The sequence below is a fragment of the Streptomyces bambusae genome, from assembly GCF_019400985.1.
Taxonomy (GTDB): Bacteria; Actinomycetota; Actinomycetes; order Streptomycetales; family Streptomycetaceae; genus Streptomyces; species Streptomyces bambusae_A.
In genome coordinates this window covers 1-42,817 of record NZ_WTFF01000020.1, presented here as the reverse complement: position 1 = coordinate 42,817, position 42,817 = coordinate 1, and the positions used below count along the sequence as shown (strand labels likewise).

The 42,817-nt window shown below is 71.6% G+C and carries 30 protein-coding genes and 2 tRNA genes; 29 read left to right on the top strand and 3 right to left on the bottom strand.

Features of this window, described 5'->3' with window-relative positions; all coding sequences use genetic code 11:
• The 10 genes from GPJ59_RS05685 to galE form a co-directional block, all read left to right on the top strand.
• The coding region (locus tag GPJ59_RS05685; protein ID WP_219665263.1) for a hypothetical protein at positions 1-356 on the top strand (356 nt) is incomplete at its 5' end.
• A 366-nt stretch (positions 357-722) separates the two neighbouring features.
• A complete protein-coding gene (locus tag GPJ59_RS05680; RefSeq protein ID WP_308120153.1) occupies positions 723-2,297 on the top strand; it encodes a VCBS repeat-containing protein in 1,575 nt (524 codons plus the stop codon).
• Positions 2,294-5,911, top strand: coding sequence for a LamG domain-containing protein (locus GPJ59_RS05675; protein WP_219665262.1), 3,618 nt, complete (start codon positions 2,294-2,296; stop codon positions 5,909-5,911). Before GPJ59_RS05680 ends, GPJ59_RS05675 begins: the two co-directional genes overlap by 4 nt.
• Before the next feature lie 98 nt (positions 5,912-6,009).
• Positions 6,010-12,924: an RHS repeat-associated core domain-containing protein gene (locus tag GPJ59_RS05670; protein ID WP_219665261.1), complete on the top strand. Its 6,915-nt coding sequence runs from the start codon at positions 6,010-6,012 to the stop codon at positions 12,922-12,924.
• A complete protein-coding gene (locus tag GPJ59_RS05665; protein WP_219665260.1) occupies positions 12,914-13,516 on the top strand; it encodes a hypothetical protein in 603 nt (200 codons plus the stop codon). Before GPJ59_RS05670 ends, GPJ59_RS05665 begins: the two co-directional genes overlap by 11 nt.
• Before the next feature lie 188 nt (positions 13,517-13,704).
• Positions 13,705-14,025: a 50S ribosomal protein L21 gene (gene rplU, locus GPJ59_RS05660; protein WP_010476312.1), complete on the top strand. Its 321-nt coding sequence runs from the start codon at positions 13,705-13,707 to the stop codon at positions 14,023-14,025.
• A gap of 14 nt (positions 14,026-14,039) precedes the next feature.
• A complete protein-coding gene (gene rpmA / locus GPJ59_RS05655) occupies positions 14,040-14,294 on the top strand; it encodes a 50S ribosomal protein L27 (RefSeq protein WP_008738950.1) in 255 nt (84 codons plus the stop codon).
• A gap of 154 nt (positions 14,295-14,448) precedes the next feature.
• Positions 14,449-15,894 (top strand): GTPase ObgE, encoded by a 1,446-nt coding sequence (gene obgE / locus GPJ59_RS05650; protein WP_219665259.1) that lies wholly within the window; start codon positions 14,449-14,451, stop codon positions 15,892-15,894.
• A 43-nt stretch (positions 15,895-15,937) separates the two neighbouring features.
• On the top strand, positions 15,938-17,539 hold the full coding sequence (locus tag GPJ59_RS05645) for a glycosyltransferase family 2 protein (protein WP_308120152.1): 1,602 nt from the start codon (positions 15,938-15,940) through the stop codon (positions 17,537-17,539).
• Positions 17,540-17,561: 22 nt separating this feature from the next.
• Positions 17,562-18,557: a UDP-glucose 4-epimerase GalE gene (gene galE / locus GPJ59_RS05640; RefSeq protein WP_219665257.1), complete on the top strand. Its 996-nt coding sequence runs from the start codon at positions 17,562-17,564 to the stop codon at positions 18,555-18,557.
• A 97-nt stretch (positions 18,558-18,654) separates the two neighbouring features.
• On the opposite strand, the gene GPJ59_RS05635 is transcribed toward galE, so the two are convergent.
• Together GPJ59_RS05635 and GPJ59_RS05630 are read right to left on the bottom strand one after the other, a co-directional pair.
• Positions 18,655-19,809 carry a glycosyltransferase gene (locus GPJ59_RS05635; RefSeq protein ID WP_219665256.1) on the bottom strand — a complete coding sequence of 385 codons (1,155 nt, stop codon included), beginning with the start codon at positions 19,807-19,809 and terminating at the stop codon, positions 18,655-18,657.
• Positions 19,806-22,676, bottom strand: coding sequence for a bifunctional glycosyltransferase/CDP-glycerol:glycerophosphate glycerophosphotransferase (locus tag GPJ59_RS05630; RefSeq protein WP_219665255.1), 2,871 nt, complete (start codon positions 22,674-22,676; stop codon positions 19,806-19,808). The genes GPJ59_RS05635 and GPJ59_RS05630 overlap by 4 nt, the downstream gene beginning before the upstream one ends.
• A 168-nt stretch (positions 22,677-22,844) precedes the next feature.
• Between GPJ59_RS05630 and GPJ59_RS05625 the strand changes: the two genes are divergently transcribed.
• The 7 genes from GPJ59_RS05625 (at position 22,845) to GPJ59_RS05595 (ending at position 29,350) form a co-directional block, all read left to right on the top strand.
• Positions 22,845-23,846 (top strand): glycosyltransferase family 2 protein, encoded by a 1,002-nt coding sequence (locus tag GPJ59_RS05625; protein WP_219665254.1) that lies wholly within the window; start codon positions 22,845-22,847, stop codon positions 23,844-23,846.
• Complete coding sequence (locus tag GPJ59_RS05620) at positions 23,843-24,277, top strand: GtrA family protein (RefSeq protein WP_219665253.1); 435 nt, start codon at positions 23,843-23,845, stop codon at positions 24,275-24,277. The genes GPJ59_RS05625 and GPJ59_RS05620 overlap by 4 nt, the downstream gene beginning before the upstream one ends.
• A gap of 123 nt (positions 24,278-24,400) precedes the next feature.
• On the top strand, positions 24,401-25,528 hold the full coding sequence (gene proB / locus GPJ59_RS05615; RefSeq protein WP_219665252.1) for a glutamate 5-kinase: 1,128 nt from the start codon (positions 24,401-24,403) through the stop codon (positions 25,526-25,528).
• Positions 25,529-25,612: 84 nt separating this feature from the next.
• Complete coding sequence (locus tag GPJ59_RS05610; RefSeq protein WP_308120150.1) at positions 25,613-26,002, top strand: hypothetical protein; 390 nt, start codon at positions 25,613-25,615, stop codon at positions 26,000-26,002.
• Positions 26,003-26,287: 285 nt separating this feature from the next.
• Positions 26,288-27,562 (top strand): glutamate-5-semialdehyde dehydrogenase, encoded by a 1,275-nt coding sequence (locus tag GPJ59_RS05605; protein WP_445271632.1) that lies wholly within the window; start codon positions 26,288-26,290, stop codon positions 27,560-27,562.
• A 75-nt stretch (positions 27,563-27,637) separates the two neighbouring features.
• Positions 27,638-28,195 carry an SCO2584 family spore wall biosynthesis protein gene (locus GPJ59_RS05600; protein WP_219665251.1) on the top strand — a complete coding sequence of 186 codons (558 nt, stop codon included), beginning with the start codon at positions 27,638-27,640 and terminating at the stop codon, positions 28,193-28,195.
• Positions 28,196-28,234: 39 nt separating this feature from the next.
• On the top strand, positions 28,235-29,350 hold the full coding sequence (locus tag GPJ59_RS05595) for an SCO2583 family membrane protein (protein WP_219665250.1): 1,116 nt from the start codon (positions 28,235-28,237) through the stop codon (positions 29,348-29,350).
• A 26-nt stretch (positions 29,351-29,376) separates the two neighbouring features.
• Here GPJ59_RS05595 and GPJ59_RS05590 read toward each other — a convergent pair whose 3' ends face one another.
• Positions 29,377-30,465: a M48 family metallopeptidase gene (locus GPJ59_RS05590; protein WP_219665249.1), complete on the bottom strand. Its 1,089-nt coding sequence runs from the start codon at positions 30,463-30,465 to the stop codon at positions 29,377-29,379.
• Positions 30,466-30,606: 141 nt separating this feature from the next.
• On the opposite strand from GPJ59_RS05590, the gene GPJ59_RS05585 reads away from it, so the two are divergent.
• From GPJ59_RS05585 to GPJ59_RS05530, 12 genes are all read left to right on the top strand, one after another.
• Positions 30,607-30,774, top strand: a complete 168-nt coding sequence (locus GPJ59_RS05585) for a hypothetical protein (protein WP_219665248.1) — start codon at positions 30,607-30,609, stop codon at positions 30,772-30,774.
• A gap of 32 nt (positions 30,775-30,806) precedes the next feature.
• Positions 30,807-31,424 (top strand): nicotinate-nucleotide adenylyltransferase, encoded by a 618-nt coding sequence (nadD, locus tag GPJ59_RS05580; protein ID WP_219665247.1) that lies wholly within the window; start codon positions 30,807-30,809, stop codon positions 31,422-31,424.
• A 31-nt stretch (positions 31,425-31,455) separates the two neighbouring features.
• Entirely contained in the window at positions 31,456-33,099 is a 1,644-nt protein-coding gene (locus tag GPJ59_RS05575) for a LytR C-terminal domain-containing protein (protein ID WP_219665246.1), read from the top strand.
• An 86-nt stretch (positions 33,100-33,185) separates the two neighbouring features.
• Complete coding sequence (gene rsfS, locus GPJ59_RS05570) at positions 33,186-33,632, top strand: ribosome silencing factor (RefSeq protein WP_219665245.1); 447 nt, start codon at positions 33,186-33,188, stop codon at positions 33,630-33,632.
• Positions 33,629-34,282, top strand: a complete 654-nt coding sequence (locus tag GPJ59_RS05565) for a histidine phosphatase family protein (RefSeq protein WP_219665265.1) — start codon at positions 33,629-33,631, stop codon at positions 34,280-34,282. Before rsfS ends, GPJ59_RS05565 begins: the two co-directional genes overlap by 4 nt.
• 125 nt (positions 34,283-34,407) lie before the next feature.
• Positions 34,408-34,480: transfer RNA gene (locus GPJ59_RS05560), tRNA-Ala, on the top strand.
• Positions 34,481-34,617: 137 nt separating this feature from the next.
• The gene (locus GPJ59_RS05555; RefSeq protein ID WP_219665244.1) at positions 34,618-34,851 is read left to right on the top strand and encodes a hypothetical protein; all 234 of its coding nucleotides are present in this window, start codon (positions 34,618-34,620) and stop codon (positions 34,849-34,851) included.
• Positions 34,852-35,055: 204 nt separating this feature from the next.
• A tRNA-Ala gene (locus GPJ59_RS05550) sits at positions 35,056-35,128 on the top strand.
• A 251-nt stretch (positions 35,129-35,379) separates the two neighbouring features.
• Entirely contained in the window at positions 35,380-38,250 is a 2,871-nt protein-coding gene (leuS, locus tag GPJ59_RS05545) for a leucine--tRNA ligase (protein WP_219665243.1), read from the top strand.
• A 241-nt stretch (positions 38,251-38,491) separates the two neighbouring features.
• Positions 38,492-39,277, top strand: a complete 786-nt coding sequence (locus GPJ59_RS05540; RefSeq protein WP_219665242.1) for a hypothetical protein — start codon at positions 38,492-38,494, stop codon at positions 39,275-39,277.
• A gap of 457 nt (positions 39,278-39,734) precedes the next feature.
• A complete protein-coding gene (locus GPJ59_RS05535) occupies positions 39,735-40,580 on the top strand; it encodes a DegV family protein (RefSeq protein WP_219665241.1) in 846 nt (281 codons plus the stop codon).
• Between the two features lie 894 nt (positions 40,581-41,474).
• Entirely contained in the window at positions 41,475-42,170 is a 696-nt protein-coding gene (locus tag GPJ59_RS05530; RefSeq protein ID WP_308120149.1) for a ComEA family DNA-binding protein, read from the top strand.
• Positions 42,171-42,817 lie beyond the last annotated feature (647 nt).

Here is a 42,817-nt window from a genome sequence, read left to right as displayed (position 1 = left end):
CCCGCAAGGCGACGGCCCCGGCCGGTTCCCCGGCGGGCGCCGAGGCCGCGGTCGTGGTCGTCACCACGCCGGAGCCGGCCCCGGTCGCCGAGGCCGCCGAGCCGGTCGCCGAGGCCGCCGAGCCGGCCGTCGGGGAGACCCCGGCCGAGGAGGCCGCCCCGGCCAAGAAGACGGTCCGTAAGACGGCCGCCAAGAAGGCCCCGGCGAAGAAGGCCGCCGCCAAGAAGACGACGACCGCGAAGAAGGCCGTCGCCAAGAAGACGACGGCGAAGAAGACCACGGCCAAGAAGGCGACGAAGAAGACCGCGGCGGCCGAGCAGACCGCCCCGTCAGTCACCTCCTCGACCGAAGGCTGAAAATAGGCCCTCACGGGCACTGTGTCACCCGGCCCTGCCCGGCACCGGAACCCCGGTGCCGGGCAGGGTTTTTGTCTGGCTTTTGCGGGGCCATGGGCCGGACGTGACCAATCCGTTAACAAGCAAGATCGTCGAATGTCGGACATCGTCCCTTGTCAGACGCGTGTGGGCGAGCGATCGTTCTGATCACGCTGTGAAGCGGCTTGTCACGGATGGGGATCTGCGACAACCGGGGGGAACTGGCCGACGATGCGCTGACCACGCATCCATGCGCCCTATTTATCACCTTTTCCTCCCTTTCTTGCTCCATCGAATTCCGGCCGCCCTGCGGCGTCCGCGCACTCGACGGAGACGGAACCAGAAACGGTGATCAGAACAACCCCCGCGCCGCACGGCGCCACCAGGCGGTACGCCGCCAGAGGGACGCTGGCCCTGACGGCCGCGGCCCTCGCCCTGACCCTCACGACGGGCCCGCTGCCCCTGGCCTCCCCGGCCGCCGCCGCGGTCGCGCCCGGCTGCAGCGGAGTCGAGTCGGACTTCAACGGAGACGGCATCGCCGACACCGCCATCGCCGACCCCGAGGCCACCGCGAACGGCGTGGCCAAGGCCGGAGTCGTGCACATCGTGTACGGCGGCGGCAAGGGCACCCTCGCCCTCACCCAGGAGGCCGCGAAGGCCGGCAGCTCGGCGGCCGGCGACCGCTTCGGCCACGCGCTGGCCGTCTACGACGCCGACCTCGACGGCTGCTCCGACCTCGCCGTCGGCTCGCCCTACGAGGACATCGCCGGCCAGGCGGACGCCGGCCGCACCGTCGTCGTGTACGGCTCGCCCGCCGGCCTCGCCGGCGGCCGGGCGACCACCGAGTACATCCAGGGCACGGGCCCGGTGCCCGGCGCCGCCGAGGCCTACGACTGGGCGGGCTACGCCCTGGCCGCGGGCAAGTCCGCCGCGGGCGTCCCGTTCCTGGTCATCGGGGTGCCCGGCGAGGACATCGCCAGCGGCGTGGACGCCGGCGGCTTCCTGTACATCTCCGGGGCCTCCACCGTGACGGTCGGCGTCGTCACCCAGGACGTCGCCACCGCGGGCGCCGTGCCCGACACCCTGGAGGCCTACGACCGCTTCGGCTCCGCCATCGCGGCGACCCCCACCCACCTCGCCGTCAGCTCCCCGGGCGAGGCCCAGGGGACCATCCCCGAGGCGGGCGCGGTCACCCTCTTCAGCCACGCCCTCACCTCCGGCGTGCCCAAGCCGCTGGGCGTCATCACCCAGGACACCCCGAACGTCCTCGGAGCCTGTGAGAACGGCGACGGCTTCGGCACGTCGCTCGCCCTCGTGCCCTACCGGGCCGCCGGAGCCACCAGCACCACCGAGGCCCTCCTCGCCGTCGGCAGCCCGGGCGAGGACCTGTCCACCACCGTCGACGCCGGCGCTGTCCAGGTGTTCAAGCTCGACGCGGCCGGGGCGTACACGGAACTCAACTGGATCGACCAGAACACCACCGACGTGGGCGGCACGGCCGAGGCCGGCGACTACTTCGGCCAGCGCGTCGCCGCCTACAACAGCGCCCCGAACAGCACGAGCACGGCGAGCACCGTCCGCCTCGCGGTGGGCGTACCCGGTGAGGACGCCGCCAACGGCGTCGCCGACCGGGGCGTCGTGCAGATGTTCCCCATGATCGGCGCCCCCGGGGCGGACAAGATCCTCGAACCCGGATCCGAGATCCCGACCCCGGTCGCTCCGCGCCTGTACGCCGGCATGAGCATCGGCGGCGGATCGGGCGGACTGCACGTCGGCATGCCGTACGGCCCCGCCGAGGGCCGCGCCGTCTACGTCTTCCCGTGGACGATCAGCGGCGACGGCGGCGCGCCCACCCAGACGTTCAAGCCCGGTCAGGGCGGTCTGCCCGCCGAGGCCAACGCCTTCGGAACGGTGGTCCGATGACGCACCATCACAGCGGCGGCGGCCTGCGCCGCACCGTGCTGCGGCGGGCCTCGCTCGCCGCGGTGACTGCCGGAGCCCTCGTGGCCACCACCCTCGGCCTGGAGCAGTGGAGCGGAACCGACCGCGCCCGCACCCCGGAGCCCGTCGCCGTCGGCACCCCCGTCCAGACGGAGGCGGAGGCCCTGACCGCAGCCCGCAAGACCGGCAAGCAGGTCGAGGTGCTCGGCCTGCGCACCGAGCAGCGGGAGATCTTCGCCGCGCCGGACGGCACGTACACCGCTCGCGAGTACACCGAGCCGGTGCACGCCGTGCAGAACGGCAAGTGGGTCGACATCGACAAGACCCTCGTCAAGCGGGCCGACGGCAGCGTCACCCCGAAGGCGGCCACCGTCGCCCTGACCTTCTCGGGCGGTGAGGCGGGCAAGCCGTTCGTCACGATGCGCCGCGGCACCCGCGAGATGGCGCTGACCTGGCCCTACGGCAAGCTGCCCGCGCCCGCCTTGGACGGCGACACCGCCACCTACGCCGACGCCCTGCCGGGTGTGGACCTCAAGGTGCGCGCCGAGGCCAACGGCTTCGGCCACCTGCTCGTCGTCAAGACCCCGCAGGCGGCCGCCGACCCGCGGCTGCAGCGCCTGGACCTGGGCCTGAAGTCCAAGGGCCTGACGTACAAGAAGGACGCGAACGGCGCGGTCACCGCCGAGGACAGCGCCGTCGGCGGCACCGTCTTCCAGTCCGGCGCCCCCAGCATGTGGGACTCGGCGTCCTCGCAGGAGGCCGCCACCCGGACCAAGGGCCCCAAGGCCGTGGCCCGGTCGCTGTCCGACGCCCGCGCCGACGCCCCCACCGGGAAGGACGCCGCCGCGGCGCTCGCCCCGGCCCTGGAGGGCCCGGGCGGCGGCGGCAAGGCCGCCGCGCTCGGCGTCGAGGTGTCCCAGGACAAGCTGACGCTGGTCCCGGACCAGAAGCTGCTGCGCGACGGCGCGACGGTCTTCCCCGTGGTCATCGACCCGATCCAGAAGACCGCCGACCGCTCCGGCTGGACCGCCGTCATGTCGGGCAAGCCCTCGATCGGCGAGTGGCGCTACTCCGGCAGCGCCGGTGTCGGCAAGTGCCCGACGGACTACAGCGCGGCCTCCTGCGCCGGCATCGGCGTGCGCCGTACCGCCTTCCAGATCCCGCTGTCCTTCTACAAGGGCAAGCAGATCCTCGGGGCCACCTTCAGCGCCCGCGTCCAGCACGTGTACTGGGCCGACGCCCGTGCCGAACCCATCCAGCTCCAGCGGATAGGCGGCCGGACGGCCCACCTCGACAGCGGCAGCAACTGGTCCAACACCCAGACCGCCACGCTGACGACGCTGGAGACCCTCGACCAGAAGATCCAGCCCACGAGCTGTGAGTCCCAGGCCAACATGCACTTCAAGTCGGGTGCCACCGGCGGCCTGACCAACAGCGTGCGCACCGCGGCGAACGAGGGCTGGGACCAGATGGTCCTGGGCCTCCGTGCCAAGGACGAGAGCACCTTCGGCGGCTGGAAGCGGGTCTGCGGCAACGCGTACCTCAGCATCAGCTACAACACGCTGCCGGGCCTGATCAAGACGACCTCGATGTCCTCCAACCCGGGCGGCGGCTGCGTCACCGGGACCGGCCGCCCCTACACCGACGTACCACCGACGCTGCGCGCCTTCGCCAACGACGCGGACGCCGGCGAGCAGGTCAAGGTCCGCTTCCTCGTGGAGTGGAAGGACGCGGCCGGAGCGGCCAAGTCCTACACCGCGGACACGCTCTACAAGGCGCCGACGACCTCGACACCCTTCGAGCACACCGTCAACTCGACGATCCCCGAGAACACGGTGATCTCCTGGAGGGTCGCCGCGCACGACGGCGACGGCTGGGGCCCGTTCAGCAGCACGTGCGAGTTCATGTACGACAAGTCCTTCCCGGGCAAGCCGAACGTGTTCAGCTCGCAGTACCCGGCGACGAACGTCTACCACGACGGTGTCGGCGCCCAGGGCACCTTCACCTTCTCGCCCAACCCGAACGACTCCGTGCCCGACACGGACGTCGTGAAGTACCGCTACTCCTTCGACGGCGAGCCCGAGAAGGAGATCGCCAACACCGCGGGCGGCGCCCCCGCCTCGGTGAACTGGACCCCGACCCGCTCCGGCCCGCACTGGGTCGACGTCGTCGCGGTGGACAGGGCCGCGCACCCCAGCGCCAAGGCCCGCCACAGCTTCTACGTGGCGGCCGGCGCGTCCGCCGCCGCGCAGTGGAACCTGGCCGACGACCCGGGCGCCGACGGCGCCGACGAGGAGCAGGGCAAGTACCCGGCGGCCTACGGCCCCGGCGTCACCTTCGGCGTCCCCGGTCCGGGCGGCACCATCGACCGGGCGGCCCGTTTCGACGGCACGGCCGACAGCTGGGTGGACGCGGGCAGCACGGTGCTGGACACCCTCAAGGGCTTCAGCGTCAGCGCCTGGGTGCGCCCCGCCGACCTCAGCCGCGACATGACCGTGGTCAGCCAGGACGGCACGGGCGAGCCGGGCTTCGTCCTCGGCTACGACGCGGTCGCCAAGACCTGGAAGTTCTCGGTCCCGGTCAGCGACCTGGACACCGTCGGCGAGTGGAAGGCCCTGTCCACCGGGGTCACCCCGGTCAAGGACAAGTGGGTCCTGCTGACCGGTCTGGTCGACGGCGCCACCGGCAAGCTCCAGCTGTACGTCGACAAGGAGCTCAAGGGCGAGTCGGTGCGCCGCTCGACCTGGAAGTCGTACGGCGCGCTCCAGATCGGCCGCCACATCGACAAGGCCGGCTACGAGGACCCCTTCACCGGTGACCTCGCCGAGGTGCGCGTCTTCAGCCGTCCGCTGCTGCCGGCCCAGATCTCCGAGATCACCACGGTCAAGCCGGACCGTAAGGGCTACTGGCAGCTCAACGCGAACCAGTCCGGCGCCTCGCCGGAGGTCGCGGGCAGCCAGGTGCTGACGCTGGCGGGCGACGCCGCCGTCTACGCTCCGGGCGAGCCCGACCCGCTGGCCGAGACGGTTCCCCCCGCCCCCATGATCGGGGCCGGGCACCTGGCCCTGGACGGCAGCGGTGACTACGCCTGGACGGCTGCCGCCCCGGTCACCGGCGCCGCGAGCTTCACGCTCTCGGCACGCGTCCAGGTGAGCTCGGTCGACGCGACCGCCTCGCAGACGGTGTTCTCCCTGCCGGGTGCCAACACCAACCGCGTCCAGGTCCGCTACCAGGGCGCCACCAAGCAGTGGGAACTGGCCGTGGCCACCGCCGACACCGTGGGCGCCACGGTGAAGACGTTCTCCGACAACCAGGCGCTGCCGGACACCAACCCGGTCGGCCAGCACCTCGCCGTCGTGTACGACGCCTTCGCCGGACAGATCCGGCTGTACGTGGGCGGCCAGCTGGCGGCCTCCGCCCAGGGCGTGGACAACACCACCTGGGCCGCGACCGGCGGTCTCCAGGTGGGCCGTTCGGCCCGCGGCAACCCGGAGTACTTCGCCGGAGCGATCGACGAGGTGCGTGCGTACAACGGCGCCGTCGACCCGACGGCCGTCGCCCAGCTCGCCACCGCCATCGAGCTGACGGACCGCTAGGTCCGTCCGTCCCCGGGACAGGTGTGCCCGCCCCTCGCAGGGCGGGCACACCTGTCCGCCCGCGGTACCTTCCCGCCCCTTCCTTGTGGAGTGCACTGATGTCTCTACGCGGCCGATTGCTGAATCGGCGCATACCCCGGCGGGCCCTCGGGTCCGTCGTCATCGGGCTGAGCCTGGCCTTGTCGGCCTCCTCCGTCCAGGCTCTGGAGGCCGCCCCCGGCGGTACCAAGCGCCCCGGAGTCCAGGACTTCGGCGACCCCGTCAAGGGCACGAGCGCCAAGTCCAAGGGCCGTCCCGCGAACGCCACCGCCAAGGCGGCCGTCAAGAAGCTGGACAAGGCCGTCTGGCCCGGCAGCGGAAGCGCCGAGCTGGGCGTCGCCGCGGCCCAGGTGAAGGTCGGCGGCCTGCCCGTCACCGTCACCGCCCCGAAGGAGGCCGCGCCGCAGGCGTCGGCCGCCCCCTTCCGGACGGCCGCGGTCGGCGGGGCCAAGCAGCCCGGCAAGGTCCAGGTCGACGTGGTCGCCCCCGAGCGGGCCGCGAAGCTCGGCGCGGGCGCGCTGCTGCGCGTCCAGCGGGCCGACCAGGCCGCCGACGGCGGCCAGGTCCGGCTCAACGTCGACTACTCGGCCTTCGCCGACGGCTTCGGCGGCGGCTACGGCTCCCGCCTGCAGCTCGTCGAGCTCCCGGCCTGTGCGACGGTCGCCGCCCCCGGCACCGCCGCCTGCCCCGAGCTGCCGAAGCCGCTGAAGACGGTCAACAACCCGCAGACGAAGACGGTCTCCGCCGACGTCACCGCCCCGGCCCGCGTGGCCGGCATGTCCACGATGGCGGCGGGCCCGACCGCGGGCGCCACGATGGTCGCCCTCGCGGCCGGCGACTCCTCCTCCCAGGGCAACTACGCAGCCACCCCGCTGGCCCCCTCGGCCAAGTGGACCGTGGCCACCTCCTCGGGCGGCTTCTCCTGGTCCTACCCGATGCGCACGCCGCCGGCCCCCGGCGGTCTGCTGCCCACGGTCGGCCTCGGCTACTCCTCGCAGTCCGCGGACGGCCGGACCTCCGACACCAACAACCAGGGCTCCTGGGTCGGTGAGGGCTTCTCGTACGAGGCCGGCTACATCGAGCGCAGCTACAAGCCCTGCGCGAAGGACGGCCAGTCGTCCTCCGCCGAGCAGTGCTGGGCCTTCGACAACGCCACGGTCATGCTCAACGGCAACTCCACCGAGCTGATCAAGGGCGACGCCGACGGCAAGTGGCGGATGGCCTCCGACGACGGCTCCCGGATCGACCAGCTCACCGGCGCCGTCAACGGCGACAACAACGGTGAGCACTGGCGGATCACCACGACCGACGGCACCGAGTACTACTTCGGCAAGAACCGTCTGCCGGGCTGGGCCACGGGCAAGGAGGAGACCGCCTCCGTCTGGACCACCCCGGTCTTCGGCAACAACACGGGCGAGCCCTGCTACAACGCGACCTTCGCGAACGCCTCCTGCCAGCAGGCGTGGCGCTGGAACCTCGACTACGTCAAGGACCGCCAGGGCAACGTCATGTCGTACTTCTACGGCAAGGAGACCAACCACTACGCCCTGAACGGCAAGACCGACGTCAACGGCACCCCGTACACGGCGGGCGGCTACCTCAAGCGCGTCGACTACGGCCAGCGCGAGGCGACCGTCTACACGGAGAAGGCCCCGGCCCGCGTCGTCTTCACGACGTCGGAGCGCTGCCTGCCGACCGACACCTTCAAGTGCCTGCCGGCCGACTTCACCAAGGCCAACGCCGCGTACTGGCCGGACGTCCCGATGGACCGGTACTGCGCGGCGAACACCAAGTGCAACGCCAGCCAGGTCGCGGCGTCCTTCTGGACCCGCCAGCGCCTGACCGGTGTCACCACCCAGATCCGCAAGGACGCCACCGCCTACGAGGACGTGGACGCGTGGACCTTCACGCACCAGTTCACCGACAACGGCGACCAGTCCAAGACCCTGTGGCTGTCCAAGATCGACCACGAGGGCCGCAAGGGCGGCAGCGCCAAGGTGCCGTCGGTCGAGCTGATGGGCACCCAGCTGGCCAACCGCGTGGACGGCCTGGGCGAGTCGATCGCCCCCTTCCACCGCTTCCGGCTCTCCACCGTCCTGAGCGAGACCGGCGCCCAGCTGGACGTCAACTACGCCCCGGCGGAGTGCACCAAGGACGCCCTGCCCAAGCCGGGCGAGTCCACCAAGCGCTGCTACCCGGTCGTCTGGTCGCCCCCCGGCTTCCTCGACCCGATCACCGACTGGTTCCACAAGTACGTCGTCGCCCGGGTCATCGAGACCGACCGGACCGGCGGCGCCCCGGAGCAGGTCACCGAGTACGAGTACCAGGGCCCCGCGGCCTGGCGTAAGGCCGAGCCCGACGGCATGACCGAGGACAAGTACCTCACCTGGGGCGGCTGGCAGGGCTACGGCAAGGTCAAGGTGACCACGGGCTCCGCGACCTCCAAGCCGACCCGCATCGACTACACCTACCTCCAGGGCACGGACGGCGACAAGAAGCCGGACGGCACGACCCGCTCGGTCACGGTCACCGACTCCGAGGGCGGCACGTACACCGACCACAAGGAGTTCACCGGCCACGAGCTGGAGGCCGCCACCTACGACGGCACCAAGCTCGTCTCCAAGGTCATCAAGACCCCGATGCGGCACTGGACCGCGACGGACACCAACACCTGGGGCACCCGCCACGCCTCGCTCACCAAGACCGTCAAGACGCGCGGCTACACCGTGACCGAGGGCGGCGACGGCCGCCGCGAGACCGAGTCGAACACCACGTACGACCTGGCCAACGGCACCGGCCGGATCCTCACCTCCGAGGACCTCGGCGACCTGTCCACCACCGCTGACGACACCTGCACCCGTACGTCCTACGCGGACAACACGGCGGCCAACGTCCTCAGCCTGCCTTCGCGGGTCGAGACCGTCTCGGTCAAGTGCGCCACGACCCCCGACCGCCGCACGCAGGTGCTCTCCGACGAGCGCACCTCGTACGACAACCTCGCCTTCGGCGCCGCGCCCACCATCGGCAACGCGACGAAGACCGAGCGCATGACGTCCCACAACGGGACCACGGCCACCTACCAGGTCACCGGCACCACCACCTACGACGGCTTCGGCCGCCCGACCTCCCAGACCGACGCCGCGGGCGCCGAGACCAAGACGGCGTACACCGACGTCAACGGCCTGATCTCCAAGGTCCAGGTCACCAACGCCCTCGGCCACGTCACCACCACCGACTACGCCCCGGCCTGGGGCCAGTCCCTCGGCCAGACCGACCCGAACGGCAAGCGCAGCGACCTCGCGCTCGACCCTCTGGGCCGCCTGGTCTCGGTGTGGCTCCCGGACCGTTCGAAGTCCGCGGCCCAGACCCCGAGCATCAAGTACAGCTACGACTACCGCACCGACAAGCCGGTCTCCGTCAAGACGGAGAAGATCGAGATCGACGGCTCGTACGGCGCCGAGTACCAGCTGTACGACAGCATGCTGCGCCCACGGCAGAAGCAGACCGAGGGCCCGTCCGGCACCCGCATGGTGGCCGATACCTTCTACACGCCGACCGGCAAGGTCGCGCAGGCCAACGCCACCTACAACGCGGCGGGAGCGCCCTCGCGCGAGCTGCTGATCGTCCGCAACGGTGACGTCGGCGCCCAGACCCGGTACCAGTACGACGGCCTGGGCCGCACCACCGCCGAGATCTTCTCGGTGGCCGGCGGCGAGCAGTGGCGCACCACCTACGTCCACGGCGGCGACCGGGTCCACATCGACCCGCCGGTCGGCGGCACGCCGACGACCACGCTGACGGACGCGCAGGACCGTACGACGGAGGTCCGCCACTACAAGGGCGCCTCCCCTGTCCCGGCCGGCCCGACCACGGGCTACGACACCACGAAGTACGCGTACACCCCGGCGGGCAAGCTGTCCCAGCTCACGGACGCCGCGGGCAACATCTGGACGTACAAGTACGACCAGCTGGGCCGTATGACGGAAGCCGTGGACCCGGACTCGGGCAAGCGGACCACCGCGTACGACGAGGTCGACCGGCCGGTGTCCGTGACGGACGCCCGCGGCAAGACGATCTCCACCGTCTACGACAAGCTCGGCCGCACGCTGACGACGTGGGACGGAGCGCCGACCGCCGGCACCAAGCTCACCGAGCAGCGCTACGACAAGGCGGGCTGGCTCGGCAAGGAATGGGCGTCGCTGCGCTACATCAACGCGACGGAGTACTTCGCCACCGTCGTCCAGGGGATGGACGAGTTCTACCAGCCGCTGAAGACGGCCTACACGGTTCCGGCCTCCTCGGGCACGGGCCTCGCCGGCACGTACGTCTACACCAGCGCCTACAACCGTGACGGCACGAAGCAGAGCGACGGACTCCCGGCGGCCGGCGGTCTTCCCGCCGAGGGGCTGGCCTACGGCTACGACGACATCCAGCGCCTGAAGTCGATGACCGGCACGACGTCGTACGTCACCAACACGATCTGGTCCGGCCGCACCCTGCTCCAGCAGCTGGAGCTGAACGCCGGCGGCAAGAAGGCCTGGCAGACCTTCCAGTACGAGGCCGGCACCGACCGGCTGATGCAGTCGAAGGTGGACGTCTACGGCTCGACCACCGGTCCGGCCAAGGAGTCGAACTACTCCTACGACCAGATCGGCAACGTCCGGTCCATCGCGGACACGGCCGGTGCGGGCACCCCGGACCTGCAGTGCTTCGCGTACGACTACCAGAACCGCATGACGGAGTCCTGGACCCCGGCGACGACGAAGACGGCGGCCCAGGCCTCCGGCACGGTCGGCAGCCAGGTCCCGGTCTCCGGCTCGGGCCCGGCCGCCTGTGACCAGGCTCCCGGCTCGGCCGCCCTGGGCGGTCCGGCGCCGTACTGGAACTCGTACACCTTCGACACGGTCGGCAACCGCCTCTCGGAGACGGCGCACGACACCGGCCTGAACGCGGCGAAGGACGTCAAGCGCACCTTCACCTACAAGGCGGGGACCCACCGGGTCGAGAACGTCGTGGAGAACACCCCGACCGGCGACCGCCAGTACACCTACGGCTACGACGCGGCGGGCAACATGGAGCGCCGCACGATCGGAGGCAACACCCAGACGCTGGAGTACGACGCCCTCGGGAAGGTGACCCGGAACAGCCAGCCGGACGACGTCACCACCCCGGGCAAGAACGAGGCGTCGGAGACGATCTTCCTCTACGGGGCCGACGGCAGCCGTATCCAGCGCAAGGACGCCACCGGCACCACGGTGTACCTGCCGGGCATGGAACTGCGCCTGGACGCGGGCACGACCACGGCCAAGGCGACGCGGTACTACGCGTTCGCGGGCCAGAGCATCGCGGTCCGCACCCCGGACAACAAGCTGTCCTTCCTTGCCTCGGACCACCACGGCACGGGCGAGCTGGCGATCGACGCCACGACCGGCGCGATCGTCCAGCGCCGGATGGACCCGTACGGCAACCCCCGCGGGGTTCCGCAGGGCACCTGGCCGGGGGAGAAGGGTTTCGTCGGCGGCACGATCGACGCGTCGACGGGCCTGACCACGATCGGCGCCCGTGAGTACGACCCGTTCCTGGGCAAGTTCATCAGCCCGGACCCGGTGGTCGACACGAACGACGCCCAGCAGCTCAACGCCTACGCCTACGCCCACAACCGTCCGGTCACGGCGAGCGACCCGACGGGTCTGTACGACCCGGACGAGCGGGCGTACTGCCAGAGCAACCCGAACAGCTGCTCCGGCGGCAAGGTCAAGACCAACCAGACCAAGGAACAGCAGGACGTCAACAAGGCGCAGGACGACGTCGACCGTTCCGAGCGCGAGCTCACCGGCGCCAAGGACAAGGTCAAGAACGCCGTCAAGCAGATCACCAAGATCCTCATGGACGAGCTTGGTGTGACGGCGGCCCTGGACTGCTTCTCCAGCGGCGACCTCGGCGCCTGCGGCGAGACCGCGCTCAACATCGCCGGCAGCTTCGCCGGCGGCATCGCGGGCAAGGTCCTCGCCAAGTACGGCGCCCCGTGGAAGTGGGAGAAGGCCGGCAAGCTGATCAAGCGCCTGGCCGGCCTGGCGGGCGACCTGATCGACGGCGCCAAGGCCTGGTGGAACGCCTCCGACAAGGTCAAGAAGGCCAAGGGTGCCCTTGAGGCGGCCAAGGCCCGGCTCACCAGGGGCAGGGGCGGCTGCCCGACGCCGCACAGCTTCCTTCCCGGTACCCAGGTGCTGCTCGCGGACGGTTTGACGAAGAACATCGAGGATGTCGAACTCGGCGACCTGGTCACCACGACGGATCCGGAGAGCGGCGAGACCGTCACCCGTCAGGTCACCGGCACCATCGTCACCGAGGACGACAAGCACTTCGTCGACCTGACCCTCGCGGACAGCACGGGCGAAGTGTCGTTGGTGTCAACGGTCACCCACCCGTTCTGGGTGGAGGACGAGCAGCGGTTCGTGGAAGCCGGTGAACTCCGTGCGGGCATGCTCCTGCGGACGCCGGAGGGCACGAAGGTCGCGCTCAAGGACCTGTCCTTCTTCGACGAGCGGCGCCGGACGCACGACCTCACGGTCGACGGAATCCACGCGTACTACGTTCTGGCCGGGGCCGTCCCGGTCCTCGTCCACAACAGCGGCCCGATCGACGTGTGCATCCTGCCGACCATTGTGATCGACAGCTCGCGGTACCCTGAGGCGGCCCAGCACGTCGCCGATTCCCAGGCGGCAGGTCACCCGAACCTTCTGACCATCAATCGCGGCGGAGCCAAGCAGAATCGCAAGGACTCTCTGCGTGGAATCAAGACGCAGAAAAAGAAGGACCGGGACGAGTACCCGCCCGCCATGTTCGAAGAGGGTGGTACCGGGGCGAGTGTGCGCCACATTGATCCGAGTGACAATCGTGGAGCCGGCTCCACGATGGGGCATGATCTCGGTCAGTATCCGGACGGGACAAAGGTAGTGGTCTATGCGAACTAGTGACATCGAGAGGCTGCTCGAAGCGGCTTCGCCTCCGCTGGGCGAGCCCGTGGCGCCCGGCGCCCCCTTGGCGGACCTGCTGTCCCGGCGTAATGGGTTCTATGCGTTCCTCTCGGCGCTGCACGTCTTTCCGGCCGGGAAATGCGTGGGGGAGGTTTCACTCGAAGAGTGGAACGCTCCGAAACTTTGGCGGTCGGGATATCCTGGGGTCCCTGCAGATTGGACCGCGTTTGCCGAAGATGTTTTCGGCGGCCCCTTCTTCATCTCGGCGGCAGGAATTCATTCCCTCGATCCGGAAACCGGAGAGCTGGAGTTCGTTGCGCAGGACCTGGAGGGCTGGTGTGCTGCGGTGCTTGAGGATCCCGAGGTCCTCACGGGATATCCGCTCGCTGAGGAATGGCAGGAGCGGAACGGGCGGCTTCCGTCGGGGATGCGTCTGGTCCCGGCCACTCCCTTCGTGCTGGGGGGAGAGTTCTCGGTCGAGAACCTCGTCCTGATGGAGTCGGCCAAGGCCCTGCGCCTCCGGGCGGAGCTCGCATCCAAGATCGCGGGTCTGGAGGACGGGCAGCAGATCGTCTTCCGTTACGAGTGAGGACCGCGGGGCCCGGTTTGACCTCTCAAACCGGGCCCCGTAACCTTGACCGTCGGCGTGTCTACGTGCACGCCATCCACTGAGCACCTCACCTCCCGTACCGCCTCGCGGCGCGGGGGAGGCCGGCCTGCGGTTCCCGCGGGGCCGGCTGGCTTCAGGGGTTCCCATCGAGCGAGAGAGAGATCCGCGTGTACGCCATCGTGCGCAGCGGTGGTCGCCAGCACAAGGTTGCTGTCGGCGACATCGTTGAGGTTGACAAGATTTCCACTGCCAAGGTTGGCGACACGGTCGAGCTCTCGACCCTGCTCGTGGTCGACGGCGACGCCGTGACCTCCGACCCGTGGGTCCTGGCCGGCATCAAGGTCCAGGCCGAGGTCGTGGACCACCACAAGGGCGCCAAGATCGACATCCTGCGCTACAAGAACAAGACCGGCTACCGCCGTCGCCAGGGTCACCGTCAGCAGTACACGGCGATCAAGGTCACGTCCATCCCGACGGCCGCGAAGTAAAGAGGGACTGAGCAATGGCACACAAGAAGGGCGCATCGTCCACCCGGAACGGTCGCGACTCCAATGCCCAGCGGCTCGGCGTGAAGCGCTTCGGCGGTCAGGTCGTCTCCGCTGGTGAGATCCTCGTCCGCCAGCGCGGCACCCACTTCCACCCGGGCGCCGGTGTCGGCCGTGGTGGCGACGACACGCTGTTCGCCCTGCAGGCCGGCGCGGTGCAGTTCGGCACCCACCGTGGCCGCAAGGTCGTGAACATCGTTCCGGCCGCCTGAATCACCAGGCGTTCGTAACTTCTGAGGGCGGATCTCAGCTTCCCGGCGCACGTCGTCGGGAAGCGGGTCCGCCCTCGGCGCGTTACACAGGCTGTAGCGCACAGATTTTCCCGTACATCTCCGTACATCGCTGTACTGCTCTGGAGGAACAACCATGACCACCTTCGTGGACCGCGTCGAGCTGCACGTCGCCGCGGGTAACGGAGGCCACGGCTGCGCCTCCGTGCACCGGGAGAAGTTCAAGCCGCTGGGCGGCCCCGACGGCGGCAACGGTGGCCGCGGCGGCGACGTGATCCTGGTCGTCGACCAGTCGGTCACCACGCTGCTGGAGTACCACCACAGCCCGCACCGCAAGGCCACCAACGGCAAGCCCGGCGAGGGCGGCAACCGCTCCGGCAAGGACGGCCAGGACCTGGTCCTCACCGTCCCCGACGGCACCGTCGTCCTCGACAAGCAGGGCAACGTCCTGGCCGACCTGGTCGGCGAGGGCACCACGTACGTCGCCGCCCAGGGCGGCCGCGGCGGCCTCGGCAACGCGGCGCTGGCCTCCGCCCGCCGCAAGGCGCCCGGCTTCGCGCTGCTCGGCGAGCCCGGCGACACGGGCGACATCGTCCTGGAGCTCAAGACCGTCGCCGACGTGGCGCTGGTCGGCTACCCGAGCGCCGGCAAGTCCTCGCTGATCTCGGTCCTCTCGGCGGCCAAGCCGAAGATCGCCGACTACCCGTTCACCACCCTGGTCCCGAACCTGGGCGTGGTCACCGCCGGCTCCACCGTCTACACCATCGCCGACGTCCCGGGCCTGATCCCGGGCGCCAGCCAGGGCAAGGGCCTGGGCCTGGAGTTCCTGCGCCACGTCGAGCGCTGCTCGGTGCTGGTGCACGTGCTGGACACCGCCACCCTGGAGTCCGACCGCGACCCCGTCTCCGACCTCGACGTCATCGAGGAGGAGCTCAAGATCTACGGCGGCGGCCTGGAGAAGCGCCCGCGCCTGGTCGTCCTCAACAAGGTCGACATCCCGGACGGCCAGGACCTCGCCGACATGATCCGCCCGGAGCTGGAGGAGCGCGGCTACCAGGTCTACGAGGTGTCGGCCGTGGCCCGCACCGGCCTGAAGGAGCTCTCCTTCGCCCTCGCCGACATCGTCGCCAAGGCCCGAGCCCGCAGGCCCAAGCAGGAGGCGACCCGCATCGTCATCCGCCCGAAGGCCGTGGACGACGCCGGCTTCACCGTCACCTACGACGAGGCCGAGGACCTGTACCGCGTGCGCGGCGAGAAGCCGGAGCGCTGGGTGAAGCAGACCGACTTCAACAACGACGAGGCCGTCGGCTACCTGGCCGACCGGCTCAACCGCCTCGGCGTCGAGGACGAGCTGATGAAGGCCGGCGCCCGGGCCGGCGACGGCGTGGCCATCGGCCCCGACGAGAACGCCGTGGTCTTCGACTGGGAGCCGACCATGATGGCCGGCGCCGAGATGCTCGGCCGCCGCGGCGAGGACCACCGCATGGACGCCCCGCGTCCGGCGGTCCAGCGCCGCAAGGAGAAGGAGGCCCAGCGGGGCGACTCGGCGCAGCGGGAGTTCGACGAGTTCCGGCCCTTCTGACGGCTTGAGCTGGGCTTTACGCAGCTCCCGTAGGATCCGTCCGGTGAGCAACCCAAGCGTCAGCGTCGTCGTGATCGCCTTCAACGACGCCGGGCTCGTGGGCGAGGCCGTCGCATCGGCACTCGCCCAGGGCCCGGCCGTCAGCGAGGTCGTCGCGGTCGACGACAAGTCGGCCGACGGCACCTCGGCGGTGCTGGACGAGCTGGCCGCCGCGCACCCGCGGCTGAAGGTCGTGCACCGCACCGAGAACAGCGGTGGCTGCGGCACGCCCCGCAACGACGGCATCGCCGCGGCGACCGCCCCGTACGTGCTGTTCCTCGACAGCGACGACGTGCTGGCGCCGGGCGCCGCCGAGGCGCTGCTGCGCGCCGCGACCGCCCACGAGGCCCCGGTCACCGTCGGCGCGTGCGTCCGGCGCGAGCTGCCGGAGGGCAACGACGTGCCGTGGGTGCCCGGGCTGTACACGCCGGGTGACGTCATCGAGCGTCCCGCGGACCGGCCCGAGCTGGTCCGGGACACGCTGTGCGTCAACAAGCTGTACGAACGCGCCTTCCTGGACAAGCATGCGATCCGCTTCCCGGACGGCCGCTTCATCTACGAGGACTTCGTCTTCACCGCGCAGGTGCTGGCCGCGGCCCCGCGCATCGCGGTGATCGACGACCTGGTCTACGTCTGGCACGTGCGGCGCAGCGCCGCCCGGAAGTCGATCTCGCTGGACCGCAAGGACGTCGGCAACTGGCGCTCGCGCATCGCGGCCCACCGCCGGGCGGTGGAGATCCTGCGGGGCGCCTCGGAGGAGCTCGCGCGCGCCTGCCAGGTGAAGTTCCTGGAGTACGACCTGCGCATGTACCTGCGCGAGGTCGGCTCCGACCCCGACTACCAGGCCGCCTGGTGGACCGAGACCCGCGACTACCTCGCCGGTTTCGACGAGGCCGCCGTGGAGTCCGCCGCCGCACGCGCCCGCTGGATCGTGCGCGTCCTGCGCGCCACCGCCACCCCGCCCGCCGACCTCCAGCGGCTGACCCGGTTCGCGGCCGAGCCGCCCCGCCTGCTGCCCCCGTACGCCCTCGCCGACGGCGTGCCCGTCTGGAGCGAGGAGGTCCCGGCGGAACTGGACGGGCTGGCCGGGCTGCCGGTGGCCGAGCTGCCGGTGACCGTCGACGCCGAAGCGGCCGGCTCCCTGCTGCGGGTGCGGGTGCACGACCTGTACGGCCGCCTGGCCGAGGCCGCCCCGCGCACGGCCACCCTGCGCTTCGTGCCCCGCACCGGCGGCGTGCCGGTCGAGGGCGAGGCCGTAGCGCTGCGCGCCGACGGCGACGGCGTCTGGACCGCCGACCTGCCGTTCCGCCTGGCCGCGCTGGCCGTCGTCGGCCGCCGGGCGGGCCGGCGCGGTATGCAGGCCTGGGACGTCCGGGTGGGCGTGGAGTGCGCGGACGGGAGCTCCCTGCTCACCTCCCTGCGCCCCCTGGGCTCTCTGCTCCGCCGCCGGGTCCTGCCCAGCAGCCGCTACGGTGTGCTGCTGACGCAGCCCTACCGGACGGCCGCCGGCTCGCTCGCGCTGCGCCTCGCGCCCGGCGCGGAAGGCGCCCTGAACCTCGTACGAAACCGTCTCGGCCGGGCCCGTATGGGCCGCCGTTCCCGTTAGCCACAAGCAGAGGGAGACACGCATGACGTTTCTGATCACCGGTGGCGCCGGCTACATCGGCGCGCACGTCGTCCGCGCGATGCTGCTCGCAGGAGAGAAGGTCGTCGTCCTCGACGACCTCTCCACCGGAATCGAGGACCGTGTCCCGGAAGGCGTCCCGCTGGTGGTCGGCTCCGTCCTGGACCGGCTGATCCTGGAGAAGACCCTCCGGGAGCACCACATCACCGGCGTCGTGCACCTGGCGGGCAAGAAGCAGGTCGGCGAGTCGGTCGAGAAGCCGATGTACTACTACCACGAGAACGTGCAGGGCCTGACGGTCCTGCTGGAGGCGGTCGCCGCCGCCGGCGTCCGCAACTTCCTGTTCTCCTCCTCGGCCTCCGTCTACGGCATGCCCGACGTGGACTCGGTCACCGAGGACACCCCCTGCCTGCCGATGAGCCCGTACGGCGAGACCAAGCTGGCCGGCGAGTGGCTGGTGCGTGCCGCCGGCCGGGCCCACGGCATCGCCACGGCCTGCCTGCGCTACTTCAACGTGGCGGGCGCGGCCGCCCCCGAACTCGCCGACACCGGCGTCTTCAACCTGGTCCCCATGGTCTTCGAGCGCTACGACCGCGGCGAGGGCGCCCGGATCTTCGGTGACGACTACCCGACCCCGGACGGCACCTGCATCCGCGACTACATCCACGTCGAGGACCTCGCGGACGCCCACGTGGTGGCCGCCCGCAAGCTCGCCGAGTGGGCGCGGGCCGGCGACTACCGGGACCTGACCGTCAACATCGGCCGCGGCGAGGGCGTCTCCGTACGGGAGATGGCCCGGCTGATGAACGAGCTCACCGGTCACACGGTGGAGCCCGTGGTCGTCCCGCGCCGCCCCGGTGACCCGGCCAAGGTCGTCGCCTCGGCCGACCGGATCGCCGCCGAGCTGGGCTGGAAGGCCCGCCACGACGTGTCCGAGATGATCACCTCGGCGTGGGAGGGCTGGCAGGCGAACCGCGTCCGGGTCTCCCGCGAGCGCTGACGGCCGCACGCCGTACGACGAAGAGCCGCCCGCCCCGGAATGTTCTCCGGGGCGGGCGGCTCTTTCGCGCCTTCAGGGGAAGTGCTCAGCGAAGTGCTCAGCGCTCCAGGAACGCGAACAGCTCCTCCCACCTGTCAGTGATCTCATTGGCGGAGTAGCGCTGGACGCTGCGGAACGCCGCATCGCCGAGCCGGTCGCGCAGCGACTCGTCCGACATCAGCGTGTGCAGGTGCCCGGCCAGTTCCATGGTGTTGCCGAGGCGGGCCAGCAGCCCGTCCTCGCCGGGGGTGACGATCTCCCGTACGCCGGGCGCGCAGTCGAAGGCGACCGGGGCCACGCCGGCCGCCATCGCCTCCAGCAGGGTGATCGGGAAGCCCTCGGCGCGCGAGGCCTGGGCGAACACCGAGGCACCGCGCAGCGCGCCCAGCACGTCGTCCGTGCTGCCCATCCACTCGACCGAGTCGTCCAGGCCCAGCTCCGTGCAGTGCGCCCGCAGGGCCGCCTCCTCCACGCCCGCGCCGTAGATCCGCAGGGTCCAGTCCGGGTGCAGCGGGGCGGCGTCGGCCCAGGCGTCGAGCAGCAGGTCCACGCCCTTCTCGAAGGCGAGCCGGCCCACGGACGCCACGACCTTCGCCTCGCGCGGGGCGGGGGAGTCCGGCATGAACGGCAGCGGGTTGGGCATGCTGCCGACGTTCTCCATGCCCGAGCGGATCCAGGCGTCCGCGTCCTCGGGGGTGAGCACCAGCAGCCGGTCCACCTCCGGGTAGTAGCGCCGGACCCGGTTGCCGCGGGTGGACTTCTGGCTGGCCTCGTACGACTCGTGGCTCATGCCGATGACGCTGAGCCCCTTGGTGTCGGCGAGCGCGACCCACTCCATCGCCCACACCTGGGTGACGATCACGACCGAACCCGGGCGGGCCTGGCGGAACAGGGTGCTCAGCTTGTCCGCCTGGACCCGCATCTTCGCCCGCCGGGCCGCCTGCCGGCGCCGCTCGGGCGCGTTCAGCCGGCCCTTGATCCCGCTCAGGCGGCGGGCCTTGGGGGGATGGGCGTCGTACAGGGTGGTCGTCGCGTAGGGCAGGTCCGCGGGGAGCTTCTGGCGGATCTCCTCGGCGACGGGCGCGATGCCGACGATGTGCACCCGGTGCCCGCGGTCGGTGAACAGCCGGGCCATCTGGTGCGACCAGGTGGTCACCCCGCCCAGTTCGTCGACACTGTTGGAGACGATGAAGACGTCACGGCCCTGGCTCACTTGCCGCTCCTGGTGAAGAACTTCTCGACGATCTGGCGGGCGGCGTCCCCGCGGTCGTACTCGCCGAACTCGGCGAGGAAGCGCTGGCGCGCCTGGGCGTACTTGGCGTCGGCCTCCTCGAAGGCGGAGACCGCCTGGAAGAGTTCGTCCGCCGTGGCCACGACCGGGCCCGGGGCCTTCTCCTTCAGGTCGAAGTACGTACCGCGGATGTCGTTCGCGTAGGCGTCGTAGTCGTACGCGAAGAACAGCATCGGCCGGTCGAGGACCGAGTAGTCGAACATCACCGACGAGTAGTCCGTGATCAGTCCGTCGGCCAGGGCCAGCAGCGGGGTGATGTCGTGGTGCCGGGAGACGTCGATCACCCGGCCCTCGACGGACGGGGGCAGCGAGACGCTGTTGAGGTAGTGCGTGCGCACCAGCAGCGTGAAGCGGTCGCCGAGCCGCTCGGCGAACTCCTCGACGTCGAAGGGGAAGGTGAAGCCCTCGACCTGGCCCTCGGCGTTCGCCCGGAAGGTCGGCGCGTACAGCAGCACCGTCTTGTCGGGGTCGATGCCCAGTTCCGCGGCCAGCGGCCCGCGCACCCGCTCGCCGCTGTCGGCCTCGGCCCGGTGCGCCGCGACCAGGGCGTCGTTGCGGGGGTAGCCGGTGCGCAGCAGCACCTCGTCGCGCAGCCGGAAGCCCTTGGCCAGGGTGCGCGCGTCGTGCTCGGAGCGGATCAGGAAGTGGTCGAAGCGGTCCACGGCGGCCTGGAACTTCGCCTGCCCGGCGCGGCCCTGCGCCTTGGTGCGCGGCTCGTGGAAGCCCATGCGCTTGAGCGCCGAGCCGTGCCAGGTCTGGATGTACGTCGTCCCCGGCCGCTTGGCCAGCGCCAGCGGGAAGCCCTGGTTGTCGATCCAGAACTCGGCCTGGGCCAGCGCCCGCAGGTACGGCCAGCTCCACCGCTTGACCAGGGTGGCCTCCTTGGGGAAGCCGGTCGGCTTGGCGCCCGCGTACGACCAGACCGCGTCGAAGGCGACGCCCTGGCGGACCATCTCCTCGTAGATCGCCTTGGGGCTGTCGCTGTACTGCTTGCCCATGTGGCTCTCGAAGACGACCGTGCCCTTCTTGACCGGCAGCTTCGAGAAGACCTCGTGGTAGACCTTCACCTTCTGCTCGCCGGAGCCGAGGTTGCGCCGGGCGCGCAGGGCTCCGCGCAGGCCGCGCTTGACCAGGCCCGCTGCCTTGCCGTGTATGGCGCTGTTGATCAGCGTGGAGGTGCGGACGGCGGCCTGGCCCTGGGCGGTCAGGACGTAGGAGAGGTTGCCCTTCTTGGTGACCTCCGGCTCGAAGCGGTCGGAGACCAGCCGGGTCAGCCGCGGGCGCACGCGCAGCGCGGTGGCCTGCTCCAGGTCCACCCCGCCGACCGAGACCCGGGTGGACAGCCGCTCGTCGCCGGCCTTCAGCTTCAGCCGGACGTCCCAGACGGCGTCGATGATGCCGAGCGGGCGCACGGTGCCGCCGACGTCGGCGCTGCCGGACCACTCGATCGTGTCACCGGCGTGCCGGACCTCGGCGACCGGGAACGTGAAGGAGCGCACACCGATCTGGCGGCGGGCCCGGAACTCCAGCTCGGCGCTGAGCTCCGCGTCCGGCGCGATCCGGCCCAGCGGGTTGACCACGGAGCCCGACAGGGTCACCGTGCCGCGGCCGTCGTCCGCGTACGAGGTGAGCCGGTTGCCCAGCTGGAGGGAGGCGAGCGGGGTGGTGTGGAAGCCCTGGTCGGTGACGTCCAGTATCCGGCGGCCCTCGGCATCGTCCAGATGCCCGGCGCACCAGTAGACGCGGCCGTCGCGCATGGCGAGCGGGGAGGTGAGCCGGCCCTTGTTGACCATGGCGTCGGCGGCCGGGAGCAGGTTGTCCCAGTCCTCCTTGCCGAGCAGGTAGGCGCAGATCGCCTGGAGGTGGGTGATGTGCTCGTACGCCTCCGGGTCGATGCCGGCGAGGTAGCCGTTGGCCAGCCGGGCGAACTCCTGGCGGTACTCGTCGTCGAGCAGCCGCAGGTCGCGAAGGTGCAGCACCAGGTCGTGCTTGAGGAACTTGGCGTCCTTGGCGGACTTGATCGCGTCGTGGCCCTTGGCGGCGAGCAGCTCGTCGACCCGGCGGTGGATCTCCATCCGGTGGACGAAGTTCGAGATCTCGTGGCGCCGGTTGCTGATGGACTTCGCCGAGGCCTTCTCGACCACGTTCCAGTGGTAGACGCGGTTGGGGATCAGGGTGATCCGCCGGGCCGCGACGTACGCCTGCGCCGAGAACAGCAGGTCCTCGTAGTGGATGCCGACCGGGAACTCCAGGCCCTGCTCCAGCAGGAAGGAGCGGCGGTAGCACTTGTTGGTGGAGAGCGTGTCGTAGACCAGCAGGTCGGGGTAGTCGCTGATCGACTCCAGCGTGCGGGTGCGGGAGTAGATCCACGGGTACCACTCGGAGGTCTTGCCGAAGCGGTTGTCCACGAAGACCCGCACGCACATGCCGGACACCAGGTCGGAGCCGGTCCGCTCGGCCGCCTCCAGCATGTTGCGGCAGGCGTTGCGGTCCAGGACGTCGTCGCTGTCCAGGAACATCACGTACGTGCCGGTGGCCTGCTTGATGCCGTGGTTGCGCGGAGCGCCGCAGCCACCGCTGTTCTCGGGGAGCCGGAAGGCGCGCACCCGTCCGGGGTGTGCGGCCTGCAGTTCCTCGGCCACCGCGAAGGACCGGTCCTTGCTGCAGTCGTCGACGATCACGACTTCGACCCCGCCCAGGGTCTGGTCCAAGACCGACTGGACGGCTGTCGGCAGACGCTCTGCGTCGTTGTAGACGATGACGACCACGGAGACGTCAGGCACGTGCACCTCGATCCCTTCGTTCCATTCCGCTTAACCCTGCAAAGCTACCGTGTGCCGCGCTGGACTCCGGCAGGCCGACATTCACCATGCATCCGCCGTGCATACTTCTAAGGAAGAGGTGGTGTCGGGTCCGGTCGCTGACAATCACCCGTTCGGACCCCGCAGGAAGTGTTCATGACCAAGCTGTCCGTAGTCGTTCCGTGCTACAACGAAGAAGCTGTCATCGACTCGTTCGACACCGAGATCCGCAGGGTTCTGGACTCCCTCCCCGTCGAGTACGAGGTCTGCTACGTCGACGACGGCAGCCGCGACGGCACCCTCGAAAAGCTCCGGAAGATCGCCGCCGACCACGGCCGGCAGACGCGCTACGTCTCCTTCAGCCGCAACTTCGGCAAGGAGGCCGGCATGCTCGCCGGCCTGCGCGAGGCCACCGGCGACGCGATCGTGATCATGGACGCGGACCTCCAGCACCCGCCGGAGCTGATCGCCACCATGCTCGACCTCTACCGGCAGGGCCACGACCAGATCATCGCCCGGCGCACCCGCGAGGGCGACAAGAAGGTCCGCACCGCGCTCAGCCGGATCTACTACCGCGGGATCAACCGCTGGGTCGACGTGGAGCTCACCGACGGCGTCGGCGACTTCCGCATGCTGTCCCGCCCGGCCGTGGACGCGCTGCTGTCGCTGCCCGAGTACAACCGCTTCTCCAAGGGCCTGTTCTCCTGGATCGGCTTCGACACCGTCCACTTCGACTACCGCAACGCCCAGCGCGAGGCCGGCGAGACCAAATGGAAGTTCGGCTCCCTGCTGAACTACGGCATGGACGGCCTGATCTCCTTCAACAACCGGCCGCTGCGCATCGGCATCTGGCTCGGCGTCTCCCTGGTCGCCCTGACCGCGCTGTACGCCCTGTGGATCACCGTGTCGGCGATCACCCACGGCGTCGACGCGCCCGGCTACGTCACCCTCGTCGCGATCATCGTGGGGCTGGGCGGCGTACAGATGATCATGCTGGGGCTGATCGGCGAGTACATCGGCCGCATCTACTACGAGACCAAGCGCCGCCCGCACTTCCTGGTCAAGGAGTCCCACGGGGCGGCCCCGCTCGACCCCGCGGCGGCCACGGAGGCCGTGGCGGAGCGTTCGGCACCGGCCCCGGAGCGCAGCGCCCGATGAAGGACCAGCTCGGCCAGATCCTCCGGTTCGCCCTCGTCGGCGGCGTCAACACCGCCACCTTCTTCGGCATCTACCTGCTGCTGCACCCGTGGATGCCGTACTTCCTCGCGTACACGCTCGCCTTCCTGCTGTCGATGGTCGGGTCGTTCTTCATGAACACCTACTTCACCTACCGGACCCGGCCGACCTGGAAGAAGTTCCTGCTCTTCCCGCTGACCAACGTCACCAACTACGTCATCCAGTCCGTCGGCCTGTACGCCCTGGTGACCTGGGCCGGCCTGGACACCCGGATCGCCCCGCTGGTGGCGGCCGTGGTGGCGATCCCGTTCACCTTCCTCCTCTCGCGCAGGATCCTGACCCGGGGTGCCGCCCGGCCGGCCGCCGGCCCGGGCGGGACCGAGCAGGCAGCCCGCAGCTCGTCCACGGTCTGAAACCGGCACGCGGCCCCGCGCCCGCACCCCGTAGATTGAGCGTCGAGAGCCCGGCCGTCCCGGCCACCCGGCCACCCGGCCGGACGGGCTCGTACGCACGCTTACGAGGGCAAGGGGATGGACGTGTCAGGGGCAAGGCAGGAAGTCGTGGGGGCCCGCAGGGTCGTGGTCAAGGTCGGCTCCTCCTCCCTGACCACCGCGGCGGGCGGCCTCGACGCCGACCGCGTCGACGCGCTCGTCGACGTCCTGGCCAAGGCGCGCAGCGGCGGGGAGAAGGAGATCGTCCTGGTCTCCTCCGGCGCCATCGCCGCCGGACTCGCCCCGCTCGGCCTGCGCCGCCGCCCCAAGGACCTCGCCCGCCAGCAGGCCGCCGCCAGCGTCGGCCAGGGCCTGCTCGTCGCCCGGTACACGGCCTCCTTCGCCCGCTACGGCGTACGCGTCGGCCAGGTCCTGCTCACCACCGACGACACCAGCCGCCGCGCCCACTACCGCAACGCGTACCGCACCCTGGACCAGCTGCTGGCCATGGGCGCCCTGCCGGTCGTCAACGAGAACGACACCGTCGCCACCGACGAGATCCGCTTCGGCGACAACGACCGGCTGGCCGCCCTCGTCGCCCACCTGGTCCGCGCCGACCTCCTCGTCCTCCTCTCCGACGTGGACGGCCTCTACGACGGTGACCCGTCCCTGCCCGGCACCTCCCGTATCGACGAGGTGCGGGGACCGCAGGACATCGCGCACGTCTCGATCGGCAGCGCCGGCAAGGCCGGCGTCGGCACCGGCGGTATGGCCACCAAGGTCGAGGCCACCCGGATCGCCGCCGCGGCCGGCGTCCCGGTCGTGCTGACCTCCGCCAGCCAGGCCGCCGACGCCCTCGCCGGCCGCCCTACCGGCACGTTCTTCCACGCCACCGGCCGCCGCTCGGCGGACCGGCTGCTCTGGCTCCAGCACGCCTCCACCCCGCAGGGCCACCTCGTCCTGGACGACGGGGCGGTCCGCGCGGTGACCGAGCGCGGCAGCTCCCTGCTGCCGGCCGGCATCGCGGCGGTCGAGGGCGACTTCACCGCCGGCGACCCCGTGGAACTGCGGACCACCGACGGCCGCGCCGTCGCCCGCGGGCTGGTCAACTTCGACGCCAAGGAGCTGCCGCGGCTGCTGGGCCGCTCCACACGCGAACTCGCGCGCGAACTCGGACCGGAGTACGAACGCGAGGTCGTCCACCGGGACGATCTCGTCCTGCTCCAGGGCTGAGGTTCCGCAAAACCGCCGCGAAACGGGCCAAGGACTGGTCAACTGTGGGAGGCGGGCAGGTACGCAGGGCGAAGGAGGCGGCTGGTGAGGCGAGTGCTGACCAGCGTCCCCGGCGGGGGCGCGGACGAGAACGACTCCCGGCTGTGGCACGTCACCCTGAGCGTCTCCGGCAAGCCGGTGCCGCTGGGGGAGGTGCGGCGCGCCCTGGAACAGCTGGCCCACGACCACCCCTTCCTGCTGACGAGCCGGTACGCGGACGACCACGCCGAGATCCGCTACTGGGAGGAGGCCCGCGACCTCCACGACGCGGCAGCGGTCGCCCTGCGCCTGTGGGGCGAACACCGCTCCACGGCGAAACTCCCGCCCTGGGAGATCGTCGGCCTGGAGGTCATCGACCGGGCCACCTACCACCAACGCGTAGCCGAGGGCTACGGCCCACCCCCGGCCCACCCGGTGGGCGTCCACCCGTACTGAATCCGGGGCCAGCGCCCCACACCCCAGCCCCGCCCCCATCCAGCCCCGCCGGCGTTTGAGGCGTGGGGGTACCCCCGGACGGAGTCTGGGGGAGGGTCTGGGGCGGAGCCCCAGGATCTTTCCAGCCCGTCCGGCGTTTGAGGACCAGGGGCACGGGGGCGGAGCCCCCGGTTCGGGAAGGGGCGGGGTGGGGAAAGGCCCCGCGCAGCGGCACCCCCCAAGGCCCCCGTCTCGGCTGCTGAAACCCAGGCCGGCCCCCCACGCCCCGGTACTACCCTGGGCGGCATGACCTCGCACAACGAAGCCTCCCCGGTCCAGGCCACCGCCCAAGCCGCCCGCACCGCCGCCGCAGCGATCGCCCCCCTGCCGCGGTCCGCAAAGGACACCGCGCTGCTCGCCATCGCCGACGCCCTGGAGGCCCGCACCGCCGAGATCGTCGAGGCCAACGCGCAGGACATCGCGAAGGCCAGGAGCGCCGGCACCAGCGAGACCGTCATCGACCGCCTCACCCTCACCCCCGAACGGGTGGCGGCCATCGCCTCCGACGTCCGCGACGTCGCCGCCCTCCCCGACCCGGTCGGCGAGGTCGTCCGCGGCTCCACCCTCCCCAACGGCATCGACCTCCGCCAGATCCGCGTCCCCCTGGGCGTCGTCGGCATCATCTACGAGGCCCGCCCCAACGTCACCGTCGACGCCGCCGCGCTGTGCCTGAAGTCCGGCAACGCGGTCCTCCTCCGCGGCAGCTCCTCCGCGTACGCCTCCAACACGGCTCTGGTCGCCATCCTGCGCGACGCCGTCGCGAGCACCGGCCTGCCCGCGGATGCGATCCAGCTCGTCCCCGGCGAGAGCCGCGACTCCGTGCGCGAGCTGATGCGGGCCCGCGGCCTGGTCGACGTCCTCATCCCGCGCGGCGGCGCCTCCCTGATCAAGACCGTGGTCGAGGAGTCCACCGTCCCCGTCATCGAGACCGGGACCGGCAACTGCCACGTCTACGTCGACGCCCAGGCCGACCTGGACATGGCGGTCGAGATCCTGATCAACTCCAAGGCCCAGCGGCCCTCCGTCTGCAACGCCGCCGAGACCCTCCTGGTCCACCGCGACATCGCCGACGCCTTCCTGCCGCGTGCCCTCGACGCGCTCGCCGACGCCGGCGTGACCGTCCACGGCGACGAGCGTGTGCTGGGCGCCGCCACCGACACCAAAGCCACCGTGCTGCCCGCCACCGACGAGGACTGGGCCGCCGAGTACCTCTCCTACGACATCGCCGCCGGCGTCGTGGACTCCCTCGACGACGCGGTCGCGCACATCCGCCGCTGGACCTCCGGCCACACCGAGGCGATCGTGACCACCTCGCAGGCCGCCGCCCGCCGGTTCACCCAGCTGGTCGACTCGACCACCGTCGCGGTGAACGCCTCCACCCGGTTCACCGACGGTGGCCAGTTCGGGTTCGGCGCGGAGATCGGCATCTCCACCCAGAAGCTGCACGCCAGGGGCCCGATGGGGCTGCCGGAACTGACCTCGACCAAGTACATCGTCACCGGCGACGGTCACATCCGGTAACCACCGGGCATCCCCGTGTGGCCGGATTTCGCGCACGGCCTGCCCAAAGCCGCCCCCCAGGTCTAGTCTGGTCCCGTGCCGGACGACGTGGGGGGCAAGCCGTTCCCGGACGACGGGGAGCCCGACGACGACCGCGGGGGCGCGGACCAGGACTTCGCCTCCGTGGTGTTCGACGAGGACTTCGTCCGGAGCGCCGAGATCCATGAACCGAGCGCCGCGGAGCGCCAGCGGGCCGCCGAGGCCGCCCGCGCGGTCGCCCACGGCCACGACGGGTACGAGGGCTTCGAGCCCCACGACATACGCGGTTACGCCTACGGGCCCGACGGCTCCCCGTACGGCTACGGCCCGGACGGTTACCCGTACGGCGGCTACGGCGAGGGCTACGGATACGGCCCGTACGGGGCCTACGGCGGCGCCCTGCGCCCCTACCGCGGCCGCTCCCGCTGGCTGCGGCCCGTCGCCTGGGTCCTGGCCGTGGTGATGGGCATCGGCATGGTCGCCCTCGCCTTCACCGCCGTCTACCGGGGCGCCTCCAACGACCCCGAACCGCCCGCGCCGGCGCCTTCCAGCACCCCGCTGACCGAAGTCACCGGCACTGGCGCGTTTATGTATCCCGCCTCCCGCCAACCCTGAAAGTACGACCCCTCTCGCGCGCGACGGCGGGGAGACGCCATGGCCGTACCAGGAGATCCACCTGACGGCACCCCCGAGGACGAATACCGGTCGGTGGTGTTCGACGAGGACTTCGTCCGGGCTGCCCGGCTCCAGGAGTTCTCGGCACAGGAGCGCATGGGCGAGCACGCCCGCGCCGTGCGCAGCCGCTCCCTGTGGTCCGGCGGCCGCGGCCCCGGTGACGGCACCCCCAGCCGCCGCTCCCGGCAGGGCCTGCTGCTGGTGCTGCTGATCGCGACGGCCTTCGCCGCGGCCGTCTACATGGGTATGCGCACCCCGTACGTGACCCCGGCCGACACCCGCGCCGAGCCGCTGACCAGCACGGTCGTCCCCCTCACCCCGTCGCGCACGGTCCCCGGCGGGCGGCCCGCCGAGCTGTACGCCCAGAGCCCGGCCGCCGACTACCGGATCGGCGCGGCCGGCATCACCATGCCCGCCGTGCACCGCACCCAGCACTTCACCGACGCACAGGTCGTCACCGCCCTGACCATCGCCAAGGACTACCTCGTGCAGTCCTCGCTGGAACCGGACGTGCTGGCCGGCACCGCGACCCGGCCCGTACGGCTGCTGCTCGACCTCGACCAGGTGGGGCAGTTCGACCGCAGCCTGAACTCCCCGTCGGGCGACGGGCGGCACGCGGTGACCGGCTGGCTGGTCCGCTTCGACCCGGCCACCGCGGTGGTGGCCGATTCCCGCGTCCGGGTGAGCGGCACCCTGGACGTCGACGAGGTGGCCCCGGACGTGCTGGAGGTCACCACGGACCACACCTTCGTGTACGCCGTCCGGCCCGCCGGCGCCGCCCCGCAGAGCTCGCCGGACAGCGCCTCGCTCTTCACCGTCCGGCGCGAGCTGCGGCTCCGCTTCGACCGGGACGACCTGGTCGCCCGCCGGGCGGAGCTGGTGTCGGCGTACGTGGTGGCCGGACCGCAGGACTGCGCGGCCGAGACGGCCGACGCCTTCCGGCCGCTGCCGGCCGGGTCCACGGCCACCACGGTGGGCCCGCCGGCCACCGACCCCTACACCAGCGGGCAGGTGCGCCGCACGGCCGGGCTGTGCGGCGTACTGGCCGCGCCGACGGACCCGCCGTCGGCGCCGTCCGCCCAGCCGGACCGGTAGGCCACCACCCGGCCGCCTCTAGCCAGCTAGTCCGTGGCGCCGTCCTTGCCGGCGGCGGTGCCGCCGCTGCCGGATCCGGATCCGGAGCCGGCGAACTTGTCGCGCAGCTTGCCGCCGATGTCGCCCGCCAGGTCGCTGGCGCCGCCCGCTATGTCGCCGACCAGCTTGAACAGCGGGTCCTTGCTGGTGCGCACCGCGTCGGCGTAGTGCGCGGCCGACTGCCGGAAGGAGTCCGTGACCGAGGTGTCCTTGTCGTCCTCGCGGCTCGGGTAGTGGCCGTCCATGATCCGCTGGAAGTCGCGGCTCTGCGACCACTTCCGCAGCTCCGCGGCCCGCACGGTGGTGAAGGGGTGCGAGCGGGGCAGCACGTTGAGGATCTTGAGCACGGAGTCGCGCAGGTCGCCGCTGGCCTCGTACTCCTCGGCCTGGGCGAGGAAGGCGTCCACGTTCATCTCGTGCAGGTGGTTGCCGCCCGCGATCTTCATCAGGCCGCGCATCGAGGCCTGCACGTCCTGCCCGACCAGCAGGCCCGCCCGGTCCGCCGACAGCTCCGACTTGCGGAACCATTCGCGCAGCGCCGTCACGAGCGCCATGATCGCCACATTGCCCAGCGGGATCCACGCGACCTTCAGCGCCAGGGTCGTCAGGAACAGCAGGATCGTGCGGTAGACCGCGTGGCCCGACAGCGCGTGGCCCACCTCGTGGCCGATGACCGCCCGCATCTCCTCCTCGTCGAGCAGCTCGACCAGGCCCGTGGACACCACGATGATCGGCTCGTCCAGCCCGATGCACATGGCGTTCGGCATGGGGTCCTGCTGCACGTACATCTGAGGGACCTTCTCCAGGTCCAGGATCCAGCAGGCGTCGCGCAGCATCGCGTGCAGGTGCGGGAACTGGGTCTCGCCCACCCGCACCGATTCCGACAGGAACGCCAGCCGCAGGCTGCGCTCCGGGAGCAGGGCGCTGAGCGCCTTGAACACCGTGTCGAACCCGTTGAGCTTGCGCAACGCCACCAGGGCCGAGCGGTCCGCCGGATGCTCGTACGCCCGCGAGGAGATGCCCGGGAACCTCCTGCGGTCCCGGGCCGGAACGGTCCCCGTGGTGCTCTCTGTCATCCTGCTCCCCCTTGATCGGCCTGCCGTGCCTTCTCGTCTATCCTCTCCAACGCCTGAGTCGGCGTGAGCGTGCCCCAGGCACCCACTTACGATGTGAGCGAAGTCTCCGCTCGCTTCCCGACCCGAATAGGTACCTGTCTGATGAGCCTCTCCAGCACCGCCCAGAGCCTGGTTCTCCTCGCCTCGGAGGGGGCCGAGCAGCACGGCGGCAACCACGACAGCCTGAACCCCTACCTCACCGGTGGCGGCGCGTTCGTCATCCTCATGCTGATGCTGTGGGTGACCACCCGCCTCAACCGCGACCGCTGAGTCCCCGCGGCGGGCCGGTAGGGTCTGCGCTCATGGGAGAGCAGGAAATGCCTACCGGCCCGGTCAAGCGCCGGCTCGGCGTGATGGGCGGGACGTTCGACCCGGTCCACCACGGACACCTCGTGGCCGCCAGTGAGGTGGCCGCGCTGTTCCACCTGGACGAGGTGGTGTTCGTACCGACCGGCCAGCCGTGGCAGAAGTCGCAGCGGGCGGTCTCGCCCGCCGAGGACCGCTATCTGATGACGGTCATCGCCACGGCCTCGAACCCGCAGTTCTCCGTCAGCCGCATCGACATCGACCGGGGCGGCCCGACGTACACGATCGACACGCTGCGGGACCTGGCGACGCTCAACGACGACGCCGACCTGTTCTTCATCACCGGCGCCGACGCCCTCGCGCAGATCCTGACGTGGCGCAACGCCGAGGAGCTCTTCTCCCTCGCGCACTTCATCGGCGTCACCCGCCCCGGCCACCACCTCACCGACGACGGCCTGCCCGAGGGCGGGGTCTCCCTGGTCGAGGTGCCGGCGCTGGCCATCTCGTCCACGGACTGCCGGGCGAGGGTGGCCCAGGGCGATCCTGTGTGGTATCTCGTGCCGGACGGTGTGGTGCGCTACATCGACAAGCGGAAGCTGTACCGGGGAGCCTGAGGGTCCGGATCCGGCAGAGAGGGGCACCGCGGTGAACGAGGAGCAGCAGCTCGTCGGGTACGACGCCTACGGGCGGCCGGTGTACGCCGCCGTGCCCCCTCGCCAGGGCCACCCCCCGCAGCAGTACCCCCTCCAGGAGCAGCCGTACGGGCAGCCGTACGGGCAGCCGTACGGGCAGCAGTACGGGCCGTACGAGCAGCAGTACGGCCAGCAGTACGGCCGGCCGTACGGACAGCAGCCCTACCCGGACGCGCAGGCCCCGGTCCAGCCGCCCCAGCCCCAGCCCCAGCAGTGGATCCCCCAGCAGGCCCCGGCTTCCTGGGCGGCCGCCCCCGGACCCGGCGCCGCCCAGGTGCCCGAACCGCGCAGGGGCGAGCCCGGCCGCGAGCCCAACCGGGCGCCCACCCCGGACTACCGCACCGAGCAGTTCGCCTTCCTCGACCAGCCGGACGAGGACTCCGACGACGTCATCGACTGGCTGAAGTTCACCGAGAGCCGCACCGAGCGCCGCGAGGAGGCCCGCCGCCGCGGCCGCAACCGCGTCGTGGCCCTGATCGTCGTCCTCGCCCTGTTCGTCGTCGGCGGCATCGGCTACCTCTGGTACGCGGGCAGGCTGCCGGGCCTCGGCGGACCGCCGGAGCCCGCTGCCGCCGGCGCTCCCGTCGGGCCGCAGCAGCGCGACATCATCGTCGTCCACCTGCACCACACCAAGAAGGGCGGCACCTCCACCGCCCTGCTGGTCGACAACGCCACCACCCGGCAGGGCGCCACCGTCCTGCTCCCGAACGCCCTCGCCGTCCCGCGCGACGACGGCACCTCGGTCGGGCTGGGCAAGTCCGTCGAGGAGGACGGCCTCGGCGGCACCCGCGAGGCCCTCGACTCGATCCTCGGCACCCGCATCGGCGGCACCTGGCGGCTGGACACCCCGTACCTGGAGAACCTCGTCGAGCTCGTCGGCGGCATCGAGGTGGACACCGACACGGCCGTGCCGGCCGACGAGCAGGCGAGGACGCCGGCCGTCGCCCAGGGCCCGAAGCAGACCCTGAACGGCGCGATGGCCGTCGCGTACGCCACCCACCGCGCCGCCCCGAACGAGCCCGAGGCCGAGCAGCTCGGCCGCTTCGGCAAGGTGCTGCACGCGGTCCTGCGCAAGGTCTCCAGCGACCCGCGGGCGGCCACCGTCACCGTGGAGACCCTGGCCCAGATCCTGGACCCCTCGCTGAACGAGCAGGCGCTCGGCACCTCGCTCGCCAAGCTCGCCGAGCACGCCAAGGTCGGCGACCACCGCACCGAGACGGTCACCGTGAAGGCCGACGGCACGCTCACCGACGAGGCGAGCCGCAAGGTCGTCAGGGAACTCCTCGGCGGCACCCCGAGCGCGGCGCAGAGCGGCGCCGCGCCCCGCGTGGGCCTGCGCGACGCCACCGGCGACGACAGGACGCAGAACGCGGCGCGGGCGGCCCTGATGAACGGCGGCTACGCGCTGGTGGACGGCGGCCGGGCCGGCCAGACCCGGACCACGTCGCAGATCACGTACCGGGACGACGCGCAGCGGGAGAAGGCGGTCGAGGTCGCCAAGACGCTGGGCCTGCCGGAGACGGCCGTCACAAAGGGTGACAGCACGGTCAACGCGGACGTGGTGGTCACCCTCGGCAAGGACTTCAAGGCGCCCTGACCAGGGGCGCGGGTAATGACGTGGGCGGTGTCCGTGGCACATGAGACCCTTGTACGGATCTGCCCGCCGACCCGAAAGCATGGCCAGTGACCGCCACGGACCGCTCCATCGAGCTCATCAACGTCGCCGCCCAGGCGGCCGCCGACAAGCTCGCGCACGACATCATCGCCTACGACGTCAGCGACGTGCTGTCGATCACGGACGCCTTCCTGCTCGCCTCCGCGCCCAGCGACCGCCAGGTCAAGTCGATCGTCGACGAGATCGAGGAGAAGCTCCTCAAGGAGCTCGGCGCCAAGCCGGTCCGCCGCGAGGGCGACCGCGACGCCCGCTGGATCCTGCTGGACTACGTCGACATCGTCGTGCACGTGCAGCACAGCGAGGAGCGGGTCTTCTACGCGCTGGAGCGCCTGTGGAAGGACTGCCCCGAGATCGAGCTGCCCGAGGACGCCAAGCAGACCAAGGGCAAGGCGGAGGAGCACGCCAAGCTGCGCGCCGCGCAGGCCGAGGACGACGTGGACGGTGATCTGTTCTGAGCACGACGAGCACCCGGCCCGGCCGCAAGATCGTTCTGTGGCGGCACGGCCAGACCTCCTGGAACCTCGAACGCCGCTTCCAGGGCTCCACGGACATCGAGCTGACCGAGACCGGGGTGGCGCAGGCGCGCCGCTCCGCCCGCCTGCTGGCCTCCATGCGGCCCGAGGCCATCGTGGCCTCCGACCTCAAGCGGGCCGCCGCGACCGCCGCCGAGCTGGCCGCGATCACGGGGGTGTCCGTCGAGCACGACGAGGCGCTGCGCGAGACGTACGCGGGCGAGTGGCAGGGCCTCACGCACGACGAGATCCTGGAGAAGTACGGCGAGCAGTACGCCGCGTGGAAGCGCGGCGAGCCGGTGCGCCGCGGCGGCGGCGAGCTGGAGACCGAGGTCGCCGAACGGGCGGCCCCCGTGGTGCTGCGCCACGCGGAGCGGCTCACCGGGAACGGCACGCTGGTCGTGGTCAGCCACGGCGGCACGATCCGCACCACCATCGGCCGGCTGCTCGGCCTGGAGGCGCGCTCCTGGGAGAGCCTGGGCGGGCTGTCCAACTGCTGCTGGTCGGTCCTGGGTGAGGGCGCCCGCGGCTGGCGGCTGCTGGAGCACAACGCCGGCACCCTGCCGGAGCCGGTGCTCGGCGACGACGACTGAGGGCCTCGCCGACGGCCGCCGCCGGTGCCCGCCGACCGGATTTCACTTTCCGGCTGGTCACAGGCTAGAGTTCTTCTTGTCCGCAGCGAGGACCGCAGGAAAGAGCGGGAAACGCGGTGGAGAGCGGGGCTATAGCTCAGTTGGTAGAGCGCCTGCATGGCATGCAGGAGGTCAGGAGTTCAATTCTCCTTAGCTCCACAGAAGAAGGATCCCGTCCCCAACAGGGGGCGGGATCCTTGGTCTTTGTACCTGCTGACCCCCACCGCACCGACATGGCAGAATCGGACGGCCGGAGGGGGAGACGACGGCCCGACGCGGGAGGGAGTCGCTGACGGATGGGTGCACACCGACGGCGGTGCGACTGGTGCGACAACGGCACGCCGATCGTGCGGGACATGGACCCGGTGAACCCCGATTACCAGTACTGGTGCGAGGAATGCGCGCGGGCGCTGATCATAAAAGGCGACCCGATCGAGACGTACCGCGAGCTGGAGGGGGAGCCGATCTACGGCCGGCTGCTCGACGAGCACTGCACGCTCAAGCGCTTCTACAGCTTCGCCCGGGCCTGAGACCGTACGCGTCATGGCCTGTCCGTACGCATCATGGCCCGAGATCCGGACGCGCCATGGCCTGGAATCCGTACACGTCACGGCAAATCGGACATGGGTGAAACCGATTTTTGGTCCTGGGCCATGACCGTGTAATGTTCTGGGTGTCGCCAGGGAAGAGCGGAGCGGGAAACCGGCCGGGAAGCCAGGCGGCGAGCAGGACAAGGGGCTATAGCTCAGTTGGTAGAGCGCTTGCATGGCATGCAAGAGGTCAGGAGTTCAATTCTCCTTAGCTCCACAGTGCAGAAGCGGGCCACCCGGATCGGGTGGCCCGCTTCTCGTTGTACGGAACGATCGAGCGGCCCCCGTGACCGCTGCGGTACCCTGGGCGCCATGCGTGCCGTACGCCTTCTGCTTACCGAGCCGCGCTGAACAGTGCCGACCGGCACGGATCCCGGTCGGACCCGGCGCGGCGTCCCCTCCTGTGCGAGGGGTTTTTTCGTTTGGGGCCGAAGACGGCAGAGACGATCGATGGAGCTTGTAGGAATCATGAGCGAGACGAACACCCCGGCCACCGAGGCGGCCGAGGCGCACCGTTACACGGCTGCGATGGCCGCCGACATCGAGGCACGCTGGCAGGACGTATGGGACGCGGAGGGGACGTACGAGGCCCCGAACCCGACCGGTGACCTGGCGGGTGACCCCGCGGTCGTCGCGCGGCCCAAGAAGTTCATCATGGACATGTTCCCGTACCCGTCCGGTGCGGGCCTGCACGTCGGCCACCCGCTGGGGTACATCGCCACCGACGTCTACGCCCGCCACCAGCGGATGACCGGCCACAACGTCCTGCACACGCTGGGCTTCGACGCCTTCGGCCTGCCGGCGGAGCAGTACGCCGTGCAGACCGGCACCCACCCGCGGGTGTCCACCGAGGCGAACATCGAGAACATGAAGGCGCAGCTGCGCCGGCTGGGCCTGGGCCACGACAAGCGCCGCTCGTTCGCGACGATCGACCCGGACTACTACAAGTGGACCCAGTGGATCTTCCTGCAGATCTACAACTCCTGGTACGACACCGAGGCCGCGAAGGCCCGCCCGATCGCCGAGCTGGTCACCGCCTTCGAGACCGGCTCCCGCGAGGTCCCCGGAGGCCGCGCCTGGGCCGACCTGACCGCCGCCGAGCGGGCCGACGTACTGAACGGCTACCGGCTGGCGTACGCCTCCGACGCGCCCGTCAACTGGTGCCCCGGCCTGGGCACCGTGCTGGCCAACGAGGAGGTCACCGCCGACGGCCGGTCCGAGCGCGGCAACTTCCCCGTCTTCAAGGCCAAGCTGAGCCAGTGGAACATGCGGATCACCGCCTACGCGGACCGCCTGCTGGACGACCTGGACGCGCTGGACTGGCCCGAGGCCATCAAGCTGCAGCAGCGCAACTGGATCGGCCGCTCCGAGGGCGCCCGCGTCGACTTCGCGCTGGGCGACGAGGCCGTCACCGTCTTCACCACCCGCCCCGACACGCTGTTCGGTGCCACCTACATGGTGCTGGCGCCCGAGCACCCGTTGGTGGAGAAGTTCATCCCGGCCGCCTGGCCCGAGGGCACCCACCAGGTGTGGACCGGCGGGCACGCCACCCCGGCCGAGGCCGTCGCGGAGTACCGCAAGCAGGCCGCCGCCAAGTCCGACGTCGAGCGGCAGGCCGAGGCCAAGGACAAGACCGGTGTCTTCACCGGCGAGTACGCCGTCAACCCGGTCAGCGGCGAGAAAGTCCCGGTCTTCATCGCCGACTACGTGCTGATGGGCTACGGCACCGGCGCGATCATGGCCGTGCCGGCGCACGACAGCCGCGACTTCGAGTTCGCGCGCGCCTTCGAGCTGCCGATGCGCTGCGTGGTCGCCCCGACCGACGGCCGCGGCACCGACCCGGCGGAGTGGGACGACGCGTTCGTCTCGTACGACGCCGCCCTGGTCAACTCCACGGGCGCCGGGATCTCCCTGGACGGCCTGGGCGTGGCGGAGGCCAAGGCCGCCATCACCGAGTGGCTGGCCGAGCGCGGCATCGGCGCGGGCACGGTCAACTTCCGGCTGCGCGACTGGCTGTTCAGCCGGCAGCGCTACTGGGGCGAGCCCTTCCCGATCGTCTACGACGAGGACGGCGTCGCGCACTCCCTGCCCGAGTCGATGCTGCCGCTGGAGCTGCCGGAGGTCGAGGACTACTCGCCGCGCACCTTCGAGCCGGACGACGCGGACTCCCAGCCGGAGACCCCGCTGTCCCGCAAGGCCGACTGGGTCAACGTCGAGCTGGACCTGGGCGACGGACGCGGAGTCCGCCCGTACCGGCGCGAGACCAACACCATGCCGAACTGGGCCGGCTCCTGCTGGTACGAGCTGCGCTACCTGGACCCGCACAACGAGTCCGCGCTGGTCGACCCGGCCGTCGAGCAGTACTGGATGGGCCCGCGCGAGAGCGCCCCGCACGGCGGTGTCGACCTGTACGTGGGCGGCGCCGAGCACGCGGTGCTGCACCTGCTGTACGCCCGCTTCTGGTCCAAGGTGCTGTTCGACCTGGGCCACGTCTCCTCGGCGGAGCCGTTCCACAGGCTGTTCAACCAGGGCATGATCCAGGCCTACGTCTACCGCGACGAGCGCGGCTTCCCGGTCACGGCCACGGAGGTCGAGGAGCGCGACGGCAAGTTCTTCTTCCAGGGCGAGCCGGTCAAGCGCGAGCTGGGCAAGATGGGCAAGTCCCTGAAGAACGCCGTCACGCCGGAGACCATCTGCGAGGAGTACGGCGCCGACACGCTGCGCCTGTACGAGATGGCGATGGGCCCGCTGGACGTCTCCCGCCCGTGGGACACCCGCGCCGTGGTCGGCCAGTACCGGCTGCTGCAGCGCCTGTGGCGCAACATCGTCGACGAGGAGACGGGCGCCGTCACCGTCGTGGACGCGGAGCCGGGCGAGGACACCCTGCGCGCGCTGCACAAGGCGATCGACGGGGCCGGCTCGGACATGGCGGGCCTGCGCTTCAACACCGCCATCGCCAAGATCACCGAGCTGAACAACACCCTGACGAAGGCGGGCCGCCCGCTGGAGCGCTCGGTGGCCGAGCGGCTGGTCCTGCTGGTCGCCCCGCTGGCCCCGCACATCGCGGAGGAGCTGTGGCACCGCCTGGGCCACACCGGCTCGGTCGTCCACCAGGACTTCCCGGTGGCGGACCCGGCGTACGTCGTGGACGAGACGGTGACCTGCGTCGTGCAGATCAAGGGCAAGGTCAAGGCGCGCCTGGAGGTGCCGCCGACGATCTCCGAGGCGGACCTGGAGCAGCTGGCGCTGTCGGACGAGGCCGTGGTGGCGGCGATCGGCGGGGCCGAGATCCGCAAGGTGATCGTGCGCGCGCCGAAGCTGGTGAACGTGGTCGTCTGAGGCCGCTGGCGGGCTGACGGCTGACAGCTGACGGCTGACGGCCGGCGGCTGGCGGCTGGCGGGCTGTCGCCGGGCTGCCGTCGGGCACGCGGCCGACCCGGCCGGGGGCGGCTAGGGGTTGTCCCGTACGGGCAGGTTGGGGGTCCATCTGGAACCCCTGACCTGCCCGTTGCGTTTACGGTGGAGGGGAAGCCTGAGGCCCGGGAGTGCCCAGGCGACGGAGCAGGGGAGAGGGACCGCCATGGAGGCCGCGTTGATCATCTTCGCGCTGATGCTGCTGGCCCTGGTCGGCCTAGGGGTGTACGCCACGGTCAAGGTGGTGGGGGCGGCGAAGCGGGGCGTGGAGCGCACGGTGACCCAGGCGCGGCGCACGGTCGAGGACGCCTCGCTCCGGGCGAAGAGCTTCGGCCAGATCGGCACGGCGGGCACGCTGGCGCAGCTGCGGCTGGACCTGCGGACGTCCATGCGGGCCACCCAGGAGGCACTTCACCAGGGAGTGCGCACGGACGCGTCGCTGCAGGAGTCCCTCAGCCTCTTCGAGCGCCTGAGCGCGCACGGCCGCGAGCTGGACGACGAGCTGAAGCGGCTGGAGCAGGAGCCGGACAAGGGCAACCTCGCGCAGCGCCTGCCGGAGCTGCGGGAGCGCACGCAGCGGATCACACAGTCCGCGGACTCCCTGCGCTGGGCGGTACACGACCGGGCCCGCCGCTTCTCGGACGACGAGCTCTCGCTGCTGTCGTCCGAGATCGAGGTCGAGTCCACGGCCCTGCGCGACTGGTCGGTCCAGCAGCCCCCGTCGGCCGCACCCTCCGCCCCGGCCCCGGGACCTGCGGCGTCCGCGCCTTCGCCGTCGCCGGCCCCGAACGCGCCGTCGCAGACGACGACCCCGACCACGCCGTCGCCGACGACGGCCCCCACTCCGCCGCCGCCCACCGCCCCGGACCCGCGCCGCCCGGCCCTGGACGCCTCCCGCCCCGCATCCCCGTACCCGTGGACGAAGACCACCCGCCCGGAGACGACCACCTGAGACGGGGCTGGGGCGGAGCGGGGTTCGGGGTTCGGGAGTTCGGGGGTTCGGGGGTGCGGAGCGGCCCCGCGGGCCCTGCTCGGCCGGAGGGAGCTGCCCGGCGGAGCATCGAGGAGACGGTCTCCTTGGCACGCGGCGGGTTGGTGCCGCCCGGCCGCGGCACCCACGGCGTCGGCCGGCGGCACCGCCCGGCCGTGAGCCGGGCGGGGCACGGTGCCCCGCTTCGCGGGGAAGGGGCGAAGCCCCGGAGGGGCGCCGGTGCGGAGCTCCCCGGGGGTGCGGGCGCAGCCCGCTGGCGTATCCCGCCGGAGCCCGCGGGGCGGCGCTCCGGGGGCGCGGAGCCCCGGTAGGGTCCGGGCGGAGCCCGTCTTCGGGAGGGGGCGGGGTGGGGGGAACGGCCCGCGCAGCGGACAGCCTGAGCTGCCGCAAGCCCCTCACTGGCGGTACCCTCCGCCTCATGTCCCGCCATGTCGCGATCGTCACCGATTCCACGGCCTATCTGCCCCAACAGGCAATGGCGCGGCACGGGATCACCTCCGTCCCGCTGACCGTGGTGCTCGGCGACGAGGCCCTCGAAGAGGGCACCGAGATCTCCGCCCGCAGCCTCGCCGCCGCCCTCCAGAAGCGCCGTCCCGTCACCACGTCCCGCCCCAGCCCCGAGGACTTCGTCCGGGCCTACCGGGCGGCCGCGGACGCCGGCGCGACCGGCATCGTCAGCCTGCACCTCTCCGCCGAGTTCTCCGGGACCTACGACGCCGCCGTCCTCGCGGCCCGCACCGCGCCCGTCCCCGTCCACGTCGTCGACACCGGCATGGTCGCCATGGCCCTCGGCTTCTGCGCCCTGGCCGCCGCCGAGACCGCCGAGGCCGGCGGCTCGCCCGACGAGGCCGTGGCGGCCGCCGAGAAGCGCGCCGCCGGCATGTCCGCGTTCTTCTACGTCGACACCCTCGACTACCTGCGCCGCGGCGGCCGGATCGGCGCCGCACAGGCCCTCCTGGGCTCCGCGCTCGCGGTCAAGCCGCTGCTGACCCTCGACGGCGGCCGTATCGAGATGCTGGAGAAGGTACGGACGGCCTCCAAGGCCATCGCCCGGCTCGAGGAACTGGCGGTGGAGCGGGCCGGCACGGGCAGCGTGGACGTGGCCGTGCACCACCTCGCCGCACCCGACCGTGCGGAGAAGCTCGCCGAACGGTTCCGCGAACGCATCCCCGGCTTGGTGGAGCTGCACGTCAGCGAGGTCGGCGCGGTCATCGGCGCGCACACCGGCCCGGGCCTGCTGGCAGCGGTCGTCTCTCCACGCTGATCCACGCTGATTTGCGCTGACTGCCGCCGTTCACCGGAACGGGTGACCGGATTATCCACAACCGCCCGCCCATCCACCGGAATTCAGGCTTCCGAACGCGGGTCGGTGCTCGCCCCTACCGTCGTCGGCATGACGAATCGACAGCTGCGTACGCGCACCACCGCCAGGCCTGCCGGCGCCACCAGCGGCCCCGGCCGGGCCCTCTCCTCCGAAGGGCGGCTGCGGCACCGCCGCACCCGCTCCCGCATCCGTACGGACCTCGCGGCAGCGACCGTACGCCGCCGCGCCGAGACCTTGCTACCCGGCCACGCCCCACCCCCACCGACCCAGGCCGTGCCGTCCCCGGCCGCACCACGCCCAGTCGCACCGTCCCTGGCCGCACCGTCCCCGGTCGCGCCACCCCTGGCCGGGCCGTCCCCGGCCGTTCCGTCCCGGGTCCGGCCAGCCTCTGTCCGGCCGACCGGCGTCCTGCCACGCTCGGTTGCGTCAATCCTGGCCGCGTCACGCCCGGTCGCGCCGGCCCGGGTCCGGCCGCCCTCTGTCCGTCCAACCGGGGTCTTGCCGCCCTCGGTCCCGTCATCCGCGGTCCCATCACCCTCGGTCCCGCCGTCCCGGGTCCCGCCATCTGAGGCCCCGTGGTTCGCGGTCCTGCCATCCTCGGTCCCGTCACCCTCGGTTCCGCCGTCCCGGGTCCCGCCGTCCCGGGTCCCACCATCCGAGGCCCCGCCGTCCGCGGTCCCGCCATCCTCTGTCCCCTCACCCGCTGTCCCCTCACCGTCAGCCGTCGGCGCGGCGCGGACCGGGGCCACCGTGAGTGCGTCGCCCTCGCGCAGCGCCCCGACGTCGGCCCTTGGCGAGGCGCCGACCCTTGGCGAGGCGCCGGCCCCTGGCGAGGTGCCGCCTCTGGGCCGGGCGGAGGCCGCCCGTCTCGCCCTGCGCGAGCGGCTGCCGCTGTGGCTCCAGAGCCGGTGCGGACTGGAGCGGCGCCCGCTGGGTGCCATGGCCGTGCTCCTCGTCGTGGGACTCGGTGTCGCCGCCCAGCAGTACTGGTCGGCCCGCCCGCAGCCGGTGACCGCACCGGCCGCCGTCACCCCGGTCGCCGTGGCCGCCAGCGACTCCGGCGACCGCCCACCCGGGCCGGCCCCGTCCGCCACCGCCGGTAGCCCCGTCGTCGTGGACGTCAGCGGCAAGGTCCGGGACCCGGGCGTGCGGCGGCTGCCCGCCGGTTCGCGGGTGGCGGACGCCCTCGCCGCCGCTGGCGGAGCCCGGCCAGGCACGGACACCACCGGGCTCAATCTGGCCCGTGTGCTCGTCGACGGCGAGCAGGTCCTGGTCGGAGCCCCCGCGCCGCCGTCAGGGGCGGCCGCGCCGCCCGGACCCGGCGCGGGCGGCGCCCCCGGGCCGCTCAGCCTCGCCAGCGCCACCGTGGAGCAACTGGACGGGCTGCCCGGCGTGGGCCCGGTCCTCGCCCGGCACATCGTGGACTTCCGCACCGCCCGCGGCGGCTTCCGCTCGGTCGAGGACCTGCGGCAAGTCACCGGCATCGGCGAACGGCGGTTCGCCGAGCTGCGCCCGCTGGTCCGGCTGTGAAGCCCCCCGAGGATCCGCCCCGGCAGGATCCGCCCCGGCAGGATCCGCCCCGGCAGGATCCGCCCTGGCAGGATCCGCCCAGCGAGGGTGCGCTTGTTGAGGGACCGCCCCACGAGGACTCGCGCCACGAGGTTCCGCCCCGCGAGGGCTCGCACCGCGAGGGTCCGCCCCCGAAGGGGCTGTTCAGCGAAGGTGCGCCCCGCGAGGGCACCCTCGTCGAGGGCCCGCCCCGCGAGAACGCGCTCGGCGAGGGGCCGCCCCGTGAGGGTGCAAAAAGCGAGGGTCCGGCCCGCGAGGAGGCCCTGAGCCGGGGGCTGCCCGGAGAGGGTCCGCCCCGCGAGGGGGCCGCCGGGGAAGGTTCACCCGCCGAGCGTCCGCTGGACCTGCGGTTGGTCGGGCCGGCGCTGGTCGCCTGGGCTGCGGCCGCGCTCGCCCTGGGGGTCCCCGGCCACTGGGCGGCCGTCGGCGCGGGGCTGTGTGCTGCCGGGGCCGTAGCCCTGGTCCTGGCGGGGTACCGGCGGGGCGGGGGCCGCGGGGGGCTGTGTCACGGGCCCGGGGGGGGCTGCGATCTTAAGCTACGCCGGCGACGGTCCTCTCGCGTGTGTGGTGTTTGTGGTGCTGGGGTGTAGGGATGGGCCTAGGAGGAT

Coding starts and splice junctions, on each gene's coding strand:
- GPJ59_RS05670 (WP_219665261.1), top strand. CDS start 6,010: ATGTCTCTACGCGGCCGATTGCTGAATCGGCGCATACCCCGGCGGGCC.
- nadD (WP_219665247.1), top strand. CDS start 30,807: ATGGGAGAGCAGGAAATGCCTACCGGCCCGGTCAAGCGCCGGCTCGGC.
- GPJ59_RS05595 (WP_219665250.1), top strand. CDS start 28,235: ATGGCCGTACCAGGAGATCCACCTGACGGCACCCCCGAGGACGAATAC.
- rpmA (WP_008738950.1), top strand. CDS start 14,040: ATGGCACACAAGAAGGGCGCATCGTCCACCCGGAACGGTCGCGACTCC.
- GPJ59_RS05555 (WP_219665244.1), top strand. CDS start 34,618: ATGGGTGCACACCGACGGCGGTGCGACTGGTGCGACAACGGCACGCCG.
- GPJ59_RS05585 (WP_219665248.1), top strand. CDS start 30,607: ATGAGCCTCTCCAGCACCGCCCAGAGCCTGGTTCTCCTCGCCTCGGAG.
- GPJ59_RS05665 (WP_219665260.1), top strand. CDS start 12,914: ATGCGAACTAGTGACATCGAGAGGCTGCTCGAAGCGGCTTCGCCTCCG.
- GPJ59_RS05535 (WP_219665241.1), top strand. CDS start 39,735: ATGTCCCGCCATGTCGCGATCGTCACCGATTCCACGGCCTATCTGCCC.
- GPJ59_RS05590 (WP_219665249.1), bottom strand. CDS start 30,465: ATGACAGAGAGCACCACGGGGACCGTTCCGGCCCGGGACCGCAGGAGG.
- GPJ59_RS05540 (WP_219665242.1), top strand. CDS start 38,492: ATGGAGGCCGCGTTGATCATCTTCGCGCTGATGCTGCTGGCCCTGGTC.
- GPJ59_RS05675 (WP_219665262.1), top strand. CDS start 2,294: ATGACGCACCATCACAGCGGCGGCGGCCTGCGCCGCACCGTGCTGCGG.
- GPJ59_RS05605 (WP_445271632.1), top strand. CDS start 26,288: ATGACCTCGCACAACGAAGCCTCCCCGGTCCAGGCCACCGCCCAAGCC.
- galE (WP_219665257.1), top strand. CDS start 17,562: ATGACGTTTCTGATCACCGGTGGCGCCGGCTACATCGGCGCGCACGTC.
- GPJ59_RS05620 (WP_219665253.1), top strand. CDS start 23,843: ATGAAGGACCAGCTCGGCCAGATCCTCCGGTTCGCCCTCGTCGGCGGC.
- GPJ59_RS05625 (WP_219665254.1), top strand. CDS start 22,845: ATGACCAAGCTGTCCGTAGTCGTTCCGTGCTACAACGAAGAAGCTGTC.
- obgE (WP_219665259.1), top strand. CDS start 14,449: ATGACCACCTTCGTGGACCGCGTCGAGCTGCACGTCGCCGCGGGTAAC.
- leuS (WP_219665243.1), top strand. CDS start 35,380: ATGAGCGAGACGAACACCCCGGCCACCGAGGCGGCCGAGGCGCACCGT.